The following is a 56265-nucleotide window of genomic DNA, read 5'->3' as shown; positions in this document are numbered from 1 at the left end:
GCCGCGATCGCCGGCGCCATCCGGGTGGCGGGGCGGCACTGGCTCGAGCCCGGCACCACCGGCTCCTTCGCCACCGTCCTGCGCGGTGCCCTATCCTGCGTCGTTCCCGCCGCGCCGCCGCAGGCTCCGTCACCCACGCGATGACCTCCCGCCCGCCGATGAGTTTCCCCCCGGCAGGCGGTCTGCACGGAGTGATTCGTCGCACCTGACAGGAGAACCACCGATGGCCGCACTGATCTACTCCGCGATCGCGTCGCTCGACGGCTACACCGCCGACGAGAAGGGCGACTTCACGTGGGCCGCACCCGACGAGGAGGTGCACGCCTTCATCAACGACCTGGAGCGTCCGATCGGCACCTACCTGTACGGGCGCGGAATGTACGAGACGATGATGGTCTGGGAGACCATGGACACCGGCCCGGCGGAGCCAGACGTCATCCGCGACTTCGCCACCCTCTGGCGGGCCGCGGACAAGATCGTCTTCTCCACGACCCTGCCGCAGGCGCCCACCGCCAGGACCCGCCTCGAACGCGACTTCCGCCCCGACGCGATCCGCGACCTGAAGGCGACGGCGGACCGCGACCTCTCCATCGGCGGCCCGCACCTCGCCGCCCACGCGCTGCGCGCCGGCCTCGTGGACGAGTGCGGCATCTTCGTGGTCCCTGCCGTGGTCGGCGGCGGCAACCGGCTCTTCCCTGACGGCCTGCGGCTCCGGCTCGACCTGCTGGAGGAGCGCCGGTTCGCCGGTGGCATGGCCTACCTGCGCTACCGCGTCGGCTGATCGCGGCCGCCTGGCTGCGCTATGGTGTCCGGAAATGTGCCGGTTGTCCTGAACGGGGCGTGGTGATGGGCCGCCGTTCCAGCGCAGGCGGAGTCGGGCCAGGCCTGCGGCGGCCCTTCGCGGACGGCGCGGCGGCGTGCGTGGTCGTCGGGTGTTCTGGCTGCCGCCGATCATCGACGTGGCCGGCACCTGGCGCTCGGTCGCCGGGCCGGCGCTGGCCGCGGTCGTGGCGGCGGCGATGCTGCTGCACCGGCGCCTGCCGGTGCCGGCCGTGACGACGGCCAGGCCCGCTCCCCCGGCCATCCGGTTCCTCGACACCCTGGCCGCCGAGCGCATCAAGGTCACCAGCCTGCCGGCCGGGTGGATCGCCCTCGCGGTCACCTTCGACGCCAACACCCTGCTCGGCATCGTCGCCGCCACGGATACCGTCCGCGTCGCCGGTCAGGCGGGGCCGGTCAGGCGGGGTCGGTCCCGCTCGCCGAGCTCGGCACCCTCATGCTGCACCGGTCTACGGGTTCGTCGCGATCGCGGTCTTCGGGGCCGGCAGCGAGTACCGTGGCGGCCGGCTGCGCGTGAGCCTCGCCGTCGTACCCGACCGTGGCCGGCTGTTCGCCGCCAGGCTCACCGTCAGCGCGGCGCTCAGCCTGGTCGCGGCGATCCCGGCACCCTCCCGGGTTACGTGCTGCGGAACTTCGCGGTGGTGAGCTGGGAGCCGGTGATGCCGCCGCCGGATTCCTGGCCCTCCTGGCCGTCTATCTCCTGCTCGGTCTCATCGGCCACGGGTTCGCCGTCGTCGGGAGGACGGTCGTCACCCCTCTCGCCGTACTCCTCGTCACGGCCGTTCTCGTCTCGCCGGTGTTGCTGGGCGCGCTGCCGAATCTGGTGTGGTTCCTCCCGCACGAGGCGGCCCTGAGCCTGCTCGGGACGCCCGCCGACCCGGCCAGGGCACTCGGCCCGAGCGCCGGGGCACTCGTCCTGGCCGCCTGGGCGGCGCTGTCGGTCGCCACCGCCTGGCAGGTCTTCCTGCGCGGAGACAGCTGACCGCTCATGGCCGGCTGACATCTGTCATACCGGGGTGACTGACTCCCGGCACTACAGCCGTATCCCGCTCTCGACCAGGCTGAACGGCATGGGAATCGCGCTCGAAGTCGAGGCCGTGAGCAAGCGCTACGGCGGTACCGTGGCGCTCGACGGCGTGGATCTGAAGGTGAAGGAAGGGCAGACGGTCGCCGTGCTCGGCCCCAACGGGGCGGGCAAGACCACGATGTTGTCCATCGCCCTCGGGCTGCTCGCGCCCGGTGCGGGAACGGCCAGGGTGTTCGGCCTCCCGCCCGCCGACGCGCTGCGCTCGGGTGCCGTCGGGGTGTTGCTGCAGGATGCTGGGTTGCTGGAGGACGTACCGGTCGGCGAGTTGGTGAGCGCGGTGGCCGGGATGTACCCGGCGCCGATGCCGGTCGAGCGGGTGCTGCGGGCGGCGGGCGTGGCGGAGTTCGCCGGGCGGCGCGTCGGCCGGTTGTCCGGCGGGCAGCAGCAGCGGGTACGGTTCGCGCTGGCCCTGGCCGGTGACCCCAGGCTGCTCGTGCTCGACGAGCCCACGGTGGGACTGGACGTCGACAGCCGCCGCGCCCTGTGGCAGGAGGTACGCGCCCGTACGGCGGAGGGGCGCACGGTCGTGTTCGCCACCCACTACCTGACCGAGGCCGACGACTACGCCGACCGGGTGGTGCTGCTGGCCGGCGGCAAGATCGTGGCGGATGGGCCGGTCGAGGCCGTCAAGGCCCTGGTCGGCGGTACGGAGGTGCGCTTCGTGACCGGCGGCGCCGACGTGTCGGCGTTCGAGGCGCTGCCGGGTGTCCGCCAGGTGCACATCGAGGGCCGTACGGTCGTGCTGCGTACCGGCGACTCCGACGCGACGCTCCGCGCCTTGTTCGCGAAGTTCGACGACGTCCGGGACGTCCGCACGGTGAGCCCTGACCTGGAGAGCGCCTTCGTGAGCCTGACGGGAGGGCAGGAGCGATGAGGTCGTACCTGAGGCTGGAGCTGCGTCGGGCCTTCCGCAACCCGGCCGGGCTGATCCTGCTGACCGGCTTCCCGGTGGCGCTCTACCTGCTGTGGACCAAGGTGCTGAACGTGGTGCCGCAGAACCAGCAGGGCGACTTCGCCGCCTTCAGTATGGTGTCGATGGCCACGTACGGTTCGCTGGGCGGCGCCCTGTTCATCGGCGGCGCCATCGCGCTGGAGCGGAGCAAGGGCTGGGCACGCCAGCTCGCGGTGACGCCGTTGCCGGCCTCCGGGTACGTGGTGGCCAAGCTGGTCAGCGGGGTCGCCGGGGTGCTGCCGAGTATCGTGGTCGTACTGGCCGCGGGCGCGCTGCTGGGCGGGGTACGGCTGCCGCTGTGGACCTGGCCGGCCCTCGTGGCGCTGATCTGGGTGGGCGTCGTGCCGTTCGCGGCACTGGGCATCGCCTTCGGCTACACGCTCAAAGGGCAGGCCGCGAACCTGGCCATGATGGGCGTCTACTTCGTCCTGTCCGTACTGGGCGGATTGTGGCTACCCGTGCAGGTGATGCCCGAGCCGATGCGGGTCCTGGCCGAGTACAGCCCCGCCTACCAGGCCGGATCGCTGGGCTGGCGGGCGCTGGACGGGCAGTGGCCGACCGGGACCGCCGTCGGCGTGCTGGCCGCCTGGACCCTGCTGTTCGCCGCGCTGGCCGTGTGGCGTTACCGTCGGGCTCTGTGACGGTCGCGAACGTGACGCTGGGAATGCCGCCGAGGGACGCCGGCCGAGGCCGTGCGGCGGGCCGGGCCGGGGGCCTGGCCTGGCTGCTCCTGCTGGGCTGGCCGCTCTGGTCGTGGTTCGGCACGGCGCCGGGGGCCGGGGTGGTGGTCTGGGTGCTCGCGGCGGTGGCGCTGTTCGCGGTCTGCTGGCTGAACATCATGTGGCGGACGTTCAGCGTCGGTAAACCCTCGACGTGGGCCCTGATCGGGCTGCCGGTCACGGCGGCGGCCCTGCTGCCGGCGCTCGGGCCGCCGTGGGCGTACGTGTCGTTCGTGTTCGTCGTCAGCACGCTGGCCGCCGCGCTGACCGGGGCCGCGTTCGCCGCCGCGACGGCGGCGACGGTGGTCGTGGAGGTGGTCGCGCTGGTGGCGCAGGGAGTGTCGTTCGGCGGGATCTGGTGGGTGCCGATCGCGGTCGTGGCGCAGGCGACCGCGGTGCACAGCATGCTGCGGATGGGGATCCTGCTGGCCCGGCTGGACGCGGCCCGCGCCGAGGTGGCGCAGCTCGCCGTGGAGAACGAACGGCTGCGCTTCGCCCGGGACCTGCACGACATCCTGGGGCACACGCTGACCACGATCACCATCAGGAGCCAGCTCGCCGCGCGGCTGGCGCACACCGACCCCGATCGAGCGGCCCGCGAGATGACCGACGTGGAGCGGTCCGCCCGGCAGGCCCTCGACGAGGTACGGCACGCGGTGTCCGGCTATCGGGCGCCCGCGCTGTCGGAGGAGCTGGACAAGGCGGCGCGCGGGTTACGGCTGGCCGGGATCGAGCTGGAGGTGTCGCCCGCCGACGGACCCATCCCGGCCGCCGCCGAGACACTGCTGGCCTGGGCCGTACGCGAGGCCACGACCAACGTCCTGCGCCACAGCCGGGCCAGGCGCTGCTGGATCGACCTGCGGGTCGACGCCACCGCGGCCACCTTGGAGGTCCGCGACGACGGGTCACCGGCGACCGGGGCGGACGGCGGGCCACCGGCGGGCGAGACTCAGGACGGGCTCCCGGCGGTGGGCGGGACTCAGGACGGGCTCCCGGGCCTCGGCCGGTCGGCGGGCGGGACTCAGGACGGGCCCTCGGGCCTCGGCCGGTCGGTGGGTGGGGCGTGGGATGGCGGGCAGCGGCCGGGGAGCGGGCTGACCGGGCTGGCCGAGCGGCTCACGCAGGCCGGTGGCCGGCTGGAGGTCGGCCGGCCGCCGGGCGGCGGCTACCGCCTCTACGCCCGCGTCCCGCTGGCGGTGACCCCATGATCCGCGTCCTGATCGCCGACGACCAGGACCTGGTCAGGGGCGGCCTGGCCGCGCTGCTCGCGCTGGAGCCGGACATCGAGGTGGTCGCCGAGGTCGGGCGCGGCGATCAGGTCGTGGCCGCGGCGGCCGAGCACGACCCAGACGTCGTACTGCTCGACATCGAGATGCCGGGCCTGTCGGGCCTGGAGGTCGCCGAACGCCTGCGCGACCGCCGGGTGATCATCGTGACCACGTTCGGCAGGCCCGGCTACCTCAACCGGGCCCTGGACGCGGGCGTGGCCGGTTACGTGGTCAAGGACGCCCCCGTCACCGAGCTGACAGCGGCCGTACGGCGGGTGATGGCGGGCGAGCGGGTGATCGATCCCAAGCTGGCCGTGACCGCCCTGACGGTGGGCCCGAGCCCGCTCACGCAGCGGGAGGCCGAGGTGCTGCGGGTCGCCTCCGACGGCTCCACCGTGGCCGACATCGCCCGGCGGCTGTTCCTCACCGAGGGCACCGTACGCAACTATCTGTCCTCGGCCATCGGCAAGACGGGCGCCCGCAACCGCGCCGAGGCCGCCCGCGTGGCCGAGTCACGCGGCTGGTTGTGACCCCGCGGCAGCTCAGGAGCGGAGTGTCCCGCCCAGCGTCTCGCGCGCCGCCTCGGTGGCTTCCGCGCGCACGCCGGGCGGGACGGCGTTCGCTCATCTCGGCGCGGTAGACGGCGATGCCGACGCTGCCCAGGAGCGCCACCCCGATCTTTACACTCAGGGCCGCTCCGGCCGCGCTCGGGAGGGAGGGCACCTATGGCGACCAGGAAGTCCTCACAGTCCGGGTAGCGCGATCGCCGTGCTGATCGCCGCGCTCAGCAGCAAAGTCGTGCCCATGATCGGTCCGGCCGTTCGGCTGCTCGCTGTGGTGGTGGCGCGCAGGCGTGGTGCTGCCACACCGAGCACGACCAGTTGGACGACGCCGACGACTGCCACACCGATGTCATTCAGCAACAGCGCCAAGGGCAGGAAATGCGCCGCCACGACGAGCGCGACCCACCACGCCATCCACCGGGACGCCCCGCGCCTGCCCAACAGGAGACACCCGGCTCCCGCGGCCACGACCTCCGCCGCGACCAGGACGCCGAACCAGGCGTACTTCCCCTCCAGGGCGCTGGGCTGGTCCCAGTTCGCAGCGGTCAACACCCCGAAAGCCACAGCGAACCCCACCCCCAGGACCGACGCCACGCCCAGCCAGACCCGCCAGCTCCGGGGCGGGTCCTCCTGGGACCAGCCGAACCACACGAAGGCCATCAGCCCGAACCACGCCGTGGTGAAGCACTGGTCGCGTAAGAACTCTGTCAGCATCGGCACTCATTTCTGTAAGTCAGCGATCCGAGAGCGGCGTAGAAGGTTGTATCTCAGCCGCCCAACGGCTGTTTACTCTATGAACGCTCCAGAGTTCCCTCGGCGGCCCACGACGTGCGGATCCGCCGGCAGGGCCACACGAGTGCGTGCCCTGCCGGCAGCCTTACGTCAGTTGCAGGGGCTCGTGGACCACGTGATGTAGCCGTTGAGTCTGCCCCAGGTCGAGACCTCACCACTGCAGAATTCCGTCTTGACCCCGACCAAATTGGTGCGCGCGGAGTCGGAGAAGTACTGGGTGTTGCACATGTAGCCGGCCCGGCAGGCGGGGGCGGCCTGCGCGCCTGTCGGTACGGTGGCGAGCGCGGCGGTGGTCAGAACGGCGACGGCCAGTACGCGACGGATCATGAATCGTCCTTCCTGATCGGGGGGAACGGGGGGTAATCAGCCACAGGGCGTTTCGGACCAGTCCTTATATATGGTGCGACGCCTCAGCCGTAGAAGGAACCCCAGAAGCATCAAGACCGGCACAGCCCCCGCCCCGCTTCGCCGCTCCGTCTCACCAGGCTTGCGTGTGCCCGTTCACGGCCGGTGGCGGCGCTCACTGGACGGAGAAGTCGCACCAGGGGGACCACTCCGACACCGCCGCGCTGTCCTCGGCCCGCACCCGGAAGCGACGTTCGACAAGCAACCGGGCGAGGGCGCGGACAACCACGCGGCCGGGAACGGCTGTGCGCTCTGGCCGCCGTCGCACACGCCGCCGATCCCGACGCCCTGGCCGACATGCTGATGCTCGTCACCTCAGGGCTCTACGCCAACGCGGCCACGCTCGGCCCCTCCGGCCCCGCCGCGCGTTCGGTCGCCGCCGCCCGCATCCTCATCGACCAGCACGTCCCCGCGCCTGTCCCCGCACCCTGACAGGACGAACCGCTGAGGCGCAGAGTGACGGGGCTGGTCAGAGGCCGATGACCTCGGCGAGGAGGTCCACCTGCGCAGGATCCGGATCGTTGCCCATGAAGATCAGTTCGTCACAGCCGATTTGGTCGAAGGCGGCGATCGCGGCGGTGATCTGCTCCGGTCGGGTGTAGGCGATGGAGATGCCGTAGTCCGCGTACTCGTCGCCGGCGAAGGCGTAATAGGAGCCGACGGCATCGGAGATCGCGGCCTCGGCATCGGGGCCGAGTGCGTACATCACCGACGCCACCAGCCGAGGCGCGCCGGGTCTGCCGGCCGCCGTCCACGCCTGCCGGAGCTGAGGGGCGAAGTCCTGAACGTCCTGCACGGTCGCGTCACCGGCGATCCATCCCGTCCCCCGGGAGACGATGCGGCGCAGGGTCGCCTTGGAGGTGCCGCCGAACAGCAGGGCGGGCCCGCCGGGTGTGGCGGGTCGCGGGCCCACGGGGTCGCCGGGTGCCGTGGCCGCCGCGAGCCGGTCGAGGAGCTGGTCGAACTGCTTGCCCCTGGTGCCGTAGTCGACGTCGCTGAGCACGAAGTCGTCCTTCCGGAGTCCCGGAGCGAGCCCCAACTGCAGGCGGCCGGGCCCGGCGAGCTGGTCGAGTGTGGTGACGGCCTTGGCGAACAGGGCATGGTTGGCGCGCAAAGGTGCGAGAAGCACGCTGGTCACGAGCCGGATGCGCGAGGTGGCGCCCGCCGCGGCGGCCAAGGTGATCAAAGGCTCCGGCGTCGACCAGGCCAGACGGTCACTGACGCTGAGGCTGGAGAAGCCGCGCAGTTCCGCTCGGCGGGCCCAGTCCACCAGTGTCGTGCCGTCGGTCCACCGGGCATGACCGGGCAATCCGATACCGATATCCATTACAGGTGCATTCCTTCCGTCAAGGGGTTCAGGTGCGAAGGGCGTGGCCGGAGCCCCCGTCGGCACTCCGGTCATGCGGGGTTCGGCCCTCGCGGGGGCACCCACCTCAAGGCCGGATGACGGTGCGAAGCCCCGGCCGCCATCGTGCAATCCCAAGCGCGGTTGAGGTCAACACGGCCCCGGGACAGCCCCAGGAAACACGAAGCCGCTTCCACACCCGACGCGACGGTCAGCCTCCTCGAAGAGCGAGAGCCACCTGCTCGGCCCTGCCGTAGTCGTACGGGACGGACAGGCGTTCGGCGTCGGCCATGGCCTGCCCGGCCACGCGCCGGGCCGCCCGCTGCCTGCCCGCCGTGGCCAGCACCAGGGCGCGGGCCCAGCCGATCCGGGCGACCGCGCCCGGATTGCGCGACACGAAGCGGGTCATGCGGGAGTGCAGGAAGCGCGCGGTCCCCGGGTCGGGGTCGAGGGAAGGGAGGAGCTCGGCCAGGCCGGTCCAGCATTCCAGCAGGCCGTGCTGGGCCGGGGGCAGCCGCCTGGCCAGGGCGAGAGCCTCCCGCACCGCCGGGCCGCCGCTCGCGGGGTCCAGACGGGCGCCGGCGGTGAGCAGGCGCATGCGCTGGATCACGTGCAGGGCGGCGCTGTCGCGAAGTCCCAGCTCGCGCGCGTGCGTACGGCGGCGCTCGGTCGAGGCCCAGGCGGCCGCCAGCACCTCCGCGATCCGCCCGGCCGCGACCCCGTCCAGGCGGAGCAGCGCCTCCACCCGCCCCATCAGGCACCAGTAACGGCCGATGTCGTCACCGCCTACCCGCGCGACGGCCAGCTCCTCCGTCTCGGCATAGAGGTCTACGGCCGCGCCGAAGTCGCCGCGCCACAGGGCGGTTTCGGCGAGCATGCCCGCGCAGCTCTCCGCCATCCGGGGGTCCGGCGTTCTGGCCCGGCCCTCGGCGAACGAGTGGCGGGCGGCCTCGAACGCCCCGGAAAAGAGCTGGTCGAGCCCGCGGGCCAGCCGGGCGCGGTTCGCGGCGGCCGTGGGGTGCGAAATGCCGGCCAGGGCGTGGTCGGTGAGCGCGCCGTAGCGGTCGGCCAGGCGATGGAGGCGGGCGATGCGGGCGATGGTGGCGAAGTTCGCGTACGCCTCGGCGCGCAGTGCGGGGTCGGTCGCCTGCTCGGCGGCGTTGAGCTGGCGGAGCGAGGCGAGCAGCATCGTGGGCAGGTCCCGTTGCAGGAAGGCGAGCCTGGCCAGCAGCGTGAGCGCCTGCGCGGCCTCGGCCCCGGCGGCGTCGGCCCGGCGTACGGGCAGCAGGCGGCCCGCCGCCGCGCCGACGAGGGCGACGGCCCGGCCCGGCGACGAGGTCGGCAGCGGCCGGCCCACGGTGTCGAGCGCGGCCCTGGCCAGGGCGATCGCCTCGCCCTCCCTGGCGAGCTGGTGCTCGCTCACCGCGGCCATCCACAGCCGGCGCGCCCTCAGGTGCGGGGCCTCCCGGGTACGGGCGAGGTGGCGGCGCACGATGGCACCCGACTCCTCGTACAGGCGTAATCGCAGGCACAGCGCCCAGTAGTGGTCCAGGAACCGCGGTTGCCCCGACGCGGCCCAGGCCAGGCGGATGTTGTCCAGCTCCGGGGCGAGAACCCGGGTGACCTCGGTGTCGGAGGCGTCCTCGAGCGCGGCGGCGTGGCGGTCGAGGAGGCGGGCGAAGTGGGCGGCGTGCCGGCGGCGTACGGTCCGGTCCAGGTGCGCGGCGGCGAACTGCTGGATGAGGGGGTGGATGGCGTACCGGCCCGCGGGCGTGAGGTGGATCATGCTGTGGTCCACCAGGCGTACCAGGACCTCCGGGCTGGTCCTGGCCACCTCCAGCGCCGCCCGCAGCGTGCACCCGCCACCGAACACCGACAGCGCCGCCAGCGCCTCCTGCCCCGCCGGGTCCAGCAGCCGCCATGAAGTCTCGAAGACCGTTCGCATGCAGGCGTGCCGGGAGCGGGCGGCGGGTCCTGGGGCCGAGAGCAGGCCGGGGTCCACGCCGAGGCGCTGGGCCAGCTCGGCGCAGGGCACGGCCCGCAGCAGGCTGGCCGCCAGCTCGATGGCCAGTGGCAGTCCGCAGGTCGCGGCGCAGATCGCGGCCACCAGGGCGGCCTCCCGGTCGGGATCGAACGACGGCTGCGCCTTCAGCGCCCGTACGGTGAAGAGCTCCTCGGCGGCCGGGGCGGGCAGGCCGGTCACCTCGACGATCACCTGGCCGGGCAGGTCGGGGCGGCGCCTGCTGGTGGCCAGTACGCCTACGCCGGGCGCGGCCTCCATGATCCGGGCGATGACCGCGTCGAAGGCGGGAAGGTGCTCCAGGTTGTCCAGCACGAGAAGGGTCGAGCGGGCGGAGAGCGTGGCGAGCAGCAGGTCGAGCGCGGGGCGCGGCGGCGTGAGGTCGACGCCGAGGCGGCGGGCGAGCGTGGTCACGGCCGCCTCGTGCCCGACCCCGGCGAAGGACACGAACGCCACGTCCCGCGCCGGTCCACGCGCGCCGTCCCCGTTCCGCGCCGGTCCACGCCCGCCGTCCCCGTTCCGCGCCTGCCCACGCTCACCGTCCCCGGCCCCGGCCGTGCGGGCAGTGGCGGCGATGGCGAGGCGGGTCTTGCCGATGCCTCCCGGCCCCACCAGGGTCACCAGGCGCTCGCGGGACAGCAGCTCCCGCAGGTGGCGGACCTCGGCCGCCCTGCCGATCAGCTCGGTGCCGGGCACCGGCGGGCCCGCCCGGCGGTGCCCGGGCCTCGGCAGGAGCGCCTGCCTGAGGGCACGTGTCTCCGGCGCGGGATCCACGCCCAGCTCGGCGGCCAGGCGCCGGCGGAGGTCCTCGTAGCAGGCCAGCGCCGCGGCCCGGTTGCCCGCCTCGGCGAGGGAGGCGATCAGCAGCCGGTGCGCCTCCTCGTCGAACGGGTCCAGGTCGGTGACGATGCGCGCCAGCCGTACGAGCTGCTCGGGACACGCGGAGCCCGCGGTCGCGGCGCCCACGAGCACCTCGCGCAGCATCGAACGCACCCGCCCGCGCTCCGCGTCCAGCCACCCGGCGAAGGCGGGGGCGTCGCCGAAGGAGACGCCGTCCAGGAACTCACCGCGCCACAACCGCAGCACGCCCGCCACCGGCAGCTCGCGCGTGAGCTGACGGTGGTCCACGAAGGAGGTGTCGTCGGCGCGGAAGCCGACCTGCTCGCGGCCGATGTCGAGCCAGCCGCCCACCTCCCTGCGCAGCTCCGACAGCGCCAGCCGCAGGCTGCCCCGGGCGTGGGTGTCGGGCCGCTCGCCCCACAGCAGCGTCGCCAGCTCGCCCCGCGGGCGCGGCCCGGGCGCGGTGGCGAGGTAGCAGAGCAGCGCCCGGGTCTTGGCGGAGCGGATGCCCACGGGCACCCCGCCGACGGCCAGCTCCGGCGTGCCGAGCAGCAGTACGGTGAGAGTGTCTCCCATAACGGGAGGGTAGGCGCGCGGCTCCCGCCTGCCTGTGCCGATTCTTACGGACGGATTGTGCACTGGGTCCTTGACCTGCGCTCTAACGATGTGCTCACGACGCCCCGAGCACGCTGATGCCGCGTTTCGCGACAAGGAGCGGAGCGTCAGCACATCGAGGAGGAACCAGCATGCACTCTCGCAAGCCGATCGCCGCGTTGGCACTCGCCGCGGGCCTGATGGCACCGGCGGCTCTGGCCACGACGCCGGCGCACGCCATGGCCGCGTCGTGCCGCGTGACGCTGTACGACATCGACGCGGGCAACGTCGCCGAAGGGGACGGCCAGGACGAGCTCCGCTTCCTGGTCCAGGGAAACCTGTTCCCCCGATTCAACAGTACGCACTACTCCATGAGGTCCGGGGACGACGGAGACCCCGCCGACTTCGAGTACCCGACCGCGATCATCACGACCGGCCAGAACGTGACCTTCGACCTGCGCGAGGCCGACGGGCCGATCTGGGGCCAGGGCACCAGCCTCGGCACCGTGACGGCGTTCGGCTCCTCGTGCGTCCCGCTCGACGAGGACGAGGACGTGATCATCTCGGATACCCTCACCGGGGACGAGCCGACGGAGTTCACGTACTCGGTCAGGCTCAAGATGGTCGGCCTGTAACCGTCGGTGAAGGCCCCGCCGCCCGGCGGGGCCTTCACGGGTCAGCGCAGCCCGCCGTAGAAGGTGCGCAGGTCGTCGACGAGCACGTCGGGCACGACGTGGGCGGCGTAGTGGCCGCCGCGGTCGTAGGACTTCCAGTGCACGATGTTCTGGTGGTCGCGCTCGGCGAACCTGCGCATGGAGACGAAGTCGCCCCCGAACATCGCCAGGCCCGTCGGGACGGTGGTGGGCCCCTTGGGGTGCTCGGCGTGCGCGTCCTCGTAGTAGAAGCGGGTGGCCGACGTCGCGGTGCCGGTCAGCCAGTAGAGCATGACGTTGGTCAGGACGAAGTCGGGGTCGAGGTCCGGCGCCTCGCCGAAGAGCTGCGCGTTCCAGCCCAGCAGCCCGACCGGCGAGTCGAAGATCGCGTACGACAACGTCTGCGGCTGCTGCGCGTGCAGGGTGTTGTAGGACATCTTGTTCTCGGAGAACCACTGGAGCACCTCCAGCCCTCGCTGCTCCTCCGCGGTGATCCCCTCGAACTCGGCCGGATCCCCGGAGGGGAACGAGAAGAGCTGGGTGACGTGCACCCCGACGACGTGACCGGGATCCACCCGCCCCACCTCTGGAGAGACGAACGAGCCGGCGTCGTTGCCGACCGCGCCGTAGCGGTCGTAACCCAGCCGCCGCATCAGCTCCGCCCACGCCCTGGCGGTGCGGTACCGGTTCCAGCCCCGCTCCTTGGTCGGGCCGGAGAAGCCGAAGCCGGGCAGCGACGGGATCACCACGTGGAAGGCCTGTGCCGGGTCCTCGGGATCGGTGAGGGGCTCGATGACCTTCTGGTATTCCACGATCGAGCCGGGCCAGCCGTGCGTGAGGATCAGCGGCAGGGCGTTCTCGTGCCGCGAGCGGACGTGCAGGAAATGGATGTTCTGCCCGTCGATCTCGGTGGTGGCCTGCGGGTACCGGTTGAGCTCGGCCTCGTGGGCGCGCCAGTCGTAGCCGTCGCGCCAGTAGTCGGCGAGCCCGCGCACGTACTCCACCGGGACGCCGTAGTCCCAGCCGGCGCCCGGGATCTCGTCGGGCCAGAGTGTGCGGTCGAGGCGGTCACGAAGGTCGTCCAGCCGGGCCTGCGGAACGTCGATGCGGAAGGGCCTGATCTCGTGGTTCTCGCTCATGACGGCAACGCTACGGATCATTCCGGTCAAGTTCTGTCCTGAAGTGCTGGCACGCTTGAGGACATGTTGGAGACCTCGGCGCGGCTGCTGCGCCTGCTGTCGTTGTTGCAGGCCAGGCGTGACTGGCCCGGCGCCGCTCTCGCGGAGCGGCTTGGAGTGAGCGAGCGGACCGTGCGCCGCGACGTCGATCGGCTGCGCGACCTCGGATATCCGGTGGACGCGACCCGTGGCACCTACGGCGGCTACCGGCTGGGCGCCGGCACCGCCATGCCGCCGCTCCTGCTCGACGACGACGAGGCGGTGGCCGTCGCGGTCGGGCTGCGCACCGCCGCCGGCGGCAGCGTCGCCGGCATCGAGGAGACCTCGGTACGCGCGCTCGCCAAGCTGGAGCAGGTGCTGCCCTCCCGGTTGCGGCACCGGGTCAACGCGCTGCAGACCTACACCGAGCCCGTGCCCGCGGACCGTCCCGGCCCGGTGGTGGACCCGGGCGTGCTGACCGCGCTCGCCGCGGCCTGCCGGGACCAGGAGCGGCTGCGGTTCGACTACCGCGCCCACGACGGAACCGCGGGTGTCCGGACCGTCGAGCCGCACCGGCTCGTGTCGTGGGGCCGCCGCTGGTATCTCGTCGCGTGGGACGTCGACCGGCAGGACTGGCGCACGTTCCGGGTCGACCGCGTCGAACCCCGGGTGCCCACCGGGCCGCGCTTCCCCCCACGCGATCCGCCGGAGGGCGGCGCGGCCGCGTACGTCGCGCAGGGAGTGTCGGCCGCGGCCTGGCGCTACCGGTCCCGGATCGTCGTCCACGCGCCCGCCGAGGTCGTGACCGAGCGTATCAACCCCGCGGTCGGCGTGGTGGAGGCCGTGAACGACGACACCTGCGTGCTGAACACCGGCGCGGACAGCCTGCACACGATCGCCGTCCACATCGGCCTGCTCGACCTGGACTTCGAGATCATCGAGCCGCCGGAGCTCATCGACCACGTGCGCGACCTCGCGGCCCGCTACGCCCGCTCCGTCTCATGAGGGCTCGTCCACGGAGCCGGGCGTCCAACGCCCGGTCCGGCACTCTCACCCGAACGGCCTTGACATCGCTCATGGCTAGAGTTTAACTCTAAACTCAGTCACTAGAAGTCAACTCTAGAGAGATGGTCCAACATGGCTGTCATCAGCATCACCCGCTTCCAGACCGGTTCCACCGATGCCGAGGAGGTCCAGGCCCGGCACGCCGACCTGGTCAGCGCCGTCAGGGCCACCCAGCCGGGCCTCGCGGAGGCGCGCCTCGGCCGGCTGGACGACGGGACGTGGGTCGGCGTCTGGCGCTGGGATTCGGCCGCCAGGCTGCAGGCGGCTCGCCAGGCCGCGCATGACATGTCCGCGGCCACGGCGGCGTTCGAGGTGGTCCGCGATGCCACGGTGGAGGACATCGAGATCCTCGCCGATCTCTGAGCCCACGCCCTCCCCCAGGAGACGGCACCGGGCGCCGTCCCCCTTCCGGACGGCGCCCGGTGCCCCTCGGGCTCTCAGACCCGGCGCTCGTCAACCCCCACGGCGCCGACCCCGCTGCCGAGCCGGCCGCAGGTGCCCTGCGACTGCCCGATGCCACCCGGCGCGAGCGTGACCCACTCCCCGACGACGTCGGGCGCCCAGCCGCAGGTGATCACGGCCCGGAACCGCCAGGTCTGGCCCATCGGGTTGCTGCAGAACGCGATGCCGAGGTAGTTGTCGTTGTGGTGGACGAAGGTGCGGCAGTTGAGGTATGTGGCCGCCGAAGCGGGCGCGGCGAGCCCCAGCGACAGCAGCGCCGCTGACCCGGCCACGGCCGCCGCGACGCGCATGGTCTTGAACATTGCCCCTCCTGAACCCTGTGTTGGGTGTCACTTTGCGTAGTCGATCGTACGCATGGAGTGGCGACAACGAAACTCATTATTCCCGCGCCCCGCGCCCCTGTGCAGCCGGTCAGACGCGACGCTGCAGAATCATGCCGGGCCACTCCCTCACGGTGAACGGCTGGACGCGGGTGAAGCCGCAGCTTTCGTAATAGGCCACCAGCCGGCCGTCGTCACCGGCGTAGCAGTCGACCCGCACCAGCCCGACACCACGCCCCCGAGCCTCGGCGACGGCCCATTCCAGCAACTGCCGCCCCACGCTCCGGCCGGCGTAACGGTGGTCGGCGACGAGAGCCTGAACGTACAGCTCGGGTTCGGCGGCGGGAGTGACGTAGTCGTGCGCGTCCCCGACGACGACGCAGCCGGCGGGCCCGCCGTCGATCTCGGCGATGCGCATCCCACCACCCGCCAGCCACCCGGCGACCTGTCCCCTGCGGTGGTCGTCGCCGCTGAACGGACGACTCCCCCACTGCCCGGTACGCCCCTGGGTGACCAGCCACGCCACGGCACTGTCGAACATGGCCAGCACGACGTCGACGTCCCCGTCACGGCCTTCGCGAATGTCCATCCGGCCACTGTAGGCGGCCGGCGATCATGCCCTGCCACCTGCCTGGACGGCGGTGGTCATGAGCCGCCGTCGGGGAGGCTTCGACATCGGTAGATCCCCGGCGTCAATACTTCCGTCAGATGCGCCAATACGACGCCCGCCGGCTCGGGATTAGATTCGGGCGAACCATTCCATCCGCACCACCTCCAACCCCCCACGCATGGAACGGATTCGTCATGGCCAAGCGTCCGGCACTCCTGGCTGCCCTCGCCACCGTGGTCACGGCCACCACCGCGATCGGAACCCTGCCCGCACAAGCCGCGGCACCCCTCCCGGTCCCGATCAGCGTCGTCCTCCCCAAACCCGTCAACCTCGCCGTGGCCGGAAACATCCCGGTCACCCTGCTCAGCGCGGACGGCGTGGACGCCACCGCCGTCGATCCCGCCACCGTCCGCTTAGCCGGCGGCGTGCCGGTCGCCCAGGGCGACGGCGGCTACCTCACGTCCACCGTCGACGCCAACCGCGACGGCCGGGCCGACCTCGTCGTCCAGGCCGACAAGAAGCTCCTGGCCCGCGACGGCGGGCTCGGCCCGGCCTCCACGGCGCTGACCGTGACCGGGTCGCTGCGCGACGGTCAACGCTTCGAGTCCTCGGGCACGGTGACGGCCGAGGTCGCCCTTGAGGTCAAGTTCAACGAGCCGCTCCAGGTACGCGGCGCGAACCAGAACCTGCGCAGCACCAGCGGCGGGAACCTGGCCACGGTGCACACCGTCCTCGACCGGCACGGGGCCCGATCGGTCACCCCGCTGGTGCCGGACGCCGCGGTCGCCAAGCTGGACGGCCTGAAGGCCCAGGCGAAGACGCGCGCCGGGTCGGCGGTGCCCGACCTGGGCTCCTGGTACACCGTCGTACTGCCCGCCGACGCGGACGCGGCGAAGGTGGTCGAGGAGCTCAAGGCGCTGCCCGAGGTGGCCTTCGCCTATCCGTCCCCCGACCCCGTACCGCCGCCCGCGAGCCAGGACGTGGAATCGGCGGCGGCCGCGACCCCGGACTTCACCGGGATGCAGGGTTACCTGCGGCCCGCGCCGCAGGGCATCAACGCCGACTTCTCGCGCCGGGACCCGCGGGCCCGCGGCACCGGCATCAGGATCGTCGACCTCGAGTACGACTGGAACATGGCCCATGAGGACCTCCAGCTCAACTCGTCGAGCGACCTCGGCGGCACGGTGTTCCCGCGGTACACGGGCTTCGCCGACGAGCACGGCACGGCGGTCTTCGGCGAGCTGGTCGCCCGGGACAACGGCTACGGCGTCACCGGCAGCGTGCCGGCGGCCACCATGTACGGCATCTCGCCGAGCCAGGCCGTGTCCGGCGGGGGCACCCGCTGGAACCCGGGCGCTGCGCTGGCCTACCTCGCCGGGCGAGGCGTGCTCCGGCGCGGCGACGTCGTCCTGCTGGAGCAGCAGACGTCGGGCCCGCTCGGCGGCAGCAACTACGCGCCGCTGGAGTGGATCCCGTCGGTGTTCGACGCGATCAGGCTGCTCGACGGGCTCGGCGTCACGGTGGTCGAGACCGGCGGCAACGGCAACCAGAACGTCGACTCCAGCATCTACGTCCGGGACGGAATCAAGTGGTTCGACCGCAACACCCACAACTCCGGCGCGATCCTGGTCGGCGCCGGTAGCGACACCGACCGGGAACGGCTGAGCTTCTCGAACTACGGCTCCCGGTTCGACCTGCAGGGCTGGGGCCGCAACATCGTGACCACGGGCAGCAACGGCAACCTGCAGGGCGGCACCAGCCCGGCGAACCTCAACGTCCGCTACACCAGGACGTTCGGCGGGACGTCCGGAGCCGGGCCGATCGTCACCGGCGCGGTCGTGGCCGTCCAGTCCTACCTGAAGGCCACCGGCCAGGCGCCCTGGACCGCCGCGCAGGTCGCCGACCTGCTGAAGCGTACGGGCACCCCGCAGGGTCCCAACACCACGGGACAGCGCATCGGCCCGCTGCCCAACCTCGAGGCGGCCCTGAGGGAGATCGAGGTCGACGTCCCCGCCACCGAGGCGACGCTGAGCCCCGGACGCTGACCTTCCGCGATCACCGGTGACGCGAACCTGATCGCCGCTACAGGCGCGCCGCTCGCAGCGCACCTGTAGCGGTGAATGATCAGGTAGCTCCCGCCAGGAACCGTGACAGCAGCCCCAGCAGCGCATCGGCGGTCTTGCCCAGCAGCGCCAGAAGCAGGATGGACAGGAGCAGAATGTCGGTCCGGCCGGTGTTCTGGCTGTCGATCAGCAGGAATCCGAGTCCCATGGAGGAGGCGATCAGCTCGGCCGCGACCAGGAAGAGCCAGCCCTGGGCCAGGCCGAGCCGCAGCCCGGCGAAAACCGCGGGCGCCGCGTACGGCAACTGAATCCGGGTGAGCAGGCCCAGCCCGCGCAGCCCGTACGCGCGCCCGGCCTCGACCAGGTGCGGATCCACGTGGGCCAGCGCCGCCGACACCGTGGTGTAGACGGGGAAGAACGCGCCGATCGCCACCAGGACGATCTTCGGGCCCTCGGCGATGCCCAGCCAGAGCACCAGCAGCGGAACCCAGGCCAGGGAGGGCACCGCGCGCAGGGCGGCGATGCTGGGTGCGAGCAGGGCCCGGACCGGCGCGTACAGCCCGACCGCAGCACCCGACACCAGGCCCACCGACGCGCCCGCCGCGAACCCCAGCAGCACGCGCTGCCCGCTGATCGCGACATGCTGCCACAACTCGCCGCGCCGCACCAGTTCGGCCACCGCCGCCAGAACGGCCGAAGGCGCGGGGAGCTGGCTCGGCGTGAACACGCCCGCGCCGGCGGCGGCCTGCCAGGCGGCGAGCGCGATCAGCGGCACCACCAGGCCCGCGGCGAGCCTGCCCAGCCGCGCCGACCGGCGGCCACCGGAACGCGACGCGCCGGAGGCCCCCAGAGCGGCACGTCCCGTCACGACGAAGCCTGCGCCTTCTGCGCGAAGCGGGGCTCGAACAGCGAGTCGAGTGCGGTCTTGGCCTCTGCCTCCGAGCGCACCTGGTTCTCCCGGACCAGCGTCGGAAGGATGCGTTCCAGCACCGCACGCTGCTCGGCGCCCGGTACCGGGCTGATCTCGGTCTCGGTCCGTTCCTTCAGCACCACCGTGGCGACTTCGGGGGCGAGCTTGGCCTCGGTGGCCAGCAGCTGGACGGCCTCGTCGGGATGCGCGCCGATCCAGGCGCGTGCCCGCTCGTAGGCGTCCACGACCTTCTGCGCGAGGTCCGGATGCTCGGTGAGGAAGGCTTCGCGGGCGTTGAGGAAGCCGAAGGAGTTGAAGGCGGGGTTCCGGTAGATCAGCTTGGTGCCGGAGTCCACCTGGCTCTGTGCCATCAGCGGGTCCAGCCCCGCCCACGCGTCGACGTCGCCGCGTTCCAGCGCGGTCTTGCCGTCGGCGTGCTGCAGGTTGACGACCTCGACGTCCGTGGCGCGGAGCCCGGCCTCCTCCAGAGCCTGAAGCAGGAAGAAGTACGGGTCCGTGCCCTTGGTGGCGGCGACCTTCTTGCCCTTGAGCTGGTTCACCCGTGAGATGGGTGAGTCCTTGCTCACGACGAGCGCCGTCCATTCGGGCCGGGTGTAGATGCCGATCGTCTTGATGGGGGTGCCGTTGGCGCGGGCCTGCAGCGCGGCGGCGCCGGCGGTGGAGCCGACGTCGATGGTCTCGCCGCGCAGGTTCTCGTTGGCCTTGTTGCTGCCCGCCGACAGCACCCAGGTGACCTTGGTGCCCTTGAGCTCGTTCTCCAGCCAGTGCTGGTGGCGGATGACCAGGCTGAGCGGGTTGTAGTAGGCGTAGTCGAGTCGCAGTTGCCCCGAGGCCGGCGTGGCGGCGCCGCCCTCCCCCTGCACGCAACCGGTGGCCAGGGTGGCGAGCAGGACGAAGGCGAGCAGGGAGCGGAGGTGGGTCATGGAGTGGTCTCCTCGGCGGGGGTGGGTCTGGGGACGCCAAGTCGTTCCAGCAGGTCGGCGCGGAGGACGGCGAGCTCCGGGTAGGCCCGGTCGCGCGGCCGGAGCCAGGGGACGTCGAGGACGGTCGCGACGGTCGCGCCCGCGACCGGCGGTTGGGTGTCGAGCAGGACCACTCGGTCGGCCAGGTGCAGGGCCTCGTCCACGTCGTGGGTGACGAGCAGGACCGTGGTTCCGGCGCCGCGCTGCACCTCGGCCAGCAGGTCCTGCATGCGCAGGCGGGTGAGGGCGTCCAGCGCGGCGAACGGCTCGTCCAGCAGGAGCACGCCGGGCTCTCTGACCAGCGCTCTGGCGAGGGCCGCCCGCTGGGCCATGCCGCCGGAGACCTGGCGGGGCCGGTGCCGGTGGAAGCCCTCAAGGCCGACGACGTCGAGCCAGTGGCCGACGATCTGGCGGCCACTCCCCCGGCCTACGCCCTTGGGCAGGCCGAGGGCCACGTTTCCGGCGAGATCGCGCCAGGGCAGCAGCCGCGGCTCCTGGAAGACCACGGCGCAGCGGTCGTCAATGCCGCGGACGGCACGCCCGTCCACCAGCACCTCGCCGGCCGTCGGCGTCTCAAGCCCGGCCACCAGCTTGAGGAGGGTCGACTTGCCGCATCCTGACGGTCCCAGGATGGCTACGAGCTCGCCCGGCAGGATGTCCAGCTCGATATCCCGCAGCACTGTGTGTCCGTTGCCGAAGGTGTGGCCGATGCCACGCAACCCGACCCCCGCCGCAGTCGCCGCCATAACCCTCCTTTCCTCGCAAAACGACCAAAAAGCCCGCATTTCCTACAGGACAAGACGGAATGATACAGGCGTGTCAGCCGGTCGGCTGCATGCGCCCTTGGGTGGGCACCCACCGCCTCCGCGCGCAACGGCCTCCCCAGGAGGGAAGACCCAGAACGTTATCTGGTGATCGCGACCGAGCCACCCCGGCTCGTACGCCTTGTCCGCGAGCATGCTGAGCGCCCCGTTGGGGCCGCACACGCCGCTGGCGCTGCTCGTTCCCTCATCGCTGAAGAAGATCGAGCCGGGCGTCCGGCAGGAGATCACAATCGCGATCTTCTCACCGGCGGGCCGGGACCGGAGGCTGACCTTCGTCGCCGACTATCGATAGGAGTCGATCAGCCGCGCGAGGTGCCTGCCGGCGATCTCCAGCGGTGCTTCGCTCTGGGAGACCTGCGCCGACAGCTCCGCGCCCTCCAGCGTGTTGATCACGGTGTGGGCGAGGTCGTGCGCCACGTCGCCGGCGAAGCCGGACCGCGTGAGCTTGTCGCGGACGAGCGTGCGCCAGTTTTCGTAGGCGTCCTCTGCCGCCTGCTGGATCTCCGGCGCCCGGCCGACGCTCTCCAGTGCCGTGGTGGTGACGGGGCAACCGTCCAGCCAGCCGGATTCGCGCAGCTCCTCGGCCAGGTCGCGGGTGCAGGCGACGATCGCCGCGGCCGGATCGTCCTCCTTGTCGAACGCCGCGCGCAGGAATTCCGCGAACTCCCTGTCCCCATGGCGGACGGCCTCGACTGCCAGCTCCCGCTTGCCGCCGGGGAAGAAGTGGTAGACCGAGCCGAGCGTGGCCTGCGCCTCCTGGGAGATCTGCTTGAGGCCCGTCGCCTCATACCCCTGCCGTTGCATCAGGCGAGAAGTCGTCCGGACGATCCGCTCCCGGGTGCCGATCTCGTGCTGGGTCCGCATGGTCCCCATTGTACTGGATAGAGCGTTCGTTCTATTCGTGTGCTACGTTGTGCCCTAGATAGAGCGTTCGTTCTAGTGGCGAGGAGAGCTTGGATGAAGTCCGTAACGGTGATCGGGTTGGGCCCCATGGGGCAGGCCATGGGCAGCGCCTACCTCGACAACGGCTACGAGGTGACCGTGTGGAACCGCACGCCCACCCGGGCTGACGCACTGGTGGCACGGGGCGCGAAGAGAGCGGAGTCCGTCGAGGCGGCACTCACCGCCAACACGCTGGTGGTGCTGAGCCTGACCGACTACGACGCGATGGATGCCATTCTGGCGCAGGCTCCGCCCACCGCCCTGGCCGGGCGTACCCTGGTCAACCTCACCTCCGACACCCCGGACAGGGCACGTCAGGCGGCCGTGTGGCTGGCCGAGCGGGGAGCGGTGCAGATCACCGGGGGCGTGCAGGTGCCGCCGCCGGGCATCGGCACGCCGGACGCCATGACGTACTACAGCGGTCCCAAGGACTCGATCGAGGCGCACCGGCCCGCCCTTGAGGTGCTGACCGGGATCGACTACCTCGGCGAGGACCAGGGATTGGCGGCGCTGTACTACCAGATCGGCATCGACATGTTCTGGACAGCGATGGCGGGCTACCTGCACGGTCAGGCGGTGGCGGAGGCCAATGGCATCTCGGCGGAGGTTTTCCTGCCACACGCGGTGAGGACCTTGGAGCTCCGCTATTTCCTGGAGTTCTACGCGCCGCGCATCACCGCGGGCAACCACGAGGGAGACGTCGACCGGATCTCCATGGGCGTGGCGAGCCTGGAACACGTGCTGCACACCACACAGGCAGCCGGCGTGGACGGCTCACTCCCGGCCGCCGTCCTGAAGACCTTCCGCCAAGGCGTCACCGCCGGCCACGGCCAGGACAGCCTCACAAGCTTGATCGGCGTGTTGAAGGCGAGCTGACGTACCGCCGCCCCGCACACCGGGCACCCAGGGCGCGCGGGAACCAGCGCCGGCACGGGGGCTGAGCACGACACGGCAACCATCGCGGCCGTACCGGATGATCGTGTCGGGCTCCAGCCCGGCGTGGTGCTGGTAGTCGAGGAACGTCGGGACCCTGCCGGCGGGCATGGACACGGTCACCTGGTGTGGGATGGTCCGGCTGCCCCAGCCCGCGACATACGGCAGCTCGGCGGGGCTTGCGCCAGGGAACTCCAACCCCTCTTCACGAATCGTCACGGGCTCTCCGCTCCTCAGCGGGTAGACCGCGTTTCGAGCGACGAACATGGCGCTGAAGGAGCTCCTGTTCTGGACGCGATCGTAGAGCGCACATGCCGTAGACGGTTTCAGGAACGGCCGGCCCGCCGGCGCCCACGTCTTCGCGGTGGGTGGTGGTCTCGACATCGACCCGTCCGTCCGTACGAAGGCGCACCCGCGCCTCCCGGCGGAGGGCGCCGCGGGCGGCCAAGGCACGGATCGCAGTGAGGTTCCGCGCGTTCCCCCTCGTGCAGGGCCGCCGCCACCTCAGGATGGGCCTTGAACATCCTGGCCAGCCGATGCGAGATCGTCGGAAACCCTTCCAGGTGTTCGCGGCGGTACGCGTCGCGCACGGCCATCAATGCCGCGCCGCCGGTGAAGATGTACGTGCGGGCCGCCGATTCGAGGATGCCTGCTTGAGCAATAGATCAGCGTTGTCCAGCCCGCACGATATCGCCCGTGTGAGGTCTCCGTGCTGGTAGTACCGGATGGCCAGGTCGTTGAGCCTGATGGACGGCGCTGGTCCCGGATCGTCAAGATGGCCTGCGATGGCATCGCGGGCCATCCAGGTCCGGCGATGATCTCCCCGGCTGGCGTGGTAGCTCGCGAGTGCGCCCAGCAGATCGCATCGGTGCCCGACCCGGTCCACCAGGGTCTCGATCGAGGACGCGAGCTTCTCTGCCTCGTCCAGCAATTCCGCTGGGACGCGTTCGCCGTCTCGCGCGGCGGTTCGTAGCATCTCCGCTGCGGTGTCACATGCCGAGTCGTAATTCCCGGCGTCGCGCGAGGCCGCGATGTCGTGGAGCGCTTGAGAAGCCGGGCTGGGGCGTAGGTTCCGCAGCAATGACTCGGCGTGAAGACGTTCTGGGGAATTCGGAGCGGCGAAGTCCACGGCCGCACGCAGGAACGGGATGGCCCGCCCGCTCTCGCCGAGTTTCTCCCAGGCCGTGAGGCCGGTGCCGATCCTACGGATGAGCGCCGCATCGGTGATGGAGCCGTCAGGCGCGGTGTCCTCCGGTCGGCTGAGGAGCCGGGCCGCGACCTCAAGCCAGGTCCGCGCCTCGGTGGCGAGCGACGCCACGGGCATGTCGCCAAGGATGTGGGCGAAGGGCAGAACACACCTGTACACGAAGATGGCGCGGAGCGTGGCATGGTGCAGGTTGCCGGGGTCCGTGGGGTAGGTGTCGGGGCGGCCAGGATCAACTCTCGTCGTGACCGCGCCCCCTTGAAGGTGGGCATGATGACGCTCGTCCCACGTCATCAGCTCCTGGAACGCGCGCTGGACGTGACCGCGCAACTGCTCCACGAGCTCGGTGTTGAGGAGCATAGTCACGAGCCAACGACCAACGGCGGAAATCAGTCCAAATCCCGGTCCGGCCCATGACGGCTGACCGATTCAGTACGCACGACCTCGAACTCGGCGACGACATCGTCATCAAGCGATACACGTCGTGGCACCGAGGAGAGCCCCACCGAGAATGGGCGGCGCTGCAGCTCCTCGCCCAACACGCACCTGGCCTGGCGCCCACACCGGTCCGCGCCACCCTCAACGCCCGCCCTCCCACGATCATGATGACCAGGTTGCCGGGACGCGTCCTGCGCGGTGAACACGCCACTGACGAGCAGATCTGCGCGATGGCCGCCGCACTGAACCGGCTGCACAAGGCGATCCCCACGCACGTGGTCGCGGCGGTCGAGCCCGCCGCGTCGTGCCCTACCGTAGCCGTGGCCAAGGCCCGCGCCCGGGCCGACCAACACCCTGACCTCGGCGAGGACCCACGGGTACGCCAGGCATTCCAGGCGGGCACTGCCTGGCTGTCCTCCGCCAATCCGGACAAACTCACTACCAATCCACTGCCGCCCGTCCTCGGGCTGGCGGACGGCAACCATGCCAACGTGCTGTGGGACGAGCACGAGGGCCGCGTACGCTTCATCGACTGGGAAGATTCCGGCCGCAACGATCGCGCCTTCGAACTCGCCGAGGTCTGTGAACACATCTCCCGCCTCGACGGCACCCTGGAGGCCGAACAACTGCTGGCTCACCTCGACATGGCTCCCTCGGAAGCCGAGCGCGTGCACGAGTTCCGCCGCCTGATCGCACTAGGCTGGTTTCTCCAACTCGGCCCCACCGGCCCGGCCACCCCGCACAACCCGGTGGGCACCTTGGAACGCCAGGCCGACCGTGTCCTGTACCTGCTCGGCTGAAAGCGATCACTTCCGCTACGGTTCGTACGTTCCTGGCCGGTAGCGGTGTGCGGGGTGGTCGCCTGCCGGGTTGAGCTTGGCACCTGTGGAGTCCCGCGCTTCGAGTGCGGCAGCGTAGTAGCGGCGACGCTCGGCGATGAGCTGCTCGACTTGCTCGTCGGTGATGTCGGGCAGCTTGCGGAGGTCTTCGAGGAGGAGATCTCGGTGGGGGTGGTCGCTGGCGGTGGCGTGTCGGCGCGTGCGTTCGACGCCGGCGCTGTACAGGAGCTGGTGGGGCACGATGCCCCAGGTGTCGAAGCTCCGGTAGACCGCTTGCCACAGGAGCCAGACGTCCTGGACCCTGGCGGTGTTCGGCGACCAGGATCATGGCGAGCTCGATGCCATGCCGAAAACCCCATGAGTGCCCGTGTGAGTGCGTCTCCTGTACGAGCAGGAATCGCGCGAAGTCGATGTCCACGGGCCCTGGGCGGCGGATCAGGTCTTCGAGGACCCGCTGCCGATCTCTCCAGGTCACGTCGACGGGTCGGCCGTGCTCGTCGGTATCGCCCTCGAACGCGAGTAACGCCCAGAGCTCAGGATCTTCGAGCCACCAGTCGGAATCGGGGAAGGGGACGTCGTCGGGGCCGGTCACGTTGTCCCTCCCGTGGCCGCCTGATCGGCGGTGAGGTAGCGGTGCAATGAGGTTTCGGAGACGCCGGTCTTGGTGGCCAGCGCCAGCAGCAGGAAGGCGATCCACGATGCCGGCGGACGTCAGCGCGTCGCGTTTCCGCCCCAAAGACTGCTTTGTGGTGGGAACGCGAGCATAGACCAGTTCCAACCCGGTCTGAGGGCGTATGTCGTCGTCCGCCATCCCGACAATCTAGATGCGCCAGCCCTTCTGCTTGGGGATATCGGCCGACGCGGGCCGACACTGCACGCCCAACTGGTGGACCAGGCCGACCTTGGCCCCCAACTCCACCCCACGCTCTGGCCCGGGAGTAGACGTCGACCTTGCCGCGGAGGGACATCGGGCGTGGCCGGTGACCGGTCCGCGATTGTCAAATCCTGTGTATCGATGAGTGTGGTCGGACTTCCCAGGTCGGTCGTTGGAGCTGATCGTTGTACACGATGATGTCGGCGTGGTCGGTTGGGCGGGCTGTGGCGAAGTAGAGCTGTTGGGCGGGGATATAGCGGTTGCGCCAGGACCGTTCGATTTCGGCGGTGTCGGCGGTGGATCCGGCCGGCGCTGTGCCTCGGTCCCGGGCGCGATCTACCGTCTGCTCGAAGGGGACGGACACGAAGATGCGCAGGTCCCACCGGTCGATGAGTTCTGGGCGCAGGAGGAAGACACCGTCGAAGAGCAGTACGGCGTCTGCGGGGGCGGTCGCGGCCGGCGGGGACGATGGGGTGTCGGTGTCTCTGTCGTAGACCGCGTGTTGGAACCTTCGGTCTCCGCCCGGGCCCAGCGGATCGAGCAGGACCCGGCACAGCGCGGCGTGGTCGTGGGCGTCGAAGTAGCAGCCTTCGGCCGAGTACTGGCCGCGTCGGTAGCGCTGTGCGCGGGGGAAGAGGAAGTCGTCGATGGTCGCGCGGATGACGTCGCGGTCCTGCGCGCGCAGGACGACGGCGAGCTCGTCGGCCAGCGTGGTCTTGCCGGCGGCGGGCGGCCCGTCGATGGCGACCCGCAGTGGGTGCGCGGTCGTGACGGACCTGATCGCCTCGACCAGCCGACTGATGAGCTCGCCGCGGGTGCCTTGGTCCATTGCTGCCTCTCTCACGGTGTCTCTGTTCAGCACCACACGTCAGGCTGCGGTCGCCGGCTCGCGTTCGACGAGGACGCCTCGTTCGAAGCGGGCTCCGGCACCGACGAGGGCGACATCGCGGCAGACATCGCGGTCGGCCGCGACCGGTTCGCGGAGCACGGGTGGGCGATGAACTCCTCGGCGTTGGCCGGTCGCCACTGCCAGGAGCAGGCGTTGGTGAACTCCACCAGCCGCGCATCGCCTCCAAGACGATAATCCTTTGACTGCCGGCGCAGTGGCGATCGAAACTGGCCGAATGGCTGTCACCGAACGGCGCGAAGTCCGCGAGTTGAGCGATGAAATCGCCGGTGTTCCCGCGCTGGCCCGCTTCCAGGGCTCGCCGGAACGCGCCGCCGAGTGCGGAACGGTGCTCTTCTACCACGGCTTCTCCGGTCACAAGGAGAAAACGGCCGCCTACCTGACCGGGATCGCCGAAGGCGGATTCCTGGCGATCGGGCTCGACGCCGTGGGGCACGGCGCGCGCCGCCGACCTGATTTCGACGAAGTTTTCTCCGACGAGCGGTGGGATACCGACTTCGAGGCCACGGAGTCGGACTTCATACGGGTCGTCCAGGATACGGCCGCCGAGGTTCCCGCCATCATCGACGCGCTTTGTGACCGCGGCTGGGCGTATCCGGACCGGGTGGGCATCGCCGGGCGATCACTCGGGGCCGAGGTCTCCTACCTGGCCGTGCTGATCGACCCCCGGCTCCGGGCAGCCACACCGATCGTCGGCAGCCCGGAATGGGCGCTGCCGTGGCCTGAGAGCCCGCACCGGCATCCGGAGCGCTTCTTCCCAGTCGCTATCCTTTCGCAGGCCGCTGAGAACGATGAGTATGTCCCGACTTCCGGCATCCGGGCCTTTCATCACCTCCTCGCGCAGCACTACGTCGCCGATCCCGCACGCCTGGAATACGTCGAATACCCGGGTGTGGGCCATGCCCTGTCGCCGCAGTTCAACGACCAGACGATTCGCCGCATCGTCACCTGGTTCCGCCGCTGGCTTGCCCAGTCCGACTGAGTGGCGTCGCGGGCCACGTTGAAGGGGTTGCTACGGCTTGGCCACCTCGCGCAGGGTGGTGAGGAGTTCGCGGAGGGCGGGCTGGCCCAGAGAGGTCTCTCGTACCGCCGCGTGGATGGCTCTGACCGGCTCAGGGCCGCTGAGCTCGCGGACGACGACCGCAGGGTGGCGACCGGCCAGTCCCATGTTCGGGATCAGTGTCGCGCCGACACCGGCCGCGACGAACGCCTGGGCCGTGGTGTAGTCCTCGGTCTCCACCTCGAACTCCGGACGGAAACCCGCCGCCGAGAAGCCTTCCAGCATCGCGTCGAGGCAGAGGCCGGGCCGCTCGCTGCCGATCCACCGCTCGCCCGCCAGGTCGGACAGCTTCAGTACGGGTTGTGAGGCGAGCGGGTGTCCCAAGGGCAACACGACGCGGTAGGGGTCGTCGAGCAGGTGGGTCAGCCGGATGCCTTCGTGGACCTGACAGTGCGGCCGGACCACGATGGCCAGGTCGGCCCGTCCCTGCATCACGTCGGGTAGAGGGTCGTCGGGGTCGGTCATCTTCAGGTCGATCTGCACGTCCGGACGGTCCTGGCGGAGCCGGGCGAGCGCTGGGGCCACCAGAGTGGCGCCCGCCGTGGCGAAGTAGCGGATCGACAACCGCCCGGTGCGGGCGTTCCGCAGGTCGGCGAGTGCCGCTTCGGCCTCGGCCACCTGCTGTTCGATGACGGCCGCGTGCCTGGCGAGCAGCCGTCCCGCCATCGTGGGCTTGATGCCCCGGCCGATCCGTTCCAGCAGGGCGATGCCGGCCTGTTTCTCCAGCGCCCTCACCTGCTGGCTGATCGCCGACGGGGTGTAACCCAGGGCGACCGCGGCGGCGCTCACCGACCCGCTGGTGACGACTGTGTGGAGGACCTGCATGCGTTGTGCATCAAGCATGTAGCTCAGCTTAAAGGTAGTCGCACAACCTTGCACTTGTCCTGTTGCTTTCGTCTGCGGCAACGTTTCAGCTCGACCGGCAGAACGAGAGGTGGACGATGATCTACAGGGCGTGAACGCGCATAGGCGTGCTCGTTCTGTTGTGAGGGCCGGCCTCCCTGGGGATCAAGGTCGCTCTGGAGTCCGCGGCCGGCGCAAGCGGGCGTACAGGTGCCAGAACGGGCGCCGTCATGACCTTCGCCGGTGGAACCAGTGGCGGTGCCCTCGGACGAACGTCACCAGGAACAGCAGTTGGAGGCCACCCTCGACCAGGATGAGCAGCGCGGCGTCGACTGCGGTGAGGAGGGGACCGCCGTGGAACCCGTTCCAGATCGCGGCCAGCGCATGAGTCAGCGCGCTGACGACGATCGGAGCGCCGTAGAACGCGAAAACCGTCAGCGTGATGGAACTGCCCACTCCGAGGGCCAGCGCATAGATCCTGACGGCGCGCCGCTCGTGCGCGGGCAGCTCGGCGGTGGGGTCGGTCACCGGCGAGCCCCGCTTGCGGAACGGGAAAACCGCCCTGGCCAGCAGATGCCGGACGTAACCGAGACCGTCGCCGAAGAGGTCCTTGCAGCGCAGCAGATCGCGTAAGACGAAGTAGAGGTCGGTACGCATGTAGATCAGAGCCTGGAGGGGCAGGCTCAGCAGCGCGGTCAGCGTGAACGCCCGCAACAACGCCACGGCCAGGTCGGGCAACGGGAGGAACGCGACGGCCAGCGACATGACCGCGATGAGGAACACATCGGAGGCCATCCCCGCCAGGTAGACGCGGTACCGGCGCCGCCGCGGCACGCCCCAGATCGCGGTGACGTCGGTCTGTACGACCAGGTAGTGCAGCCTGGTGCTGAGCCCGATGCGGGCCGGTGCGCCCAGCGAGCGCGCGGCGATCAGGTGCATCATCTCGTGGACGCTGGCGAGGACGGAGAAGAAGGCCGTGTTGACCAGCACCGAAAGCCCGGTGTAGTCGCTCCAGAAGAAGTCCTGGTGCCGAGGGAGCAGGTCGCCTCGGGTGAGGACGGTCACCGACGCGGCCGCGACCACGGCGAGCCAGAGCAGTTTCATCGGCTTGGTGAACACCCATCGAACGTGGCGTTCGGTCACGCGGGCGAAGTGGCCGGCGACGGCCGCGGGCTCCGAGCCGGACAGGAGGCGCCCGTCGACCTCGGCCACGAAGGCGAGGTCGGACAGGGCCTCCACGAACGCGGCCACATCCAGCTCGACATCATGCTCGGCCGCGATGGCGGCTTCCACGTCCTCGACCCGCCGCCCCTCACCGAGCAGCCGGATCACCTCCCCGCACACCGAAGGCAGTTCGACGAACTCGCCGAGATCCGGGCGGCCCACAATGATCGCATCAGGGTCGTCGTCGTCGGGACGGACCACGAGAGCGTGAAACCGTACGATGCTGGCCGCGCCGACCTCGACCGCCTGGACGCTCACGGAGCGCCCGGCCCGCAGACCGGGCACTCGTCGTCACGCGGAACATCGATGTAGTACTGGTGATCCCAGACGGCGAGATTCCAGTGGAAGACCCTGCCGCGGGTCTGCGCCGGCAGGCCGCCAAGCTGATACAGCACCTCCAGCGCGCACAGATGCCCGCTGATGTTGGCGCTGGCCGCGACCACCGCGTTCGGCCGCGACTCGGTCAGCAGCCGCCCGAGGTCCTTCTCCTTGCGCCCCTCTTCCTGCCGGTCCAGGCAGGCCCAGCAGCCGGTGTCACCCGGAACGAACGAGCCCACCACGACCATCGGCCCGGTGTACAGGCTCATGAACCACGGGGTGCCGGTACGCAGTGCCGCTTCGTTGGTCCACTCGACGATCTCCGGATGCGGCTCGTCCGCGCACAGGACGAACATGTCGCAGTCGGCCATCAACTCCGCGACGTCATCCGGACCGCTGACCTTGGTGTCGCTCCCGGTCACCCGGACCGCGCCGTTCATCGCCCGCAAGCGGCTGATCGCCTGCTCGACCTTGGGCCTGCCCAGATCACCCTCGGTGTACAGGAGTTGGCGGGTCAGGTTCGACTCTTCGACGTCGTCGAAATCCGCGATCCGCAGTGCCCCGAGGCCGCTCGACACCAGCCCCGCCGCGACAGCCGATCCGGTGCCACCCACACCGAGCAGGCTCACCCTGGCATCCTTGATCCTTGACTGGATCTCATGGGGTGACGTACGCGGGGACGTGTCGATCCAGCTGAAGAAATGGCGCGCCGATTCGTGGCGGGCGATCTCCCGTTCGGTCAGGTTCGCCGGTACGGGCGCCCCGGCGTCCTCGACGAAACCGCTGTCGACGAGGTCGTCGATGACGCCGCGTACGCTGTCATCGTCCACGTCGGGATGGGTCTTCGCGAAGTCGGCGCAGATGTCCTCGACGGTCCGGGTGCCGTCCATGAGGGCCAGAATCCTGGCGATGCTGCCGTCTTCGTCGTCGGCTATCTCGGAGGCCACCCCGAACTGCGACAGACCGATGACGATGCGGTTTCCGGGCAGAAAGAATGGCTGATGAACGCGCTTCACGCTGGGAACATGCACCCCGTCGGGCCCCCTTGATTCCGGTGCACAGACAAACGGGACCGGCCGGACGAGAGCCGGCCGGTCCCTACGTATCTTGATCAGCCGCTGGCTCCCACGTCCGTAGCGTCCGCACCCGCCGGAGACGGTGCCGGCGGAGGGGACGGCGCGGGCCTTGCGAGGACCGCGGACATCCCCGAGGGCGGAGGCAAGATCTTCGCGGACCGGAAAATCGTTGTCGTCCAGCCCACCGCGGGCGAGTTCCGGGCCTTCAGCGCCACCTGTACCCACCAGGGGTGCACCGTGGACAACGTCTCAGGCGGCATGATCAATTGCCCGTGCCATGGCAGCATGTTCAACCTCGACGGCACCGTCATGGGCGGTCCGGCCACCAGGCCGCTGCCGCAGGTGCAGATCAAGGTCGACGGGGACACGATCTCACTCGCCTGAACATGGCGGGCCGCCGCACCCGGGAGTATGACGGGTGAGACGATCCGGCCAGATGCGCATCCCGCCGTCCACCACCACCGTGCTCCCCGTGAGCACGGTGGCCACAACGACGGCAAGATGTGATGCATGTTCGACTCGCCCCTGTCCGCCCGGCTTGAGCGTTGCAGCCGTATCCTCGTCGCCGGCGCAGGCGGGGGCTCCGATGTGTACGCCGGGTTACCCCTCGCCCTGTCCCTCCGGGAGGCCGGAAAGGAGGTGCACCTGGCCAACCTGTCGTTCAGCCATCTCGACGCCCTCGACCTTGACGTCTGGCTGTACGAAGACGTCGCGGAGATACGCCCCGACACCCTGGCCCGTGACTGGTACTTCCCCGAAGGCTGCCTGGCGCGCTGGCTGGCCGGGCACGGCCAGCCGTCGACCGTGTACGCCTTCCGCAAGGTGGGCGTCCTCCCGCTGCGTAACGCGTACGCCAAGCTCGCCGAACACCTCGATCTGGACGCGGTCGTCCTGGTGGACGGCGGCACCGACATCATCATGCGCGGCGACGAGGCCGGCCTCGGCACCCCGGCCGACGACATGACGAGCCTGGCCGCCGCCCACGCCCTCGACATCCCCGAGAAGGTCGTGGCCTGCCTGGGCTTCGGAGTGGACGCCTATCACGGCGTCAACCACGTACAGGTGCTGGAGAATCTGGCCGCCCTGGAACGCGACGGCGCCTACCTGGGCGCGTTCTCCGTCTCCAGATCCACGAAGGCGGGCGCGCTCTACCTCGACGCCGTCGCCCACGCCCAGGCCGAACTGCCGGCGTACCCGAGCATCGTGAACGGCTCGATCGCGGCGGCGGTGCGCGGCGAGTTCGGGGACGTGCGCTTCACCGACAGGACCAAGGGCAGCGAACTGTTCATCAACCCGCTGATGGGCATCTACTTCGCCGTGGACCTCGACGCGCTGGCCCGGCGCTCGCTCTACCTGGACCGCCTCCAGGACACCGTGCTCATGCGCCAGGTCCACTCCGTCGTCGAGGCGTTTCGCGACGAGGTGACGCCCCGCCCGCCGAAGTCGTTCCCGCACTAGGCGTGGGAGACGGCCGAACCGTACGCAGCCGCCGGGGGAGTTGATCGCTTGGCGCTTGCCGTTCCGCCGGTACGCGGGTCACACCGGGCGGCGGTCGACGGTCTCGCAGTCGCCCGACACCTGCGGGTCCGCCAGGTCGACGCGGATGACGTCGATTCCGGTACCGCAGCTCAGGTCCGCCACGTCGGCCCTGGAGCCGTCGGCGCCCGCGGGTTCGAGGGCATCGACCTCGTCGTCGCCGTTGCCGCCGCGCAGCGCGTCGGCGCCCTCACGGCCCACGATCCGGTTGTCGTTCGAGTTGCCCCGCAGCGAGTCGTTGAAGTCGCTGCCGAGCAGGTTCTCGACGGTGGTGTCGATGTTGTCGTGGTCGGCGTTGAGGCGGCCGTCGTCGGCCTGGCCGTCCATGTCGACCAGGACGCCGGACGGGCTGGCCCCGTAGTCGGCGGCGTCGATGTCGGCACCGCCGATGAACGTGACGTTGCCGCCGGTGGTGTCGGCGGGGCCGAAGTAGGTGTCGTTGCCCGTCCCGCCCTCGAAGCGGGTGATGAGCGGGGTGTTCGCCCGGACCTCGTCGGGGCCGCCGAGGGTCACCAACCTGATGGCCCTGATCGGTGCGCCCTCACAGAGGACCATGTTGGCACCGCCGTTCCGGCGGCAGCCCTCGCCGGGCTCGATGCTGGTGCCGGTGGTGTCCTCCAGGGTGATGATCCTGCCGCCGCCGGTGCTGACCAGCTTCAGCTTGTTCGCTAAGTCGCTCCCTTCGTAGTGGAGTTCATCGGTGCTGGTGACGTGAGCCGTGGGAGCCACGGCCGCGGCGTGCCCGGGGGTCGCCAGGGTGCCGGCGAGCACGGCGGTGGCCGCGGCGAGCAGCGTCAGCCGGTTGAATGACTGGGAGACTTGCATGGTTCTGTCCTTTTCGTCAGTGGTGGGAATTCCGAGGGATCTTCGTGTCGCGACGAAGACCTCCATCGGCTGCGGCACCATGAAAGGACAGTCCGGCGTCGGGCAGCACGTCGAACGACGCACAATCGCTGTGCTCTGCCGTACAACCCCCTCGCCTCAGCGAAGCATGCGATCGACCACTTCCTCGGTCGTGGGCACCGAATGAGCGAGGAACCGATAGTTGGTGATCGCCGCTTTGTAGCCATCGCCCCAGTCAGGATGCCGTGGTCCAGCGGTCGCGTCCCTTACCACCGCCACCTCGAAGCCTTGCTCCAGGAATTCGCGCAGGTGGGATTCGACGCACAGGTTCGCCAGCATGCCGCCGAGAACGATCCTGGCGATTCCCCGCTTGCGCAACTGCAGGACCAGATCGTTGGTCTGCGGCCCGAACACCTTGTGGGGACTGGCGACGATCGTTCTGCCGTCTTCGATGTAGGGCTTGAAGCGTTCCAGCCAGTCCGCGCCGGAGCCGCGGAAACCGCTCAGATCCAGCGGACCGCTTCGCGCGAACGTACGGGTCCGGAACTCCTCGGCCTCCAGCGGCCCATTGAACGTCCAGTCGCTGTCGGTGGGATAGAAATAGTGAGGCGATATGAAAACGTCATAGCCCCGCTTCTTGGCGGCCCGGAAAATACGCTCCATATTTTCGACGGTGCCGTTTTCGGTGACGCTCGCACCGACCGCCGCCCAGCTCGTTCCGTTCTCGCTCAGCACGTCGTTCTGCGGGTCGATGAACACCACCGCGGTGTCGGACTGTTGAATTTCCATGCCCTGGCCCCTTTGCCGTTTCCCCGGCTCGTCGTCCGAGAGAGCGGCCCATCGGACTACCCTTCCGGTCGGCCCGCAAGCGCCGTTCCGAGGTTGATTGCCGAGATTTGGGCCTGGCTCAGGGGGCAGGCCGGGGCCTGGTTTACCGACACGGTGGTGACGATTGCCAGAAGCGAGCCGACACTACAGAAAGCTGTACCGCCTCTTGGGCAGTGTGCCGGATTTTCCGGGTCGGCCGCGGTTTCTAGGTTTGTCGCCATGAACGATCCCTATCGCATCGAACCGGAGCACCGCCCGGCCGCGCCCAGGTGCCGGGACGGCCGGCCCGGGCTGAAAGCGCTGCTGTGGGTGGTGCTCGTCGTCGGCGTGGCGGTGAACCTGGTGGCCGGCCTCGCGATGGGCGATGACGTCACCGTGGCGGGGCTGGCGGGCGGGCTGGTCGGACTGGCCGCCCTCATCGGCCTGATCATGCTCTTCGTCAACGGACGCCGCTCATGAGGCCGGTCGTCACGCTGGACCGGGTCACGAAACGCTACGGCGACCTGGTCGCACTCGACGAGGTCACGCTGGCCGTTCCCCAGGGGAGGTTCGTGGCGGTGATGGGGCCGTCGGGCTCGGGCAAGAGCACGCTGCTGCACTGCGCGGCCGCGCTCGACCGGCCGACGTCGGGCACGGTCAAGATGGGCGGCACGGACGTCGGCAGGCTGTCGGAGACCAAACGTACGGTGCTGCGCAGGAAGCACGCGGGTTTCGTGTTCCAGTCGTACAACCTGCTGCCTGCCATCAGCGTCCAGGACAACATCACGCTGCCGCTGCGGCTGGCCGGCGTGCGGCCGGACCGGGAGTGGCTGGACGAGCTGGTGCACCGGGTCGGCCTGCGTGACCGGCTGCACCACAAACCCGCCGCACTGTCGGGCGGGCAGCAGCAGCGGGCGGCGATCGTCCGCGCGCTGGCCGCGCGTCCCGACGTGGTGTTCGCCGACGAACCCACGGGCGCGCTCGACCTGCGCAGCGCCGGCCAGGTGCTGGACCTGCTGCGCGAGCTCGTCGACGAGCTGGGCCAGACCGTCGTCATGGTCACTCACGATCCCGCCGCGGCCACGCGCGCTCACGAGACGCTGGTCATGGCCGACGGCAGGGTGATCGACGTGCTCGACGCCCCGGCGCCGGAGGAGCTGGCCGTACGGCTGACGCGCCTGGCCGGAGGGGAGCCGGTCAGGTGATCAGGATCGCACTGGCCATGGCCAGGATCGGCGGGCTCGTCGTGGTCTTCGTGGCCGTACTGGGCGGGATGGCGCTGCTGACCGCGACCGGGGTGATCGTGGACTCCGGCTTCCGGTCGCAGCTCCCGCTACGACTGGTCCAGGCGGAGGTGATGGTGTCCGCGCGGCAGTCGATCCCGGTCAAGGAGGACCTGCCGGTCGCGCTGCCGGAACGGGCGCCTGTGCCCGGCTCGCTCGTCGGGGTCGTCCGCGAGGTTCCCGGCGTGGCGGCCGCCGTCGGCGACCTCAGTTTCCCTGCCGCCGTCGTCAGCGGGACGAGCCCTCCTGTCCCCGGCGGGCCGGCCACGGCAGGTCACGGCTGGTCGTCGCTCTCGCTGAGCGGACGGCTCACGGCGGGGCGCGTGCCACGTGGCCAGGACGAGATCTCCCTGCGCGACGGGAGGCTCGGTGAGCGGCTCCGGGTGGTGGCGGGCGGCCGTCCGGCGACGTACCGGGTGACGGCGCTGGTGGACGCGCCCGGCCTCTACTTCTCCGACGCCGCCGCCGCGACGCTGGCGGGCAGGACGTCCGGCGGGCGGGCGGGCACGGTGGACCTCGTGGCCGTCCGCGCCGCCGCCGGGGTGAGCCCCGACGAGCTCGCCCGCACGCTGCGGCAGCGGCTCGGCGACCGGTACGAGATCGCGACCGGCCGCTACCGTTCCGACGCCGAGTCGCCGGGCGCGGTGGCCGGGCGCGGCCTGCTGCTCGTGCTGCCCGGCTCGATCGGCGGCGTCAGCCTGATGATCGTGGGTTTCGTCGTGGGCGGCGGGCTGTCGCTGTCGATCAACCGGCAGCGCCGCGAGCTGGCCCTGCTGCGGGCGGCGGGCGCGACTCCACGCCAGGTACGCCGCGTGGTCGCCGTCCAGGGCCTCGCGGCCGCCGCCCCGGCGCTGGCACCCGGCGCGGCCCTGGGCTATTTCCTGGCCGCCCGTCTCGGGGACCTGCTGGTGGGCATCGGGGCGCTGCGGGCCGACCAGCCGCTGGTGTACGGGCCGTTGCCGGCGATCGCCGCCGCACTGTTGCTGCTCGGGGTCGTCAGGGTGGCGTCGTGGGCCGCCTCGCTCCGCGTCTCGCGCATGCCGGTCGTCTCCGGCGTCGCCGACCTCGGTGAGCCGTCACCGTTCCGGACGAACGCGGGCCTGCTCCTCATCCTGGCCTCACTGGTGCTGTCGGGCGCGCCACTCGCCGTACGTACCGAGGCCGCCGCCATCGGCCCGGCCACAGCCGCTCCGCTCGCGGTGATCGGGCTGGCACTGGCCGGCCCCCGGCTGGTGCAGCGGGCGGCGGGCGCGTTGGCCCGATCCCGCTTCGTGGCCCGCCTGTCCGGCCCCTGCTGGCTGGCCGTGCACAACACGCACGGTCACGCGCTGCGGACGGCGGGCGCGGTCGCCGCCCTCGGCATGGTCGTCACGCTCGGCCTCAGCGTCACGCTCACCCAGACCACGCTCGCCGAGGCGCGGTCGGCGCAGGCCGCGCCGGCCATGCGGGGGCTGGTCACCATCACCGCGCCGAGCCTGAGCGGCATCCCGCGGGGCCTGCTGGAGGAGGTTCGTGAGCTCACTCCGGCAGCCGGGATGGTGACGACCACGGTGGTGACCGGGCCGCTCGCGTTCGCCGACAACCCGCGATTGACGGCGCGGCCCGTCCTGGGGCTGGGGCCGGACGCCGAGGGGCTGGTCGACCTGGACCTTGTGGACGGCGCTCTGAGCCGGCTCACGGGCGCGGCGGTCGCGCTGGACGAGCAGGTGGGCCGGGTCGGCGAGCGCCTGGACGTGATCATGGGCGACGGCGCCCGGGTCGAGGCCACGGTGGTGGCCACCTACCGGCGCGGGCTCGCCTTCGGGCCGATCGTGGTCTCCCGTGATCTGGCCGCCGCGCACACCACGACCGGCCTCGACAGCGCCATCATGGCCAGGCCCGCGGCACTCGCCCCGTTGCTGGCCCGCTGGCCCGCCGTCGAGGTCACGGGAGCGACGCAGGGGCCGCAGGCGGGCGTGGCCTCGGGGCAGGCGCTGGTGAACCTGGCGGTGCTGGCCGTACTGCTGGCGTACCTGCTGGTTGCGGTGGCGAACCGGCTGGTGGCCACGACCACGGCGCGGCGCGACGAACTGGACGTGCTTCGCCGGCTGGGCGCGACCCCTCGCCAGCTGCGGCGCATGATCCGCTGGGAGGCGGTGCTGATCGCGGCCGGCGCGTCGGGGGCGGGCATCGTGCTCGCCGCCGTGCCGCTGGTCATGCTCGGCATCGGCTTCCTCTCGCGCCCGGTGCCGGCCGGACCGTTGTGGTTGGTTCCCGGGTCCGTACTGGTGGTGGGATTGGTAGTGTGGCTGGCCGTTGAGCTGCCCGCCAGAAGGATCCGGTAATCCGTGCGGCTGAGACTTTTATGGCATGCCATCCGCTATCTCCTGGTCGGCTTGCCGTCGGCCATGGCGACGCTGCTCTTCGTGCCGCTGCTGGCGCTGGGGCTGCTGTCCACCGGGGTGGGGCTGGGGGTGGTGGTGCTGCCTCGCATCGTGATGGGTCTGCGCCTGTGGGCCGAATGGCATCGCCGGCGGGCGGCGGCGCTGGTGAACGCCACGATCTCGGCCCGGCAGGCGCGGCTGCGCCAGGGGATCCGCGCGCAGTGGCGGCAACTCCTGGACGACCCCGAGATTCGGCGCGACCTGCGCTGGATCGTCCGGCACATCGCCACGGGCTTCCCCGCCGGGCTCGTCGCGCTGATGGTCGTCGGCATGGCGGTGTCGTCCGTGATCGTGGCGCCGTTCTGGTGGGCGTTCCCGGTGGATGAGGCGCTGACGATCCTGGCCTTCCCCGTGACCACGTGGTGGCAGGCGATCGCCCTCGGCGTGCCGCAGCTCGCGGCGGCGTTGGCGCTGGGCTGGTGGGTGCTGCCGGGGCTGGCCCGGCTGCACGCACGGAGCTGCCTGGCGGCGCTGGAGCCGTCCCCGGTGGAACAGCTCGCCCAGCGGGTCGGCGAGCTGACCGAGAGCCGGGCGGGTGTGCTGGACGCGCACGGCGCGGAGCTCCGCAGGATCGAACGGGACCTGCACGACGGCACACAGGCCAAACTCGTGGCCATCGCCATGCGGCTGGGCGTGGCCAGGGAGATGCTGAACGAGGACGCCGGGCCCCTCGCCCGGCTGCTCAGCGAGGCTCATGAGAGCACGGAGGAGGCGATGACCGAGTTGCGCCAGGTGATCCGCACCATGTATCCCCCCATCCTGGCCGACAGGGGACTGAAAGGAGCGGTATCGGCGGTGGCCGCCGGCGCGGGCGTCCCTGTCGAGGTGAGCACGGACGACCTGGGGCGGGTCCCCGCGGCGGTCGAGGCCGCCGCCTACTTCATCGTGGCCGAGACGATCACCAACGTCACCAGGCACAGCGGCGCCACGCGCGCCACCGTACGGCTGTCCAGGCGGCGCGACGTCCTGCTCATCGAGGTCGGCGACGACGGGCGTGGCGGCATCGACGAGAGCCGCGGCACGGGGGTCGCGGGCATCCGGAAGCGGGCCGCCGCATTCGACGGGCGCGTGCAGGTCCACAGCCCCGCCGGCGGACCGACCACCATCACCGTGGAGCTGCCGTGCGCGTCGTGATCGCCGAGGACAACGTTCTGCTCTCCGCCGGGCTCGAACTGCTACTGGGCACCAAGGGCATCGAGGTCGCCACCGTCGTCACCGACGGACCCGCGCTGGTGACGGCGGTCCAGGAGCACCGGCCCGACCTCGTGATCGCCGATGTGCGGCTGCCTCCGTCCTTTCGCGACGAGGGCGTCAAGGCGGCCCTGGCCGTGCGCCGGGCACATCCGGGCCTGCCTGTCCTGGTCCTGTCGCAGTACGTCGAGCGCGTGTACGCCCGCGAGCTGCTCGCCGACGGCCACGGCGCAGTGGGCTACCTGCTCAAGGACCGAGTCAGCCGAGTCGGGCAGTTCGTCGACGACCTGCGCAGGGTCGCGGCCGGCGGCACCGTGATGGACCCCGAGGTCATCGCCCAGCTCATGGCGGGCGGCGGGCTCGACTCCCTCACCAGGCGGGAACGAGAGGTACTGTCCCTGATGGCCCGCGGGCTCAGCAACGCCGAGCTCGAACGGGAATTGTCGATCACGGACAACGCCGTGCACAAGCACATCGGGAACATCTTCGCCAAACTCGGCCTGCCGCCCTCCGACGGAGGCCACCGCAGAGTGCTGGCCGTGCTCACCTTCCTGGACCACCAGTAGCGTTTGGCTCTCAGTTCACCGCTTTGTTGACGGTGAGTGCACACATCGGCCCCTACTTCGGCCCGGAGGGGCTGGAGACCTCGGTGGAAGCCGCCTGACCACCGTTCCGAAGCGAGGCCCCGGGCAGATCAGCCCGAAGCCTCGGTGATCAGAAGATCTTTCCCGTATTGTGGCCGTCCGTGCCGTGGCCGGTCTGGGGGCGGGCACGAAGATCGGCTCGAGATGGCTCGCCGATCGAAGATGACGGTGCTGTCGGCGGCCTGGCGGCGGGGACCACTCCAGGGTCGTCGCGGAGGGCTGCGGTCCCGGGCGCTGAGCCGACGGGACCGGATGCTCGAAGCGGGACACCACGTGGAGGTGGGCTCTGCCGGGCCGTCTCGCCGCTGGCGGCCCGCGGAGGGAACTTCATGACCGCCGCGGGCGCGTACTCCGTACGAGCTACTGAACGGGCACCGTCAGCTCCCGGAAGCTGGCGATCTTGACGTTCAGTGCGGTGGCGCCTGCCGGCAGCGCGAACAGGTCCCAGAACTCCTTCGCCTCGCCCGGCCCGAACTTGGGACTGCTCAGGCGTACTCCGGACAGGTCGGTGCAGGCGCAGTAGGAGTCGATGTCGTCGCCGGTCGGCACCTGGAGGCGGCCAGGCAGGTACTGGCGTCCGGCTTCCACGTCGGTCAGCGTGACGTTGAAGGCCGCGCGGTACTTGAACGACATCCAGTCCCGGGCGCCGTGCAGCTCGTTGAACCAGGCCTCGCGGTCACCGTCGTTGGTGATTCGGTAGGTCAGCAGGCCGAGGCCGCCGGGGAGCCGGCGTAGGCCGGTCACCTCCATGGAGATCGGCTGGCCGTCGGCCTTCCCGGTGCCCGTGAGCTCTTCCGCGCCCGGAGTGGGGGAGGGGGAGGGGGTGGCCGCCTGGTCGGTCGCGGCCGGCTGCGGCCTGGCGAACGACACCGTGACGCGGCGGTTGCGGCGCTTGCCCTCATCGGTGTCGTTGCCGTAGAGCGGGCGGCGCGAGCCGTACCCCTTGGCCTGGAAATCCACGTCCTGCCGGTTGACCAGTTCGGACAGCGCCCGCTGGACGGCCTGGGCCCGGCGCTCCGACAGCGGGTCGTTGATGGCGTCGGTGCCGGAGGAGTCGGCGTGTCCCTCGACTTTCACCGTGGCTCCGGTCGAGGAGTCGATGAGCTCGGCGGTGTTCGTCAGGATGGCGTTGGCCTTGGGGGTGAGCGTGGCCTTGTTCACCGCGAACAACACGTCGGAGGAGAGGCTCACCTGGAGGTTCTTCCCGTCGTCGGCGGTCTCCTCGTACTGGTCCAGGGATTCGGACGGGGTCACCAGGGAGCGGATGACGGTGGTGACGGGCTCGGCGTCGGGGTCGGGGATGAGCATGCCGGGCGGGACGGCGGGCGGCTCGTCGCTGATCGGGACGTTCGGCATGGGCGGGCCGACGGGGGTGACCACCGTGGTGCTCGCGGGGTTGCCCGACGGTGCGGGCGTGACCGCGTACAGGGAGATCGACTCGCCTGGGTCGATGAAGTAGCCGAGGCCGTCGCGGTCCTGGTCGGTGCACAGACACGGGAAGTCGGCCGGCTTGTACGGCAGGATCAAGGCGTGGGCCTCGGTGTCGAGTACGCCGATGCCGGACGCCCACCGGATCCGCCCCAGCGGACGGGTGTTGTCGCCCATCTGGCCGGTCCACGACAGTCGCTCCTCGGCGCCGGTGTTGCTGAGCCTGACCTGGATGACCAGGTGCTTGCTCTTCACTCGGTTCAGGCCGACGACCTCGACCTTGAGCTCCGGGGTCAACGTGCTGCGCGTCTCGGCCAACACGGGCTGCGCCTGCTGCTCTCCGGGGCCCGGGCTGGTGGTCGAGGCGGCGGTCTGCGAACTGGAGGGAGACGGCACGGAGGTGGCTGAAGGCGCGGTCTGCGGCGGCCCTGCGCAGGCCGAGATCATGAGCAAGGCGATAAAGGGGACAACGATCCGATAAGCCATTCAGGGCATACTGCCCTACTTTGTACTCCTTGCTGTAACCACGGCCTGTGGTGCCGATGAACAGGGCTGTCATGCTCGGGGGTTTCGTGTGACCAGAGCCGATCTGGAGTGTGGTGGGCAGGTCGGCACCGTAGACGATGTGCTCGCGTCAAGCATGTAGCTCCGCTTAAAGGTCGATGCAGAACTTCGCGCTTGTCCTGTCACTTACGCTTACGGCAACCTTCACCTCGAACGACAGGGCGAGTCAGTTGCCTGTCGGTCATCCGTCCTTTCGCTGGTCGCTCGGGGAGCCTCCCTGCGGCCGGTCTCGGACACGAGAGCGAGGAGAGGTCATGAAGAAGAAGCTTGAGGTCAAGATCAGGAAGCTCGAGAAGATCGAGACCACCGTCAACCGCGGCGGAGCGGCCATGCCGGCGCCCATGTGGCGGTCGTGCCCGGCGCAGGCGGCCAAGACGGTCATCAGGCCCACACCTCCCGCGCCCACTATGGCGGCCCGGCGAGAAGTGCCCGCCACTCTGTCAGCCGTCGGCCGATCTTCCCGTGGGTCATGTACCGCGGCATCCCGCGCCGGGCATCCCTGATCTGACTTCCTGCACATAGGTTCGCTCTCCAGGTTCTTCCCATTCCGTCGTTCCGGCGGGTGCTGGATCAGCGTGCCGTGCAGCCAGTGGGAATCTCGGACAAAGTCACTTCGAGCTCCACGTCGGCGACGTCACCCCTGCCGGATGGCGGCGCCTGAGCGGAGCCCGCGAAGATCTTGCCGGAGTTCCGGTCGAGGAAACCATGTACTTTTCCACACCCACGCAACGCTTTCACCTGCGATGGAGCGTCTGGCTGAGATCGGCTGCCCGGCACCCGTCGGTGTCTCGACGCGGGCTCAGGGGTTCTGGAAGGCGACTTCGGGATTCGTGGGGGTCGGGCCGTTCAGGAGTGGCTGGGGTTCGCCGTGGAGGTGCTGGGTGAAGAAGGCGCCTACGTATGCCGTGGTGATCTCGCCTGAGCGCTTTCCCGGTAGCGGTGCGGTGGGGTCGACGATCCCGGCCTGTCCACCCAGGATGGGGAGGTCGATGAAGGTGAAGTGGCCGGAGTCGGCCACGGTCAGCCAGCGCTTCCAGCCGTCCAGGCGTCGCCATGCTTGGAGCCAGCTTGTGTCGGTGGAGTCGGGTGAGTGCTGGGCCTTGGTGCCGAGCATGAGGAACGGTCGCTTGCCGAGGCCGGAGGTGGGGACGGGGGCGAAGAAGGTACCGTCCAGGTTCACCCCGGCGCGCACGCGGTGGTCGGTGGCCATGACGCTCGCTGCGGCGTTGCCGCCCAGTGAGTGGCCGGCGGCGCCGATCCTGCGCGCGTCGATCATCTGCCGGCGCTTCCAGGCGGGTGCGCGACTGGCACGGTGGGTCAGCTGGTCGATGACGAAGGAGAGGTCGGCTGCCCGGTTGGTGGCGGCCTTGACCAGCAGTCTCTTCGAGGCATCGTCGGATGGCGCCCGCTCCACCGCCTCGCACGCGAGGCAGGTCAGGGTACGGCCGCCCGGGAAGGTGGTGCCGAACGATTCGTAGGCGTGATCCACGAGTGCGACGACGTTGCCCCTCGATGCGAGGTCTTCGGCGAGCGTGGTCAGGGTGGCGCGGTTGAGGCTGAACCCTGGGGAGAGCACCACGAGGGGATACTTGCCGCTGACGGGGCGGGCGCCGATGTGTGCGTTCGTACGGACTCCGGCGAGTTGTTCAGCCCTGACGGTGGTGTCGAGCCCCTGTCCTTCGAGGAGGAGACGGGCCTCGTCGAGGGTCATGTACGGTGCGGTCCTCCCGCTTGCGCGGGCCGGGTAGTACATCGACACCATCAGCTCGCGTGCGCGGGCTTTTGGCGTCCACGGGTCGCGGCGCTTGCCGTCGACGAGATGCAGGGTGTCGCGGCCGACCTCGTACTGTCCGGTGGGGTGAGGGATCGCAAACTCCGAGGTGGAGGTGGAGCCGGGGGTGGTGCGAAACGATGCGGCGGCAGGAGGAGAGGGGGTGGAGGTGGCCGTCGCGGGGGACACAAGGGCGGTCGGTGCCAGGGTGAGGAGGGCGAGCGCGACGGTGCGGCGGGTTCGGTGCATGGGAGGACTGTAGGAAGAGTGCCGCTATACCCGACATGCCCGAAAGGCCAGCTCGTGCCCTTACTTTCGTCAGGGTCCCGACCTCGGCGCGGCGCCGCCTCTGGAAGGGGCGGCGCCGGCGTTGTTCAGACCGAGTACCTGCAGATGAGTGCCTGACTGGCGCCCTGGGCATGGCCGAGGTAGAGGTAGGTGGGATGGAAGTACGCGCACGCGGCGGAGGCGCTTCCGCTACCGGTGTAGGTCATGCCGGAGCCGCCGGTGCTCCAGCGGTAGCAACTCAGGCTCCCGTTGTAGAAGCCGATGGCGGAGGAGGAGTTGACCTTGGCGGAGCAGTAATCGCCGAGCGAGAGCGGGCTGTAGGTCACCTCCACCACTGCCGCCTGCGCTGGTGCGGCGGAGACGGACAGCGCGCCGAGACAGGCGAGCATGGCGGTGAGGAGGGCAGGGACGCGACGGGTCACGAGGACCTCCGGGAAGTAGGACGCCGAGTGTGGGCAGGGCGTAAGCGCGCAGCAGGAGCACGATGGAGCATGGCGTACCTGTAACACGCTGCGTTGATGGAAGTATTAAATAGGAAAGCTTCCTATGCAATAGGGAACGTTGATCACGTCCTCACCCGTGCTTCGACCACACCGCCCCAGCCCGGGCTCCTCTCCCATCGACCCCTCAGGCACGGGCGGCGCGCCCGGCACGGTGGCGCCCACGTCGATCGGGCGCCTCGTCCCTAAGCCGGGCGTACATCGGGTGCGGATCGCGGAAAAACGCCTCCGAGCGGCTCGGTGGCGGGGTCAGGCGTTCGCGGGTCGTTCGCCGGCGATGGTTCCGCCCGGGTGACCACCGGTTTTGGCCTCTGCCCGTCCTTCTTCCCTGGCGCGGGCGAGCAGGTCCGCGAGCCGTTTCGTGCGTCGCCGGATGATGGCCCGGACGGCGAGGACGAGGGCTGCGAGGATGGCCGCGAGGGCGAGCTGCGGCCAGGGCAGGGTCCACACCGTCACGGTGGCCGAGACGGGCCGGGCCGCGGCGCCGTCGCGGGTGGCGGGGGTCACGTCGACGCTCGTGCGGAGCGGCCCCAACGCCCAGACTCCCTCGACGCGGGCTCCGACCTCCCGGCTGCCGCCCGGGAACATCTCCTGGACGTCGGCCCTGGCATGGTGTTCGGCCAGGCCGAACAGCTCTGCGACGGTCACCCGGGCGGCACCCGTCACCGCGACGTTGCCGGCGCTCTTCGCGGTGTACGTGACCCGGATGGTGCCGGCTGAGAAGGGGTTCCAGGAGTGCTCGTACGTGGCGGTGAGGTCGTCCACCGCCACGGCCGCCCTGACCGTGCCGGTGGCCCGCATCATGACCCGGAACCCGACCCGGCCCTCCACGGCGACCGTGCCCTGAGTGCTGGTGACCGTCGCCGCGATGCCGGCCGGGTGGTCTCCCGGCGTGGCGTCGCGGGGCACGGTGATGGTGAACGGCACCACCTTCGTCTCGTTGGCCCCGACGGTGACCTGTTCCTGTACCTGGATCCAGGTGCCGCCGTCCGCCGACGCGCGGTCGGACGGCAGCATGTTGAAGCGTCCCTTGTCGGTGAGGTAACCGTCGGCCGCCTTCAGGGCGAAGACGGCGGTGCCGTCGCTGAAGTTGCGTACGGCCAGGTGCTCGGTCACCACCTGACCCGGGTCGAGCGTGAGCTCGATCCGCCGCCGGCCGTCCGGGCCCTGCTGGTCGGCCGGCTGCACCGACCAGGTGAGCGTCGGCTTGGCCGGTTCCGCCACGGCGCCGGCGGCCGGGACAGGCACGGTGACGAGCACGGTGACGAGCAGGGTGACCAGCACGGCGGCCAGTACGGCGAGCGGCCGCGGCAGGGTTCGGAGCATGGCGAGGTCCTTCGACATAGAGGTCCTTCGAGGTGGGGGGCCGCGGCCCCCCACCCGCGCGTTATTCGAACAGGGACAAGGTCAACGTCGAGGTGTACGAGCCGGCGGCGACGTCCGCCGGCGACCGCAGAAACAGGTCGGCGTTGACGGAGAACGAGCCACCGGCGACGGTCCCGGAGTCGAACGTGGACACCAGCAGCTCCTGGTCCACGAGACCGACGTTGTTGCCCGGCTGGGTCGGCTCGTCCAGGACGGTCACCACCTCCTCGCCTTCGGAGACCAGGCCGCTCTCGCCGCCGTCGAGCAGGCGCGGCTGCCAGCCGAGGTGGCCGGCGCTGATCGGCGCCTGACCGGCGTCGCCGGCGAACTCGGTCGCGTTGCCCAGCACGGCCCACGCGGCGCCCTCCGGCACCTCCTCACCCGTACGGGTGTCGGTGACCGTCACCGTCGGTAATGTGCCGACGAACTGGCGGACCTCCAGGGTGGAGCCCTCCTCGGCCAGCGCGACGGAGCCGTCGGCGATCGACAGGGCGAGCACGCCCGGTTCCCGGATCTCCTCGATGTCGACCGTCACCCGCACGTCGGCGCTGTCGCCGGGTTCGGGATCGGCCAGGGCCGGCGACTGCAGCGCCATGGTCGCGGTCAGGACGGCGCCCGTCGCGGCCAGCCAGGTGCGATATGTGCTCATGCGATGCTCCGTTGTCCTTCGTGGTTGGGGGGAAATGCGGGAGATCATGCGGTGCAGGAAGCTCCGGAGTGTTCGGCCGTGTGGACGGTGGTCACCTCCTTGCCGTCCAGGGTCCCGGTGGCGCGGACGGTCACCGAGCCGGCCGTGACCGAGGCCGCGCGGGTGGCGAACGACTGGTAGGCGTTGGCCCCGGGCGCGATGTTCGGGAAGGACCGCTCGCCGTACGCGGTCTCCAGGGCGAGGGTCACCGGCGCCTCGTGGTCGTTGCGCGCCCGCACGGCGACATACGCCTTGCCCGCCAGGCAGCGGGCCTGGGCGGTGACCGTGACGGGCACCACGCCGGGGTCGTCGGCGACGACCCGCCATTCCGTGATCGCGACCGCGGAATAGGTGGTGCCGTTGCCGTTGGCCTGGACCACGGCCCGCACCCGGGGCGTGGTGACCGGGTCGAAGGTGACGGTGTTGAACGCGGTCGTGCTCGTGCCGTAGCCGGTTGCGCCGGTCACGTCGCGCCAGGCCGAGCCGGCCTCGTCCCAGTACTGCAGCACCCACCCGTCGGGGGCGGCGACGCCTTCCCCGGTGCCGCCTTCCGAGTCGCGCCAGAACTTCAGCTCCGTCCCGATGATCCGCACCGGGCGGGCCCACTCGTACTGGACCCACTGGGTCGCCGGGCGGGTGCCGGACCAGGTGCCCCAGATCTGGGCCTGGCTCGGGTTCGCCGGGTCGGCGCCGTCGTTCAGCGCGGTGAGGCTGTTCCAGCCCGCCGTGTAGGAGGCGGACGGGGTGGCGATGGGCCCGATGTTGCCGGTGAGCGGCCCGGACAGGTCCGCCGGAATGGTGACCGTCCTGGCGGTCTCCAGGTTTCCCGCCGTGTCGAGCGCGCGGAACGACACGGTGTGCCGGTCCGCGTCGGGCGCCGCGATGGCGCCGGTGTAGGTCGTCCACCCGCCCGTGCCGATGGTGTACTCGATCCGGGCGACCCCGGAGGTCGCGTCGCTCGCGGCTATGGTGACCGCGCGGGTGGCGCTGTCCACATTGGCGGTGCTGACCGGTGCCGTGGCGTCGATGCGCACGGCGAGGTCCGCGGGCGCCGAGACGTTGCCGGCGCGGTCGGCCGCAGTCGCCGTGACGGTGTGGCGGCCGTCCCCCGAGACGTTGACGTCGGTGTACCGTACGTCCCTCGCGATGACCGGCTGGCCGTCGTCCACCGTGGACGCGATCGTCACGCGGCCGCCGCGGTCGTCGGCGCCGGCGACGCGCACCCGCACCGCGGAGCGGTACCAGCCGCCGCCGCCCGCGCTGCCGCTGGGCGTGAGCGTGACCGCCGGCGGGGTCCGGTCCCCTTCGGTGTCACCCGGCGAGACCACCTTGACCTGCGCGGAGACGCGGCCGGCGGCGTAGCCGAGCACGGTCCCCCGCAGCGTGAACGTGCCGGGCTCCGCGACGTCCTCCGCCCGCACCGGGTCCCAGAAGACCGGCACCTGGAGCCTCTCGCCGCCGAACGACGCCTCGACCGCGCCGGGCACCTCCCGCTCGCCCACCTCGACCGTGATCGCCGGCGGCGTGACGGACTCCGGCTGGTCGGCGAGGATCTTCCACTCCTCGACCGCCACCGCCGAGTACGTGCTGCCGTTGGTCGACGCGTCGAACAGCGCGCGGACCTGCGTGGTGGTGACCGGGTCGAACGTGGTGCTCTGGAACCCCTGCGTGCTCGTCGGATAGCCGCTCGGATCCGGCACGTCGGCCCACTGCCCGGCGCCGAGGTCCCAGTACTGGATGCGCCAGCGGGCGGGGGCGGCGACGCCGACACCGCTGCCCTGCGGCTGGTCGTTCCAGAAGTCGATCTGCGAACCGGAGATGCGCACCGGCTGGTCCCACGTGTACTGGGCCCACTGCTGCGGCGGGTTGTTGCCGGTCCAGGTCCCCCACATGTCCGGTGGCAGCGGGTTCGACCGGACGATCTCGTCGTTGAGCGCCTTCACCCAGTACTGCGTGGGCACCGGCTCGTTGGAGACGGTGACCTTGGCCTCCTGGGCGATGTTCGGCCGGGGCGTGAGGTCGCGTCCCTTGATGGGCGTCGGCGTGACGAGCTTCATCCGCGGCGGCGTCTGCGTGTCGTCCCACTCGACCGGGTCGATCGCCACCGAACGGCGGAAGTGGCCACCGCCCACGGCGTCGGCGGTGTGGTAGGCGAGATACCACTTGCCGTCGAACTCCAGGATTCCGGGGTGGCTCGTCGTTGAGGAGACCGGGCGGAGCACGGTGCCCCGGTAGGTCCACGGCCCCTCGGGCGACGAGGCCGTCGCGTAGGCGATGCAGGCGTGGTAGTTCGCCGGGGTGCACGGCGAGGTCGGGCCGGCGTTGTTCCCTGCGTAGGCCAGGTAGTAGGTGCCGTTCCGCTTGAAGATCCAGGGTGCCTCGAAGAAGCCGGTCAGGCCGGTGACGGAGCGCTGGGTGCCGACCGGGGTCTTCATGTCCTGCCGGAGCTCCAGCATCCGGGCCTGGCCGAACGTGCCCCAGTAGAGGTACACCCGCTGGTCGGGGGCCTGGCCGTCGATGAGGATGGTCGGGTCGATGTTCTGGATGGTGTTCGGCGTGGGCACTCGCTGGGAGATCAACGGCCCGCCCACGTGGTCGGCCCACGGTCCGGTCGGCGTCTGCGAGACGGCCACCCCGATGGCGAACCGGTCCGGCGCGGTGCTGTTCCGCTCGCTGACCGAGACGTACCAGTAGTAACGCCCGTCCACGCCCTGGATCACCTGGCTCGCGTACGCGCGTCCCGGCGTCGCCCAGGAGAAGACCTGTTCGGGGCGCATGAGCGACGGGTAGTGGGTCCACTGGCCGGATGCGACGTCCGTGGTCCTGAAGGCGCCCCACTGGTTCATGACGAAGTCGTTCGTGGACGGTCCGGCCTCGTCGCGGCCGGTGTAGAGGTAGAGCTCGTCGCGGCCGCTCTCGTTGCCGGGGGCGCCGGCCGGCACGACGACCGGCGCCGGGTCGGCCGAGTAGTAGCCGCCGTCGCCGAGGATGGGATTGCGGGTGTTGGTGAACGTGTAGGAGTCGGAAGCGGAGGCCGGTGCGGCGGTCCCGGCCAGGCCGCCGACGAGGAGCCCGGCGGCCGCCACGGCGGCGGCTGCCCTGCGTAACCGTCGGCGGGGCGCGGCGCCGCGCCGAATGAGGGTGTTCACGGTGGTGAGGTCCTTACGTGTGCGGGTGGTTGCGGCGCCGGTCCGGCACCGCAACCACGAAGGGCTAGCGGCAGCTGAGATCGCCGAACGGCGCATCGAACTGCGCGGTCACCGGCTGCCCCGCGACGGTTCCGGTGGCCTTCACCGTCGCGGTCCCGGCCTGCACCGTCTTGGCGCGGGTGTTGAACGCCTGGTAGGCGGACTTTCCGGGGGCGACGCCCGACACCGTCCGCGACCCGTACGGCGTGATCAGCTCGATGGTGAGCGGCACGTCGTCGGCGTTGCGGGCGTTGACCGCGACGTAGGCCTTCGCGCCGGTGCACTGCGTGCGCGCCTGGACCTCGACGTCCCACGTCTCCGAGGGGTCGCCCACGGTGAGGGTCAGCGTGGTCTTGGTGGTGCCGGCCTCGCTGACGTAGTCGGGCAGGATCAGGTCGCCGACGACGGTGTGGCGACCGGGCGTGTTGACGAGGTCCTCGTCGAACTGCCAGTCGACCCCGATGGCCTGGTTGTCCCTGGAGCCGTCGTTGTAGGACACCTCCACCTTGTCGGGCAGGTAGGGCAGCTCCCCCACCTCGACCGTCTGCTGGAACGTCTCGGCGCCCTGGATCGAGATGCCGCCCTGGGACACCTCGGGCCGTACGTAGACGCGGGCCTCGGCGATCAGGCCGTAGGCGTCGTTCGTGCCGTAGACCACGAACGGTTCGACGTTGGTCTCGGCGACCATCTCCGGCGTGATCTCCTGCCAGGTGAACCCGACGGTGCCGCGAGCGCCGCCGGCGTAGATCCCGTCGAGCTTGCTCGGCAGGGTGGGCACCTCTCCCACGGGGGTTCGCATGAGCACCGGTGAGCGCACCGAGTCGACGGTCTCGCCGTTGGCGCGCCAGCGCAGCACGCCCGTGCCCGCGCCGCCGCTCATGAGGCCCCAGATCCGGATGCGCAACCGGCTGGTCGTGATCGGCTCGAAATCGAAGTGGTTGTAGGCGTTGACGGCCAGGCCGTCGGCGTACGCCGACCCGTTGACGAGGGTGACCGGGGTCCACGAGGTGCCGTCATCGGAGGCCTCGATGGCGTAGGTCGTGCCCGTGGGCCGGCGGGTGCCGCCGTTGTCGTCGTACCAGTACACGTCGGTCGACGACAGCCGCACCGGCGAGGTCCACTGGTACTGGATCCACGCCTCCTGCGCGGGGCTGGTGCCGTTGCGCGGCTGGCCCCAGTTGCCCCAGCCGTTCCCGGCGCCCGGATTGGAGTTGGCCGGGGTCGTGGCCTCGTTGACCCGCTGGTGGTTCTCCCACGAGGCGGTGCCGCTGGTGGTGATCGTCGCCGACGCGCCGAACTCCGCGGTGACCTCGCGCTCGGTGAGCGTCACCGTCACGGTCGCCGTGGACCGCCGCTCGCCGTCGTCGGCGAAGAACCGGAAGGTGTAGTCGCCGGCGACCGTGCCTGTCACCCGGGTCGACAGCGCCTTCGGGTCGGCGAAGATGACGCCCGCTCCCTGCGGCGCCGAGACGGTCTCCCAGCCGAACGTCAGCTCCTCGTCGTAGGGGATGCCGTCATCGCCGGCCGTGGCGGTCAGCTTGGTGGACAGGTTGCCGTCCGCCGAGCCGTCGCGCGCGGCGGTGACGATGGGCGCCTGGTTGGTGACCTCCGGCACGTCGCGTCCCGAGTCGAACACCTGGATCTCGGAGATCGCCGTGAACAGGCCCGGGTTGTTCGTGAACGCGACGCGCAGCTTGTCCGACGTCACGGTCCGGAAGAGCGCCTCGTTGAACTTCGCCGCCGGGACGGTCGGGTTCTTGAACTGCCCCGGTACCTCCTTCCAGCCCCCCTCGCCGTCGGGCACCTGGATCCACCAGCGTGCGGGCTCACGGTAGCCGGCGGCCTGACGGTCGCTGACGAAGTACACCTTCACGTTGTCGAAGGACTTGGCCGACCCCAGGTCGAGCTCGACGTAGCCGTTCTTGTCGGTCGTGCCGTAGTTGCCCCAGAACGGTTCGTTGGCGGTGACGCCGTCGGTCACGGCGGTCAGCGCCACGGGCCGCTCGGGCTCCTTGATCGCGCCGGGCGTGTGGTTCATCGTGCTGCTGCTCCAGCCGGGCGTGTGGAACTGCCGCCACGGCGTCGGCCGCGCGCCCTGCTGGGTGAACGACGAGCTGAGCTCGGCGCCCGCCGCCAGGTTCCGTCCGTCCTCGGTGAGGTCGATGCCGGCCGTCTTGAGGTAGTCGACGACTCGGTCGTCCTGGATCGAGGTGTTCACCGCGCTCGGGAAGTCGGTTCCGGTCGGCGCGGTGAAGGTGACGGTGAGGCCGTCCTCGGCGTCGGCCTGGCTGGTCTTCGGGTCGTAGGTGAGCTTGCCGAGCTTGTCGGTAGTGACCTTCTTCTCGCCGTTGAGGAACAGGCTGTAGCCCGCGCCCAGGCCGTACTCGCTGCCGTCGGGGTCCCAGACGATCGTGACGTCCTGCCCGTGGTAGCGCAGGTTGTTGACCATGAAGTGGTCGTAGCCGAGCTTGATCGGCCACAACTCGATCTTGTCGTCGGACCGGGGCTGCAGGCCCGCCATGTCCTCGACGAAGATGTAGTTCATGTTGCCGAGCATCACGTGGTTGGGGTTGTTGCGGTTGTAGGTCTTCGCGGTCGGGTTCCAGTTGGAGTAGTACTCGGCCTGGTTCGGCGCGCGCACGTCCCCGCCCGGGTAGATGCTCCAGGCCATCCAGTCCAGCAGCCGCTTGGCGTACGCCGGGGTGATGTACTTCTGCTCCGGGTCGTAGTGGCGCAGCGCCGCACGGACGCCGCGGTACTGCACGGTGAAGTTGATGTTGGAGAAGTTGTTGGAGCCGCCGACCCCGTAGGCCGACCGGTCGTACTGGTTGGCCGTGTAGAACGGGAAGATCGGGAAGTTGTCGCCGTAGATCAGGAAGCGATACCCGTCGACGTACTTCTGCCACTGGTCGAACGGGATGATGTTCTGGGCGTAGACGTCGTAGAGGTTCGACTCCTTCGCCGGGATCAGCGAGCGGGCCGACTCGGGCAGCGGGTTGGGCCGGCCGTTGGAGCTCGCCGCGCTGGTGGCTCCGTGCGACGTGCCGGCCAGGAACATCCGCGTGTCGGGGCTCCACAGCCGGTCGAGTACCGCTTCGCGGATCTCCTCGGCGCCGGCCGCGAGCTGGTCGACCTTGGCCTGGTCCGCGCCGGAGATCTGGTAGAGCTGCCGGGCGGCGTCGAACGCGCCCCACACGTACGCCGACTCGGGACGTTCGATGGTCCGCGCCCCGGGCGCGCTCGCGTTGGCCTTCGGGAAGCCGAAGGAGATCGCGTCGGCGTCGTTGCCCGGCATGTAGTTGGCGTCGTAGGCGATGAGCTTGTCGTCGTTGCCGTCATAGTGCTCAAGCTGCCCGACGCCGTCGCCCTCGAAGTAGTGGGCGAACTTGCGCGCGATCTCCTCGCCGCCGCCGTGCACGTTGTAGGCTTCGAGCCCGGCGGTGCCGAGGTACTGCGAGTAGTGGTTGTTCCAGCTCGTGTGACCAGGGCTGTCGAGGAAGGCCGAGGAGCCGGAGAGCTCGCCGATGTTGAGGATCTGCCCGTACGGCAGATAGGGCGTGCGCAGCCACTTGGTGTCCTGCAGGTGCATCGGCTGGGTCAGCGCGACGGCGTTCTGGTAGAGGTTCACCCCCTCGATCGTCGTCGGATACTGGTACACGTAGCCGGGTGCGTTGGCGTCCAGGCTGTTGTAGCGCTCGCCCCACCAGCGGTAGACGATGGCCTTCTCCAGGGCGGGGTCGGGGACGTCAATGTAGGGCACGTCCTTGGCCCAGCGGCGGTTGAACTCGGTGATGCCGGTGCGTACGGCCTGACCCGGTGACAGCGCGGCATACTGCTCGTAGCTCTCGACGGTCTTGGGCAGTGTCGGCGAGGAGACCGCGCCGACGACGGAGAGCGAGACCGTGCCGCCGGCGGGCACGGTGACCTCGCGGTCGAGGTTGGCGCCGTTCCGGGTGAAGCCGGTGCCGGTGAGGTCGACGCTGATCGTGTTCCATGCGGTGTCGACCAGGCCGTTGTTGGAGCCACTGGTGATCGTGCGGGTGCCGGTCAGCTCGGCTTCGCCGTCCCCGGCCCGCGTCGCCAGCGGCGAGGCGGCGCGGACGGTGAACGTCGCCGCCGAGTCGCCCGGGTTGGTGAAGTCGATGGCGGTGACGGCGACGTTGTCGTACGTGATGAACTTGGTCAGATCGGCGGTGACCCCGGTGGTCCCGATCGTGTACCGGCCCTTGGCGTGGCTGGGCGCGTTGAACCGGTCGGCGTTGACCTCGGCGACCGTCTGACCGGGCACGGTGACGGTGTAGAGGTTGCCGAGGTTGTTCGGCCCGCCGACGAAGGTGTTGCCGGCGAAGCCCATGACGGTGAAGTTGTTGTTGCTGGCGCCGCGCATGTACAGGGAGCGGCCCCTGGTCATCAGCACCGCCGCGCCGAGCGGGCCGCGGACGCCCAGGACGCGGTCGAGGTAGTAGTCCGTGCCCCCGGCGGCGAGGTCCTTGTCGAAGATCGACTGGTGCATGCTCGACGCCGTGTACGGAACGCCGGGCTTCAGCCGCTCGGCCACCTCGGGGACGTTGGTGTAGGCCGGATCGCCGATCTCCATGACGTGGTGCTGCCCGTCGGTGTAGACACCCACGTCGCCTTCGTTGCCCGGAAGGACCGGGCCGTCGGCATGAGCGGTGGACGGCATGCCGATCACCCCTCCCGCCACGAGCGCGGTGAGGGCTGCCCACGTGGGTGCCCTTCTTAACCGCTTAAAGATCATTTACGCCTCCTGGTGGCAAGGGGGTCTGGTCAACCGGCCGGCGGCGCTGGGGCCGTCCTGGCGCGGGAGGGGCCAAGTTGAATGTGAGCGCTAACAAATGCGTGGGAACGCGGGCACACGAGTGTCCCGGCCGCTTCACTGCTTCTCCCTCCGATATGTCGCGACATGGCGTCCGAAACAACCTAAAAGGTTTTCGAAACGTAGAAGAATCCGGTGGCGCTGTCAATGGCGGAAGGGCCGGTAGACAGCCGTCGGTTGCCGTGGAGGAGGTTGGAAAGGGTTTTCGAAGGGCGGCCAGGCAGGCGGCCATAACCGACGTGACCGCCCTGGAGCCGCATCGGCGACGCCCGCCGACCTCTCAGCCGGGCGGGCGGCCGACGTCGCCCACGGTTCCCGATGCCGCTCGAAGGCGGTCGGCCATGACCCCGATCCGCTCGACCAGCTCCGGCGGGTCGTGCACCTCGAATCCGATGTCCATCAGAGCGATCCACACGACGATCTCGTCGAGGTTGTTCGCGCCGCACTGGAGGACGCAGGTCTCCGCGTCGACGGGCTCCACCGTTCCCGTCGTCGGCGGCATGTGCCCGGCCACGACCTCCGCCGGGGCATGCATGGTGAAGCGCGCCTGATAGCGGTATGGAGCACTGGAGAGAGCCCGGGACATGTAGGCGGCGAGGTCCTCGTCGGGCGGGTCCCGGGGGACGAAACGCGGCCCGTTCGGCGTCCTCAGACGTAGCCGGTCGACCCGATACGTCCGCCAGTCCTCCTTGTCGATGTCCCAGCCCACGAGATACCAGCGGCGCCCCGAATGCACGAGCCGATGCGGCTCGGCTGAACGGCGGCTCTCCTGACCCTCGTGCGACCGGTAGTCGAACCGCAGCCCCTCGTGATCTCGGCAGGCCGCGGCGATGGCGGTCAACACCTCGGGGTCCACCGGCACCGCGGCCCCTGTCATGGGCACGGTCATCGACTGCAGCGCGTGAACGCGGTGCCGCAGCCGCGAGGGCAGCACCCGTTCGAGCTTCGCGAGCGCCCGTACGGACGTCTCCTCGATTCCGGCGACCGTGCCGCCGGCGGCCGTCCTCAGCCCCACCGCGACCGCGACCGCCTCGTCGTCATCGAGCAGCAGCGGAGGCAGGTCGGACCCGGCGCCGAGCCGGTAACCCGGCGTGCCGGCCGTGGCGTGCACGGGATAGCCCAGTTCCCGTAGCCGGTCCACATCCCGCCGTACGGTTCGCATCGTGACACCGAGCCGCTCCGCCAGCTCCGCGCCGGACCAGTCCCGATGGGTCTGCAGGAGGGACAACAATCTGAGCAGTCGAGCCGAGGTCTCCAGCATGCTCCCCATGTTGCCCGCAACCTAGGACCGAACTCGACCTAACCGGCCCCTAACGTCGTGGGCATGACGAAAATCAACCCGTTCCGCATCGACATCCCGCAGGCCGACCTGGACGACCTCCGCGACCGTCTGGCCCGCACCCGCTGGCCGGACGAGCTGCCCGGCACCGGCTGGTCGTACGGCGTCCCCTCCTCATATGCGAAGGAACTGGCGGAGTACTGGCAGACGGCGTACGACTGGCGCAAGCACGAGACGGCGCTCAACGAGTACCCGCAGTTCACCACCGAGATCGACGGCCAGAACATCCACTTCCTGCACGTCCGCTCCCCCGAGCCGGACGCGATCCCGCTGATCCTCACGCACGGCTGGCCCGGTTCGATCGCCGAGTTCATGAAGATCATCGGCCCGCTCACCGACCCCGGCGCCCACGGCGGCGACCCGGCCGACGCCTTCCATGTGGTGGCGCCCTCCCTGCCCGGCTTCGGGTTCTCCGGCCCCACCCGCGAGACCGGCTGGAG

Annotated in this window: 53 protein-coding genes (2 of these 53 only partly in view); 26 read left to right on the top strand and 27 right to left on the bottom strand. The window is 70.5% G+C overall.

Annotation, left to right across the window (positions count from 1 at the left end):
* The 7 genes from BLS95_RS39365 to BLS95_RS39335 form a co-directional block, all read left to right on the top strand.
* A protein-coding gene (locus BLS95_RS39365; RefSeq protein WP_090943899.1) for a TetR/AcrR family transcriptional regulator crosses the window boundary here: on the top strand, window positions 1-144 show its 3' end. 474 nt of this gene lie to the left of the window's left edge; 144 of the gene's 618 nt are visible here — the last part of the coding sequence; its start codon lies off the left edge, out of view; its stop codon occupies window positions 142-144.
* A 79-nt stretch (window positions 145-223) separates the two neighbouring features.
* Complete coding sequence (locus BLS95_RS39360) at window positions 224-781, top strand: dihydrofolate reductase family protein (protein WP_090943896.1); 558 nt, start codon at window positions 224-226, stop codon at window positions 779-781.
* Between the two features lie 855 nt (window positions 782-1636).
* Window positions 1637-1822, top strand: a complete 186-nt coding sequence (locus BLS95_RS39355; RefSeq protein WP_090943893.1) for a hypothetical protein — start codon at window positions 1637-1639, stop codon at window positions 1820-1822.
* A 34-nt stretch (window positions 1823-1856) separates the two neighbouring features.
* A complete protein-coding gene (locus BLS95_RS39350) occupies window positions 1857-2801 on the top strand; it encodes an ABC transporter ATP-binding protein (RefSeq protein ID WP_245765556.1) in 945 nt (314 codons plus the stop codon).
* Window positions 2798-3520 carry an ABC transporter permease gene (locus BLS95_RS39345; RefSeq protein ID WP_090943887.1) on the top strand — a complete coding sequence of 241 codons (723 nt, stop codon included), beginning with the start codon at window positions 2798-2800 and terminating at the stop codon, window positions 3518-3520. Before BLS95_RS39350 ends, BLS95_RS39345 begins: the two co-directional genes overlap by 4 nt.
* Window positions 3517-4806 carry a sensor histidine kinase gene (locus BLS95_RS39340; protein ID WP_143044048.1) on the top strand — a complete coding sequence of 430 codons (1290 nt, stop codon included), beginning with the start codon at window positions 3517-3519 and terminating at the stop codon, window positions 4804-4806. The genes BLS95_RS39345 and BLS95_RS39340 overlap by 4 nt, the downstream gene beginning before the upstream one ends.
* Window positions 4803-5396 (top strand): response regulator transcription factor, encoded by a 594-nt coding sequence (locus tag BLS95_RS39335; protein ID WP_090943881.1) that lies wholly within the window; start codon window positions 4803-4805, stop codon window positions 5394-5396. Before BLS95_RS39340 ends, BLS95_RS39335 begins: the two co-directional genes overlap by 4 nt.
* 213 nt (window positions 5397-5609) lie before the next feature.
* On the opposite strand, the gene BLS95_RS39330 is transcribed toward BLS95_RS39335, so the two are convergent.
* Both BLS95_RS39330 and BLS95_RS39325 read right to left on the bottom strand, forming a co-directional pair.
* Window positions 5610-6143, bottom strand: a complete 534-nt coding sequence (locus BLS95_RS39330) for a hypothetical protein (RefSeq protein ID WP_090943878.1) — start codon at window positions 6141-6143, stop codon at window positions 5610-5612.
* A 168-nt stretch (window positions 6144-6311) separates the two neighbouring features.
* Window positions 6312-6548: a DUF6289 family protein gene (locus BLS95_RS39325; RefSeq protein WP_090943875.1), complete on the bottom strand. Its 237-nt coding sequence runs from the start codon at window positions 6546-6548 to the stop codon at window positions 6312-6314.
* A 375-nt stretch (window positions 6549-6923) separates the two neighbouring features.
* On the opposite strand from BLS95_RS39325, the gene BLS95_RS59295 reads away from it, so the two are divergent.
* Window positions 6924-7058 carry a hypothetical protein gene (locus BLS95_RS59295; RefSeq protein WP_281250085.1) on the top strand — a complete coding sequence of 45 codons (135 nt, stop codon included), beginning with the start codon at window positions 6924-6926 and terminating at the stop codon, window positions 7056-7058.
* A gap of 37 nt (window positions 7059-7095) precedes the next feature.
* Here BLS95_RS59295 and BLS95_RS39320 read toward each other — a convergent pair whose 3' ends face one another.
* Both BLS95_RS39320 and BLS95_RS39315 read right to left on the bottom strand, forming a co-directional pair.
* Window positions 7096-7953 (bottom strand): LLM class flavin-dependent oxidoreductase, encoded by an 858-nt coding sequence (locus BLS95_RS39320; RefSeq protein ID WP_176993621.1) that lies wholly within the window; start codon window positions 7951-7953, stop codon window positions 7096-7098.
* A 229-nt stretch (window positions 7954-8182) separates the two neighbouring features.
* Window positions 8183-11407: an ATP-binding protein gene (locus tag BLS95_RS39315; protein ID WP_090943870.1), complete on the bottom strand. Its 3225-nt coding sequence runs from the start codon at window positions 11405-11407 to the stop codon at window positions 8183-8185.
* A gap of 170 nt (window positions 11408-11577) precedes the next feature.
* Between BLS95_RS39315 and BLS95_RS39310 the strand changes: the two genes are divergently transcribed.
* Window positions 11578-12060, top strand: a complete 483-nt coding sequence (locus tag BLS95_RS39310) for a hypothetical protein (RefSeq protein ID WP_090943867.1) — start codon at window positions 11578-11580, stop codon at window positions 12058-12060.
* Window positions 12061-12101: 41 nt separating this feature from the next.
* Here the strand turns inward: BLS95_RS39310 and BLS95_RS39305 are convergent, their stop codons facing one another.
* Entirely contained in the window at window positions 12102-13217 is a 1116-nt protein-coding gene (locus BLS95_RS39305) for an epoxide hydrolase family protein (RefSeq protein WP_090943863.1), read from the bottom strand.
* A gap of 63 nt (window positions 13218-13280) precedes the next feature.
* On the opposite strand from BLS95_RS39305, the gene BLS95_RS39295 reads away from it, so the two are divergent.
* Together BLS95_RS39295 and BLS95_RS39290 are read left to right on the top strand one after the other, a co-directional pair.
* Window positions 13281-14240 carry a helix-turn-helix transcriptional regulator gene (locus BLS95_RS39295; protein WP_176993620.1) on the top strand — a complete coding sequence of 320 codons (960 nt, stop codon included), beginning with the start codon at window positions 13281-13283 and terminating at the stop codon, window positions 14238-14240.
* 132 nt (window positions 14241-14372) lie between these two features.
* A complete protein-coding gene (locus BLS95_RS39290; RefSeq protein WP_090943859.1) occupies window positions 14373-14663 on the top strand; it encodes an antibiotic biosynthesis monooxygenase in 291 nt (96 codons plus the stop codon).
* 74 nt (window positions 14664-14737) lie between these two features.
* Here BLS95_RS39290 and BLS95_RS39285 read toward each other — a convergent pair whose 3' ends face one another.
* Together BLS95_RS39285 and BLS95_RS39280 are read right to left on the bottom strand one after the other, a co-directional pair.
* Complete coding sequence (locus tag BLS95_RS39285; RefSeq protein ID WP_218136209.1) at window positions 14738-15064, bottom strand: hypothetical protein; 327 nt, start codon at window positions 15062-15064, stop codon at window positions 14738-14740.
* A 109-nt stretch (window positions 15065-15173) separates the two neighbouring features.
* Window positions 15174-15671, bottom strand: a complete 498-nt coding sequence (locus BLS95_RS39280) for a GNAT family N-acetyltransferase (protein ID WP_090943857.1) — start codon at window positions 15669-15671, stop codon at window positions 15174-15176.
* Window positions 15672-15886: 215 nt separating this feature from the next.
* On the opposite strand from BLS95_RS39280, the gene BLS95_RS39275 reads away from it, so the two are divergent.
* The gene (locus BLS95_RS39275; protein WP_176993619.1) at window positions 15887-17737 is read left to right on the top strand and encodes a S8 family serine peptidase; all 1851 of its coding nucleotides are present in this window, start codon (window positions 15887-15889) and stop codon (window positions 17735-17737) included.
* A 79-nt stretch (window positions 17738-17816) separates the two neighbouring features.
* Here BLS95_RS39275 and BLS95_RS39270 read toward each other — a convergent pair whose 3' ends face one another.
* From BLS95_RS39270 to BLS95_RS39260, 3 genes are read right to left on the bottom strand one after another with little or no spacing between them, the layout of a single operon-like run.
* Window positions 17817-18623, bottom strand: coding sequence for an ABC transporter permease (locus tag BLS95_RS39270; RefSeq protein ID WP_090943853.1), 807 nt, complete (start codon window positions 18621-18623; stop codon window positions 17817-17819).
* A complete protein-coding gene (locus tag BLS95_RS39265) occupies window positions 18620-19609 on the bottom strand; it encodes an aliphatic sulfonate ABC transporter substrate-binding protein (protein WP_090943850.1) in 990 nt (329 codons plus the stop codon). Before BLS95_RS39265 ends, BLS95_RS39270 begins: the two co-directional genes overlap by 4 nt.
* Window positions 19606-20394: an ABC transporter ATP-binding protein gene (locus BLS95_RS39260; RefSeq protein ID WP_090943847.1), complete on the bottom strand. Its 789-nt coding sequence runs from the start codon at window positions 20392-20394 to the stop codon at window positions 19606-19608. The genes BLS95_RS39265 and BLS95_RS39260 overlap by 4 nt, the downstream gene beginning before the upstream one ends.
* 211 nt (window positions 20395-20605) lie before the next feature.
* Between BLS95_RS39260 and BLS95_RS56180 the strand changes: the two genes are divergently transcribed.
* The gene (locus BLS95_RS56180) at window positions 20606-20764 is read left to right on the top strand and encodes a hypothetical protein (protein ID WP_176993618.1); all 159 of its coding nucleotides are present in this window, start codon (window positions 20606-20608) and stop codon (window positions 20762-20764) included.
* Here BLS95_RS56180 and BLS95_RS39255 read toward each other — a convergent pair.
* Entirely contained in the window at window positions 20755-21336 is a 582-nt protein-coding gene (locus BLS95_RS39255; protein WP_090943943.1) for a TetR/AcrR family transcriptional regulator, read from the bottom strand. The genes BLS95_RS56180 and BLS95_RS39255 overlap by 10 nt on opposite strands.
* Before the next feature lie 93 nt (window positions 21337-21429).
* Here BLS95_RS39255 and BLS95_RS39250 point away from each other — a divergent pair, with 93 nt between their 5' ends.
* The gene (locus BLS95_RS39250; RefSeq protein ID WP_090943844.1) at window positions 21430-22290 is read left to right on the top strand and encodes an NAD(P)-dependent oxidoreductase; all 861 of its coding nucleotides are present in this window, start codon (window positions 21430-21432) and stop codon (window positions 22288-22290) included.
* 652 nt (window positions 22291-22942) lie between these two features.
* Here BLS95_RS39250 and BLS95_RS39245 read toward each other — a convergent pair.
* On the bottom strand, window positions 22943-23911 hold the full coding sequence (locus tag BLS95_RS39245; RefSeq protein WP_143044047.1) for a hypothetical protein: 969 nt from the start codon (window positions 23909-23911) through the stop codon (window positions 22943-22945).
* Between the two features lie 53 nt (window positions 23912-23964).
* Between BLS95_RS39245 and BLS95_RS39240 the strand changes: the two genes are divergently transcribed.
* On the top strand, window positions 23965-24789 hold the full coding sequence (locus tag BLS95_RS39240; RefSeq protein ID WP_090943838.1) for an aminoglycoside phosphotransferase family protein: 825 nt from the start codon (window positions 23965-23967) through the stop codon (window positions 24787-24789).
* Between the two features lie 15 nt (window positions 24790-24804).
* Here the strand turns inward: BLS95_RS39240 and BLS95_RS39235 are convergent, their stop codons facing one another.
* Window positions 24805-25068, bottom strand: a complete 264-nt coding sequence (locus BLS95_RS39235) for a hypothetical protein (RefSeq protein ID WP_090943835.1) — start codon at window positions 25066-25068, stop codon at window positions 24805-24807.
* A gap of 133 nt (window positions 25069-25201) precedes the next feature.
* Between BLS95_RS39235 and BLS95_RS56175 the strand changes: the two genes are divergently transcribed.
* Window positions 25202-25351, top strand: coding sequence for a hypothetical protein (locus BLS95_RS56175; RefSeq protein ID WP_176993617.1), 150 nt, complete (start codon window positions 25202-25204; stop codon window positions 25349-25351).
* 475 nt (window positions 25352-25826) lie between these two features.
* Here BLS95_RS56175 and BLS95_RS39230 read toward each other — a convergent pair whose 3' ends face one another.
* Window positions 25827-26531, bottom strand: coding sequence for a cytidylate kinase family protein (locus tag BLS95_RS39230; RefSeq protein ID WP_090943832.1), 705 nt, complete (start codon window positions 26529-26531; stop codon window positions 25827-25829).
* A 295-nt stretch (window positions 26532-26826) separates the two neighbouring features.
* On the opposite strand from BLS95_RS39230, the gene BLS95_RS39220 reads away from it, so the two are divergent.
* Window positions 26827-27591: an alpha/beta hydrolase family protein gene (locus BLS95_RS39220; RefSeq protein WP_090943826.1), complete on the top strand. Its 765-nt coding sequence runs from the start codon at window positions 26827-26829 to the stop codon at window positions 27589-27591.
* A gap of 30 nt (window positions 27592-27621) precedes the next feature.
* Here BLS95_RS39220 and BLS95_RS39215 read toward each other — a convergent pair whose 3' ends face one another.
* The 3 genes from BLS95_RS39215 to BLS95_RS39205 form a co-directional block, all read right to left on the bottom strand.
* A complete protein-coding gene (locus BLS95_RS39215) occupies window positions 27622-28512 on the bottom strand; it encodes a LysR family transcriptional regulator (RefSeq protein WP_090943823.1) in 891 nt (296 codons plus the stop codon).
* A 228-nt stretch (window positions 28513-28740) separates the two neighbouring features.
* On the bottom strand, window positions 28741-29994 hold the full coding sequence (locus BLS95_RS39210; RefSeq protein WP_143044046.1) for a hypothetical protein: 1254 nt from the start codon (window positions 29992-29994) through the stop codon (window positions 28741-28743).
* A complete protein-coding gene (locus BLS95_RS39205; protein ID WP_090943817.1) occupies window positions 29991-31070 on the bottom strand; it encodes a TOMM precursor leader peptide-binding protein in 1080 nt (359 codons plus the stop codon). The genes BLS95_RS39210 and BLS95_RS39205 overlap by 4 nt, the downstream gene beginning before the upstream one ends.
* A gap of 102 nt (window positions 31071-31172) precedes the next feature.
* On the opposite strand from BLS95_RS39205, the gene BLS95_RS59290 reads away from it, so the two are divergent.
* Both BLS95_RS59290 and BLS95_RS39195 read left to right on the top strand, forming a co-directional pair.
* Window positions 31173-31514 (top strand): QcrA and Rieske domain-containing protein, encoded by a 342-nt coding sequence (locus tag BLS95_RS59290; protein WP_090943814.1) that lies wholly within the window; start codon window positions 31173-31175, stop codon window positions 31512-31514.
* A 126-nt stretch (window positions 31515-31640) separates the two neighbouring features.
* On the top strand, window positions 31641-32588 hold the full coding sequence (locus BLS95_RS39195; RefSeq protein ID WP_090943811.1) for a DUF1152 domain-containing protein: 948 nt from the start codon (window positions 31641-31643) through the stop codon (window positions 32586-32588).
* A gap of 78 nt (window positions 32589-32666) precedes the next feature.
* Here the strand turns inward: BLS95_RS39195 and BLS95_RS39190 are convergent, their stop codons facing one another.
* Together BLS95_RS39190 and BLS95_RS39185 are read right to left on the bottom strand one after the other, a co-directional pair.
* Window positions 32667-33491: a hypothetical protein gene (locus BLS95_RS39190; RefSeq protein ID WP_090943808.1), complete on the bottom strand. Its 825-nt coding sequence runs from the start codon at window positions 33489-33491 to the stop codon at window positions 32667-32669.
* 156 nt (window positions 33492-33647) lie between these two features.
* On the bottom strand, window positions 33648-34298 hold the full coding sequence (locus BLS95_RS39185; RefSeq protein ID WP_090943805.1) for a cysteine hydrolase family protein: 651 nt from the start codon (window positions 34296-34298) through the stop codon (window positions 33648-33650).
* 258 nt (window positions 34299-34556) lie between these two features.
* Here BLS95_RS39185 and BLS95_RS39180 point away from each other — a divergent pair, with 258 nt between their 5' ends.
* From BLS95_RS39180 to BLS95_RS39160, 5 genes are read left to right on the top strand one after another with little or no spacing between them, the layout of a single operon-like run.
* On the top strand, window positions 34557-34796 hold the full coding sequence (locus BLS95_RS39180; protein ID WP_090943801.1) for a hypothetical protein: 240 nt from the start codon (window positions 34557-34559) through the stop codon (window positions 34794-34796).
* Window positions 34793-35521 (top strand): ABC transporter ATP-binding protein, encoded by a 729-nt coding sequence (locus BLS95_RS39175; protein ID WP_090943798.1) that lies wholly within the window; start codon window positions 34793-34795, stop codon window positions 35519-35521. The genes BLS95_RS39180 and BLS95_RS39175 overlap by 4 nt, the downstream gene beginning before the upstream one ends.
* Window positions 35518-37923, top strand: a complete 2406-nt coding sequence (locus BLS95_RS59285) for an FtsX-like permease family protein (protein WP_090943795.1) — start codon at window positions 35518-35520, stop codon at window positions 37921-37923. Before BLS95_RS39175 ends, BLS95_RS59285 begins: the two co-directional genes overlap by 4 nt.
* A gap of 3 nt (window positions 37924-37926) precedes the next feature.
* A complete protein-coding gene (locus tag BLS95_RS39165) occupies window positions 37927-39156 on the top strand; it encodes a sensor histidine kinase (protein ID WP_245765555.1) in 1230 nt (409 codons plus the stop codon).
* Window positions 39144-39779 (top strand): response regulator transcription factor, encoded by a 636-nt coding sequence (locus BLS95_RS39160; RefSeq protein WP_090943792.1) that lies wholly within the window; start codon window positions 39144-39146, stop codon window positions 39777-39779. Before BLS95_RS39165 ends, BLS95_RS39160 begins: the two co-directional genes overlap by 13 nt.
* Before the next feature lie 438 nt (window positions 39780-40217).
* Here the strand turns inward: BLS95_RS39160 and BLS95_RS39155 are convergent, their stop codons facing one another.
* Window positions 40218-41606, bottom strand: a complete 1389-nt coding sequence (locus tag BLS95_RS39155; RefSeq protein ID WP_176993616.1) for an OmpA family protein — start codon at window positions 41604-41606, stop codon at window positions 40218-40220.
* A gap of 497 nt (window positions 41607-42103) precedes the next feature.
* Here BLS95_RS39155 and BLS95_RS54750 point away from each other — a divergent pair, with 497 nt between their 5' ends.
* Window positions 42104-42352 carry a hypothetical protein gene (locus tag BLS95_RS54750; RefSeq protein ID WP_143044044.1) on the top strand — a complete coding sequence of 83 codons (249 nt, stop codon included), beginning with the start codon at window positions 42104-42106 and terminating at the stop codon, window positions 42350-42352.
* 296 nt (window positions 42353-42648) lie between these two features.
* Here BLS95_RS54750 and BLS95_RS39140 read toward each other — a convergent pair whose 3' ends face one another.
* From BLS95_RS39140 to BLS95_RS39110, 7 genes are all read right to left on the bottom strand, one after another.
* Entirely contained in the window at window positions 42649-43869 is a 1221-nt protein-coding gene (locus BLS95_RS39140; RefSeq protein WP_090943780.1) for an alpha/beta hydrolase family protein, read from the bottom strand.
* 125 nt (window positions 43870-43994) lie between these two features.
* On the bottom strand, window positions 43995-44330 hold the full coding sequence (locus BLS95_RS39135; RefSeq protein ID WP_090943777.1) for a hypothetical protein: 336 nt from the start codon (window positions 44328-44330) through the stop codon (window positions 43995-43997).
* A 327-nt stretch (window positions 44331-44657) separates the two neighbouring features.
* The gene (locus tag BLS95_RS39130; RefSeq protein ID WP_090943937.1) at window positions 44658-45734 is read right to left on the bottom strand and encodes a WxL protein peptidoglycan domain-containing protein; all 1077 of its coding nucleotides are present in this window, start codon (window positions 45732-45734) and stop codon (window positions 44658-44660) included.
* A 61-nt stretch (window positions 45735-45795) separates the two neighbouring features.
* Entirely contained in the window at window positions 45796-46422 is a 627-nt protein-coding gene (locus BLS95_RS39125; RefSeq protein ID WP_090943774.1) for a hypothetical protein, read from the bottom strand.
* A gap of 44 nt (window positions 46423-46466) precedes the next feature.
* Window positions 46467-49610, bottom strand: a complete 3144-nt coding sequence (locus BLS95_RS39120; protein WP_218136208.1) for a family 43 glycosylhydrolase — start codon at window positions 49608-49610, stop codon at window positions 46467-46469.
* A 64-nt stretch (window positions 49611-49674) separates the two neighbouring features.
* On the bottom strand, window positions 49675-54408 hold the full coding sequence (locus tag BLS95_RS39115; RefSeq protein WP_218136207.1) for a discoidin domain-containing protein: 4734 nt from the start codon (window positions 54406-54408) through the stop codon (window positions 49675-49677).
* Window positions 54409-54766: 358 nt separating this feature from the next.
* Window positions 54767-55747, bottom strand: coding sequence for a helix-turn-helix transcriptional regulator (locus BLS95_RS39110; RefSeq protein WP_090943768.1), 981 nt, complete (start codon window positions 55745-55747; stop codon window positions 54767-54769).
* Between the two features lie 63 nt (window positions 55748-55810).
* Between BLS95_RS39110 and BLS95_RS39105 the strand changes: the two genes are divergently transcribed.
* Window positions 55811-56265 carry the start of an epoxide hydrolase family protein gene (locus BLS95_RS39105; protein WP_090943765.1) on the top strand. Its footprint extends 682 nt past the window's final position, so the window shows 455 of its 1137 coding nt (coding positions 1-455); it begins with the start codon at window positions 55811-55813; its stop codon lies off the right edge, out of view.

It is taken from the genome of Nonomuraea jiangxiensis, from assembly GCF_900099965.1.
Classification (GTDB): Bacteria; Actinomycetota; Actinomycetes; order Streptosporangiales; family Streptosporangiaceae; genus Nonomuraea; species Nonomuraea jiangxiensis.
Note: the sequence above shows the minus strand (reverse complement) of the source record. Positions and strands in the feature narration are given on the sequence as shown.

Bases quoted from the DNA above. Each gene is read 5' to 3' on its own strand.
- BLS95_RS39280 (WP_090943857.1), bottom strand. From the start codon at position 15,671: ATGGACATTCGCGAAGGCCGTGACGGGGACGTCGACGTCGTGCTGGCC.
- BLS95_RS39180 (WP_090943801.1), top strand. From the start codon at position 34,557: ATGAACGATCCCTATCGCATCGAACCGGAGCACCGCCCGGCCGCGCCC.
- BLS95_RS59295 (WP_281250085.1), top strand. From the start codon at position 6,924: ATGCTGATGCTCGTCACCTCAGGGCTCTACGCCAACGCGGCCACGCTC.
- BLS95_RS39195 (WP_090943811.1), top strand. From the start codon at position 31,641: ATGTTCGACTCGCCCCTGTCCGCCCGGCTTGAGCGTTGCAGCCGTATC.
- BLS95_RS39110 (WP_090943768.1), bottom strand. From the start codon at position 55,747: ATGCTGGAGACCTCGGCTCGACTGCTCAGATTGTTGTCCCTCCTGCAG.
- BLS95_RS39335 (WP_090943881.1), top strand. From the start codon at position 4,803: ATGATCCGCGTCCTGATCGCCGACGACCAGGACCTGGTCAGGGGCGGC.
- BLS95_RS39240 (WP_090943838.1), top strand. From the start codon at position 23,965: ATGACGGCTGACCGATTCAGTACGCACGACCTCGAACTCGGCGACGAC.
- BLS95_RS39175 (WP_090943798.1), top strand. From the start codon at position 34,793: ATGAGGCCGGTCGTCACGCTGGACCGGGTCACGAAACGCTACGGCGAC.
- BLS95_RS39125 (WP_090943774.1), bottom strand. From the start codon at position 46,422: ATGAGCACATATCGCACCTGGCTGGCCGCGACGGGCGCCGTCCTGACC.
- BLS95_RS39360 (WP_090943896.1), top strand. From the start codon at position 224: ATGGCCGCACTGATCTACTCCGCGATCGCGTCGCTCGACGGCTACACC.
- BLS95_RS39265 (WP_090943850.1), bottom strand. From the start codon at position 19,609: ATGACCCACCTCCGCTCCCTGCTCGCCTTCGTCCTGCTCGCCACCCTG.
- BLS95_RS39305 (WP_090943863.1), bottom strand. From the start codon at position 13,217: ATGAGCGAGAACCACGAGATCAGGCCCTTCCGCATCGACGTTCCGCAG.
- BLS95_RS39215 (WP_090943823.1), bottom strand. From the start codon at position 28,512: ATGCTTGATGCACAACGCATGCAGGTCCTCCACACAGTCGTCACCAGC.
- BLS95_RS39190 (WP_090943808.1), bottom strand. From the start codon at position 33,491: ATGCAAGTCTCCCAGTCATTCAACCGGCTGACGCTGCTCGCCGCGGCC.
- BLS95_RS39255 (WP_090943943.1), bottom strand. From the start codon at position 21,336: ATGCGGACCCAGCACGAGATCGGCACCCGGGAGCGGATCGTCCGGACG.
- BLS95_RS39185 (WP_090943805.1), bottom strand. From the start codon at position 34,298: ATGGAAATTCAACAGTCCGACACCGCGGTGGTGTTCATCGACCCGCAG.
- BLS95_RS39275 (WP_176993619.1), top strand. From the start codon at position 15,887: ATGGCCAAGCGTCCGGCACTCCTGGCTGCCCTCGCCACCGTGGTCACG.
- BLS95_RS39290 (WP_090943859.1), top strand. From the start codon at position 14,373: ATGGCTGTCATCAGCATCACCCGCTTCCAGACCGGTTCCACCGATGCC.
- BLS95_RS39330 (WP_090943878.1), bottom strand. From the start codon at position 6,143: ATGCTGACAGAGTTCTTACGCGACCAGTGCTTCACCACGGCGTGGTTC.
- BLS95_RS39295 (WP_176993620.1), top strand. From the start codon at position 13,281: ATGTTGGAGACCTCGGCGCGGCTGCTGCGCCTGCTGTCGTTGTTGCAG.
- BLS95_RS54750 (WP_143044044.1), top strand. From the start codon at position 42,104: ATGAAGAAGAAGCTTGAGGTCAAGATCAGGAAGCTCGAGAAGATCGAG.
- BLS95_RS39260 (WP_090943847.1), bottom strand. From the start codon at position 20,394: ATGGCGGCGACTGCGGCGGGGGTCGGGTTGCGTGGCATCGGCCACACC.
- BLS95_RS39285 (WP_218136209.1), bottom strand. From the start codon at position 15,064: ATGTTCAAGACCATGCGCGTCGCGGCGGCCGTGGCCGGGTCAGCGGCG.
- BLS95_RS39230 (WP_090943832.1), bottom strand. From the start codon at position 26,531: ATGGACCAAGGCACCCGCGGCGAGCTCATCAGTCGGCTGGTCGAGGCG.
- BLS95_RS39140 (WP_090943780.1), bottom strand. From the start codon at position 43,869: ATGCACCGAACCCGCCGCACCGTCGCGCTCGCCCTCCTCACCCTGGCA.
- BLS95_RS39325 (WP_090943875.1), bottom strand. From the start codon at position 6,548: ATGATCCGTCGCGTACTGGCCGTCGCCGTTCTGACCACCGCCGCGCTC.
- BLS95_RS39345 (WP_090943887.1), top strand. From the start codon at position 2,798: ATGAGGTCGTACCTGAGGCTGGAGCTGCGTCGGGCCTTCCGCAACCCG.
- BLS95_RS39115 (WP_218136207.1), bottom strand. From the start codon at position 54,408: ATGATCTTTAAGCGGTTAAGAAGGGCACCCACGTGGGCAGCCCTCACC.
- BLS95_RS39320 (WP_176993621.1), bottom strand. From the start codon at position 7,953: ATGGATATCGGTATCGGATTGCCCGGTCATGCCCGGTGGACCGACGGC.
- BLS95_RS39310 (WP_090943867.1), top strand. From the start codon at position 11,578: ATGCACTCTCGCAAGCCGATCGCCGCGTTGGCACTCGCCGCGGGCCTG.
- BLS95_RS39130 (WP_090943937.1), bottom strand. From the start codon at position 45,734: ATGCTCCGAACCCTGCCGCGGCCGCTCGCCGTACTGGCCGCCGTGCTG.
- BLS95_RS39245 (WP_143044047.1), bottom strand. From the start codon at position 23,911: ATGCTCCTCAACACCGAGCTCGTGGAGCAGTTGCGCGGTCACGTCCAG.
- BLS95_RS56180 (WP_176993618.1), top strand. From the start codon at position 20,606: ATGCTGAGCGCCCCGTTGGGGCCGCACACGCCGCTGGCGCTGCTCGTT.
- BLS95_RS39315 (WP_090943870.1), bottom strand. From the start codon at position 11,407: ATGGGAGACACTCTCACCGTACTGCTGCTCGGCACGCCGGAGCTGGCC.
- BLS95_RS39220 (WP_090943826.1), top strand. From the start codon at position 26,827: ATGGCTGTCACCGAACGGCGCGAAGTCCGCGAGTTGAGCGATGAAATC.
- BLS95_RS39250 (WP_090943844.1), top strand. From the start codon at position 21,430: ATGAAGTCCGTAACGGTGATCGGGTTGGGCCCCATGGGGCAGGCCATG.